Consider the following 55,309-nt stretch of genomic DNA (forward strand, 5'->3'; position numbering starts at 1 on the left):
CAGCCTGAACCTGTTCGAGAAAGTCCCTCTGGAACGGCTATTGAGCGAGGTGTCGCTCTACGATGAAAGCGACGGCTCCCCCGCCCAACTGCCTCTCCTTTGAAATCTCCGGACAGGCATGGGCTTGACCCGCAATCCATGGGGCGTCCGCAGGAGACGCCTCATGGATCCCGGGTCAAGCCCGGGATGACGTGCTTCCGGCCCTCAGGAGAGGGACTGGATCAACGCGATGTACTGCTTCTTCGCATCATCGCTCGCGGTCCCCTTGAACCCGTTCCACGCGTCCCACTTGGCGCGGCCGATCATGTCGCCGAAGCCCGGCTTCTTCTCGGTGTTGTCGCCCACGGTCGCCTGCTTGTACAGGCCGTAGATCTTCAGCAGCGTGGTGTTGTCGGGGCGCTGCGACAGCTTCTTGGAATTGGCGACGGCGGCTTCGAAGTCGGCGTTGAGGTCGGCCATGGGGTCTCCATCTCGTTCGTTGGGGCGGCTATCTTAATTTCAGCGCCGACGCCAGAATAGGGCGCCACACCAAAAACACGAGGGGACGCATGCCGATCAAGCGCGCCGGCGAGAGCATGTCCAAGGTGGACACCGCGTGGCTGCGGATGGATTCCGCGAGCAACCTGATGGCGATCCTGGGCGTCTGGACCCTCCGGCCGCGCGTGGGCTACGAGGAGCTCTGCGCGCGCATCGAGGAGCGCCTCCTGAAGTACGACCGCTTCCGCCAGCGCGTGGAGGAGGACGCCACCGGCGCGCGCTGGGTGGACCACGAGGTGGACATCCGCCAGCACGTGGTGCGCGAGAAGCTGCCGCGGCACCGGCATGCCGACGCGCAGGCGGCGCTGCAGCACCGCATCGGCGAACTCGCCATGGTGCCGCTGGACCGCGCACGGCCCCTGTGGCAGATGCACCTGGTGGAGGACTACGACGGCGGCAGCGCGCTGATCGTGCGCATCCACCACTGCATCGCCGACGGCGTCGCCCTGATCCTGGTGACGATGTCGCTGGTCGACGGCGGCCTGCCGCCGCCGCAGCGCAAGCGGCGGGCCCGGGCCGATGGCACGCAGGAGTGGCTCGCGCAGCACCTGGTGCAGCCGCTCGCCGGGCTCGCGGTGAAGGCGCTGGATGCCGCCGGGGAGAACGCGGCCAGGACGCTCGCGATGGTGCTCGACCCCGGCAAGGGCGCGCACGCCTCGCTGGAACTCGCCCACCTCGGCTACCAGCTGGTGAGCGATGCGCTGGCGCTGCTGCTGATGCCCGACGACTCGCCGACGCGCCTGAAGGGCAAGCCGGGCAACCAGAAGCGCGTCGCCTGGTGCCCGCCGCTGCCGCTGGACGAGGTCAAGGAAGTCGGCAAGGCCCTGGGCTGCTCGATCAACGACGTGGTGCTCGCCTGCGTGGCCGGTGCCATCGGGCAGTACCTGCGCGCGCAGGGCGACGACGTCGACGGCGTCGAAGTGCGCGCCATGGTGCCGGTGAACCTGCGTGCCCCGGAGCAGGCCTGGAAGCTGGGCAACCATTTCGGCCTGGTGCCGCTGGTGCTGCCCGTGGGCATCGCCAACCCGGTGGAGCGTGTCTACGAAGTCCGCAAGCGCATGGCGGCGCTCAAGGGCAGCACGCAGCCCCTGCTGGCTTTCGCCGTTCTGGCGATCGCGGGACTGCTCGTGAAGCCGGCGCAGGATGCCGTGCTGGACCTGTTCCGCCGCAAGGCCACCGCCGTCATGACCAACGTCCCCGGGCCGAGGGAACGCCTCGAGCTCCTGGGCGCCACGCTGCAGGACTGCATGTTCTGGGTGCCGCAGTCCGGCGACATCGGCCTGGGCGTGTCGGTCCTCAGCTACGCCGGCGGCGTGCAGTTCGGCGTGATGTCGGACACGCTGCTGTGCCCGGAGCCGGAGCGCATCATCGAGCGCTTCGCGCCCGAATTCGAGCGGCTCGCGCTGATCACGATGATGCTGCCGTGGCCCGGCGAGGAGGTGGCTAGGCCTCCTGCTTCAGCCGCAGCGTGAGGAACTCCGCCTCGTAGTCGCGACCGAGCTGGACCTTCTGCTCGTCGCCCAGCACCTCGCCCGCCTGCGGGAAGAACTTCTGCTCCTCCTCGTTCAGGTGGTGCTCGATCTTGTCGCACAGCTTCTGGCAGCACTCCTGCCATTCGGCCGCATGGGGGTCCACCTCCTCGAGGTGCTCCACCATCTCGTCCATCTCGTGGTGTTCCGCGATGGCGTGGCGCGACAGGTCCACGGACTGGTCGAACTCGAACAGCGGCACGTAGAAGCAGCGTTCCTCCGCGGTCTCGTGCGCGGCCAGTTCGGCCTTGAGCTCCTCGAAGACGTGCTGCCGCTCCTCGCTGGCCGGCTTGCTCGCGAGCAGGCGCGCGGCCAGCTCGCGCTGGGTGGCGTGGCTCACGAGCAGCGCCTGGAAGATGTTCCTGGGTTCCATGCCCGGCATTCTTCACGGCGGCCGAGCCTCGGCCTGTAGTCTGGCGACGCGTCCCGCCGTCAGGCGGCCTTCAGCTCTTCCCGCGCCATCTCGACGTCCAGCCACTCCTTGGCGTCCAGCGGTTGAACGGCCGCCGCCTGCTGGTACAGGCGCGTCGCCTCCTTCATCTTCTTCTCGCCTTCCATCATCACGAGCCCGTTGGCGTACTCGATCAGGGCGATGGGCGAGCGCGGGTGCAGGCGCAGCGCCTCCTGGAACAGCTGCAGGCCCGCTTCCTTCTTGGCGCCGTAGGTCATGCCGCCGATCAGCGAACCGACCTTGTCGATCACCTCGGCGTGGAAGGCCGCGAGGGCCACGTGCGCGTCGGCGTGCTGCGGCTGCAGGGCGATGGTGCGTTCGAGGCAGGCCTTCACCTTGCTGCCCAGGCCTTGCGCCAGCGCCTTGGCGACGCTGATCGCCTGGCTGTAGCGACCGAGCGCGTACGCCTGCCAGTACCACGCGTTGGCGTTGTCCGGTTCGGCCTCGCACTGGCGCTCCGCGCGCTGCGCCGCCTCCTGGAACAGGTCCAGCCGGTTCCTTTCCTTCTTCTCCAGGTAGTTCGCGTAGATGCAGGTGGCCTTGTTGGCGGCGGTGATGCCGCCGCCGCCCGCGGCAAGGCCGGCTTCGACCGCCTGCTGGAACTCGCCGTTGTGGAACAGCACCCAGGCCTGCAGCACGCCGGCGTCGGCAGGCAGCGGCTCGGCGTCTCCCGCATGCAGCCGCGGCCACTCGCGCGTCACGCTGGTGGCGTCGTGCCGGTAGCTGCCCGGCTGGGGGAAGGCCGTCCACTTGGCCATCTTGTCTCGCCCTTCATCCCTGGGCCATCCGCTTCAAGCGGGCGGCGGGTTGCCGCCATACGCGCCGGCCAGCTGCAGCAGGTGCGTGCGTTGCGCAGGTTCCAGATAGGGTACCAGCAGATGGAGGACGTGGTTTGCGCCCCGCAGCAATGCCTGCTGCGCGCCGGCGCCTTCGAGCGCGTGGCGCGGGTCGCGCACGTACTCGAAACTCAGCCAGTAGGTGAGCACCACCACCATGCTGGTGGCGGTGGCCTCGATCTCGCGCGAGTCGATGCGCACGGCGCCGGAGCGGCTCATGCCGTCCAGCAGGGTGCGCACGGCGCGGGTCTTGTCCTTCAAGACCGCCTGGAAGTGGGTCTCCAGGCGGCGGTTCTTCGAGAGCAGGTCGTTCAGGTCGCGATAGAGGAAGCGGTACTGCCAGATCCGCTCGAAGAGGGTGTGCAGGAAGAACCAGGCGTCCTCCACGTTGCGCACGTCGTCGGCCGCATGGAGCAGCTCGTTCAGCGAGCGCTCGTACCGGTCGAAGAGGCTGTTGATCAGCTCGTCCTTCGCCGGGTAGTGGTAATACAGGTTGCCGGGGCTGATGTTCAGTTCGGCCGAGATCAGCGTGGTGGACACGTTCGGCTCGCCGAAGCGGTTGAACAGGTCCAGCGTGACCTCCAGGATGCGTTCGGCGGTGCGGCGCGGGGCTTTCCTGGCCATGGTGCTCAGGCGGGCTGCAGCTTGCGTTCGAGCTCGTCGAGCACCTGCGACAGGTGCTGCAGCGCGGAGCCGAGGCGGCGCGGCTGCCAGGGCTGCACGAGCACGCGGCCTTCGTCGTGCAGCGCGTGCGTGCGCAGCGCGATGCCGTGGCGCGCCAGCCGCGGGGCGAGGCTCGCCTCGTGCGAGCGCAGCCAGGCGCGGGTCTGCTGGTACGCGTGTTCCGCCATGCGCCGCCGCTGGCCGAAGCTGAAGGGATTGGCGCCGAACAGCTCGCGGTCCTGCGCGTCGGGTTCGACGAGCACGATGTCGGCGCCGGGCCAGCGCCGCGCATAGTCCTTCATGCCCAGGGCCAGCCGCGAATGGATCATGGTGCGGAAGGTCTGGCTGAGGACGGCGGCCAGCCCGCCCTGCGCGATGTCCGGCACGTCGAAGGGCACGAGGGGGTTCACGCACAGCACGAGGTCCGCCCCGTCGGCGAGCGCGGCCGACGCGTGCATGGTCTTGGTCAGCGCGCCGTCGACGTAGGCGCGACCCTCGATGGTCACGGGCGGGAACAGGCCGGGCAGGGCGCAGGTGGCCTGCACCGCGCGCGACACCGGCACGTGGTCCCAGCCGGGGCTGCCGAAGGCGACGGCCCGGCCGGTGTCCAGCTCGGTGGCGAGCAGGGTGAGGCGGCCGTGCAGCGCGCGGAAATCGTTGCTGCGCCCGGGCACGGAGAACAGCGCCGCCAGCCGGCGGTGGATCTCCTCGTTGGAGAAGAGGCCCGTGGGCAGCAGCGGCGCCATGCCTTCCAGCGCCTGCAGCCACGCCTTGCCGCCCCAGGTGGCCTGCCAGCCGGCGGCGGCTGCCAGTGCCGGGAGCCGGCGCAGGCGCCTGCCGTATTCGCTCCAGGCGGGAACCGACAGCCAGGCCGGGTCGAAGACCTCGGCCGCGCGGTCGTTGTTCTCGATGAAGCCGGCGCACATCTCGCGCGGGCGGATGCCGTTGGCCAGCCCGGCGGCGATGAAGCCGCCGGCGGAAACGCCGACGTAGTGCTGCAGGCCCGTGAAGTCGACGCCTTCGAGGCAGTCCTCGAGCGCGCACAGCGCGCCGATCTCGTAGATCGCGCCCAGCGGGCCGCCGCCGGCCAGCGCCAGCCCGATGCGCGGCGGCCGGGCCGCCTCGGCGCGCCGCCGCACGTTCAACCGGCGGCCTTGCGCGCCGGGGCGCGCTTGCGGGCGACCGCCTTCGTGGCGGGCGTCCGCTTGGCCGCCGTCTTGCGCGCGGAACCGCCGCCCTGCAGGGACGCCACGGTGCGCTGGAGCTCGTCGATGCGCTTGACCAGCGCGTCGACGTCGCGCGAGGTGGGCACGCCCAGCTTCTTCAGCGCCTTGGAGACCCGGTCCTCGAAGATGCCTTCGAGCTTGTCCCACTGGCCGGACGCCCGGGTGGACAGGTCCGTGGCCATCGAGGACATGCGGGTGGTGGCCTCGGAGAGCTTGCCCTCCGCGACGGCCTGCGTGCGCTTCTGCAGGGTCACGCCTTCCTTCACCAGCGCCTCGAACACCTTGCCGCCTTCCTCCTGCGCCTTGGAGAAGGCGCCGAGTCCCGCCAGCCAGATCTGCTGCGCCGATTCCTTGACGGTGGCCGCCAGCTGGGTGCTGGACGCCGCCTTGGCGCCATCGCCGGATTTCTGCAGTTTCTTCACCATGGGCTTCTCCTGGGGGGTTGTGCCACGGAATGTAGCGTCCCCGCGGGGGATGTGTAGGTGGCGCTTCCTAATGCAGAATGATCTGGGACAAGTCGAGAGGAGATTGTGCGATGCACTACTTCGTGACCGGGGCGACTGGCTTCATCGGCAAGCGGCTCGTGCGGAAGCTGCTGGAACGCAAGGGGGCGGTGGTCTCCTTCCTGGTGCGGCGCGAGAGCGAGGGCAAGGTGGCCGAGCTGCGGGAGTTCTGGGGCGTCGGCCCGGCGCGCGCCGTCCCCGTCTTCGGCGACCTCACGCAGAAGAAGCTGGGCGTCGCCTCCGAGGACCTGAAGAAGCTGAAAGGGCAGGTGGACCACGTCTACCACCTCGCCGCCGTGTACGACCTCGGCGCCGACGAGGAAAGCCAGGTGGAGGTGAACATCGCCGGCACGCGCAACGCGGTGGAGTTCGCCAAGGCGATCGACGCGGGCCACTTCCACCACGTCTCCTCCATCGCCGCCGCCGGCCTCTACGAAGGCGTGTTCCGCGAGGACATGTTCGAGGAAGCGGAGAACCTCGACCACCCGTACTTCCGCACCAAGCACGAGAGCGAGAAGATCGTGCGGCAGGAGAGCAAGGTGCCGTGGACCGTGTACCGCCCCGCCATGGTCGTCGGCGACAGCCGCACCGGCGAGATGGACAAGATCGACGGCCCCTACTACTTCTTCAAGCTGATCCAGCGCATCCGGCAGCTGCTGCCGCCGTGGATGCCCAGCATCGGCCTGGAAGGCGGGCGCATCAACATCGTGCCGGTGGACTACGTCGTGGCGGCGCTGGACCACATCAGCCACCAGGACGGCATCGCCGGGCGCGCCTTCCACCTCGTGGACCCGCAGGGGTACCGGGTGGGCGACGTGCTGGACATCTTCAGCCGCGCGGCCCACGCGCCGCGCATGAATCTGTTCGTCAACGCGGCGCTGCTCGGGTTCATCCCGCGCAGCGTCAAGAAGGGCCTGCTGGCCATCGCGCCGGTCCGGCGCGTGCGCAACGCGGTGATGAAGGACCTGGGGCTGCCCGACGACATCCTGGAGTTCGTCAACTACCCGACGCGCTTCGACAGCCGCGACGCGGAGAAGATGCTGAAGGGCACCGGCATCGCCTGCCCCAACCTCAAGGACTACGCCTGGCGGCTGTGGGACTACTGGGAACGGCACCTCGACCCGGACCTGCACATCGACCGGTCGCTCAGGGGCACCGTGGGCGGCAAGGTGGTGCTCGTGACCGGCGGTTCCTCCGGCATCGGGCTCGCGACGGCGCACAGGTTCGCCGAGGCGGGGGCGACCACCCTCATCTGCGGCCGCGACCAGGACAAGCTGGACGAGGCCTGCCGCGAGGCGGAGGCGAAGGGCTACCGCTTCGTCGCCTATGCGGCCGACATCGCCGACATGGCCGACTGCGACCGCTTCGTGCAGCAGGTGCTGAAGGACCATGGGGGCGTCGACTTCCTCGTGAACAACGCGGGCCGTTCGATCCGCCGCGCCATCGAGGCGAGCTACGACCGCTTCCACGATTTCGAGCGCACCATGCAGCTCAATTACTTCGGTGCGCTGCGCGTCACCATGGGCCTGCTGCCGGCGATGGCGGCACAGCGCCGCGGCCACGTGGTGAACATCAGCTCCATCGGCGTCCTCACGAACGCGCCGCGCTTCTCGGCCTACGTCGCGTCGAAAGCGGCGCTGGACGCGTGGACGCGCTGCGCCGCAAGCGAGTACCAGGACCAGGGCATCACCTTCACCACGATCAACATGCCCTTGGTGCGCACCCCCATGATCGCGCCGACCAAGATCTACAACAACGTGCCGACGCTGTCGCCCGAGGAGGCCGCGGACCTGGTGGCGGAGGCGTGCGTCGCCAGGCCGGTGCGCATCGCCACGCGTCTCGGCGTGTCGGGCGAGATCCTGCACGCGCTGGCCCCGCGCATCGCGCAGATCGTCATGAACACGAGCTTCCGCCTGTTCCCGGATTCGGCGGCGGCGCAGGGGGACAGGAATGGCAAGCCGCAGTTGTCGGCGGAGGCCATGGCGTTGCAGCAGATGATGCGGGGGATCCACTTCTGAGCCTCGTCATCCCGCTCCCGTCCACGGCCTGCGGGGTGGGTGTGCGTGCATGCTGGGGTGCGCTTCGCGCAACCCAGCCTACGGGGCCTGCGTTGAGCGTGTGCGATGGGCGCGGCTCGTAGGCTGGGTTGCCCGCAGGGCACCCCAGCTTCCCCACCGGCCCAACGCACCCCCGGGAGGACGGGGAAGCCCGAATGAGATAATCCGCCCCGAACCGCGGCATGGGCCGCCAGGGAGTGTTGCCTCGTGATTCTCGTGACCGGAGGAGCCGGTTTCATCGGCTCGAATTTCGTCCTGGACTGGATCGCCGCCCATGGCGAGCCGGTCGTGAACCTGGACAAGCTCACCTACGCGGGCAACCTGGAAAACCTGCGCGCGCTGGAAGGCGACGCGAGGCACGTGTTCGTGCAGGGCGACATCGGCGACCAGGCCCTCGTGGAGGACCTGCTGTTGCGCCATCGCCCCCGCGCCGTGCTGAATTTCGCGGCCGAATCGCACGTCGACCGGTCCATCCATTCGCCCGGCAGCTTCATCGAGACCAACGTCGTCGGCACGTTCCGGCTGCTCGAGGCCGTGCGCGGCTACTGGTCGGGCCTGCAGGGCGAAGAGCGCGAGGCGTTCCGCTTCCTGCACGTGTCGACCGACGAGGTCTACGGCTCGCTGGCGGCCCGGGACCCCGCGTTCTCCGAAGAGAACAAGTACGAGCCGAACAGCCCGTACTCCGCGAGCAAGGCGGCGAGCGACCACCTGGTGCGCGCGTATCACCACACCTACGGGCTGCCGGTGCTCACGACGAATTGCTCCAACAATTACGGCCCGTACCACTTTCCCGAGAAGCTGATCCCGCTGATGATCGTCAACGCCCTCGCGGGCAAGCCGCTGCCGGTGTACGGCGACGGCCAGCAGATCCGCGACTGGCTGTACGTGGGAGACCACTGCAGCGCGATCCGCCGCGTGCTGGAAGCCGGCAAGGTGGGCGAGACCTACAACGTGGGCGGCTGGAACGAGAAGCCGAACCTCGAGATCGTCCACACCGTCTGCGCGCTGCTCGACGAACTGCGTCCCAAGGCCGGCGGCGGCAGCTACCAGGAGCAGATCACCTTCGTGAAGGACCGCCCCGGCCACGACCGCCGCTACGCGATCGACGCGCGCAAGATCGAGCGCGAGCTGGGATGGAAGCCCGCCGAGACCTTCGAGACCGGCATCCGCAAGACCGTGCAGTGGTACCTGGCGCACGGCGACTGGGTGCAGCGCGTGCAGAGCGGCGCCTACCGCGAGTGGATCAGCAAGCAGTACGCCCAGGCGGCGTGACGCACCGGTGAAGATCCTCCTCTTCGGCGCGAACGGCCAGGTGGGCTGGGAGCTGCGGCGCAGCCTCGCGCCGCTGGGCGAGGTGCTGGCGCTCGATCGCGCGGGCGCCGATGGCCTGGGTGCAGACCTCACGGATCCCGACGCCGTCGCACGCACGGTGCGCTCCGTGCGTCCCGACGTCGTCGTGAACGCCGCCGCCTACACCGCCGTGGACAAGGCCGAGAGCGAGGCGGACACCGCCGCCCTCGTCAACGCCGTCGCGCCGGGCGCGATGGCCGCGGCCGCCGCCGAACTCGGCGCCTGGTTCGTCCACTACTCCACCGACTACGTCTTCGACGGCTCGGGCACCCAGCCCTGGCGCGAGGGCGATCCGACCGGTCCCCTGAGCGTCTACGGCCGCACGAAGCTCGCGGGCGAGCAGCGCATCGCCGCGGCCAACCCGCGGCACCTCATCCTGCGCACCAGCTGGGTGTACGCCGCGCGCGGCGGCAACTTCGCCAAGACGATGCTGCGCCTCGCGCGCGAGCGCGAAAAGCTCACCGTCATCGACGACCAGCATGGCGCCCCGACCGGCGCCGACCTGCTCGCGGACGTCACCGCCCACGCGATCCGCAGCCTCGCCGCAGGCAGCGGCCGCCCCGGCACGTACCACGTCGCCGCCGCCGGCGAGACCACCTGGAACGGCTACGCGCGCTTCGTCGTCGGCCAGGCGCTGCAGGCCGGAGAAAACCTCAAGGCCGGGCCCGAGCAGGTCGCGCCCGTGCCCACGTCCGCGTTTCCGACGCCTGCCCGGCGCCCGCATAATTCCCGGCTGGACACCAGCAGCTTCCGCAGCACCTTCGGCCTGGTGCTCCCCCCCTGGCAGCAGGGCGTGGAACGGATGCTGCAAGAAACCCTCCGAACATGACGCGACGCAAAGGCATCATCCTGGCAGGCGGCTCCGGCACGCGACTGCATCCCGCCACCCTGGCCATGAGCAAGCAGCTCCTGCCGGTGTACGACAAGCCGATGGTGTACTACCCGCTCAGCACGCTGATGCTCGCGGGCATGCGCGACATCCTGGTGATCAGCACGCCGCAGGACACGCCCCGCTTCCAGCAGCTGCTGGGCGACGGCTCGCAGTGGGGCCTGAACCTGCAGTACGCGGTGCAGCCCAGCCCCGACGGCCTGGCGCAGGCCTTCATCATCGGCGACAAGTTCGTGGGCCAGGACCCCGCGGCGCTGGTGCTGGGCGACAACATCTTCTACGGGCACGACCTCGCCCCGCTCACGCGCGAGGCCGATGCGCAGGAGAGCGGCGCCACCGTGTTCGCCTACCACGTGCAGGACCCGGAACGCTACGGCGTGGTGGCCTTCGACAAGGACGGCAACGCGACGAGCATCGAGGAGAAGCCGGCGCAGCCCAAGAGCCACTTCGCCGTCACCGGCCTGTATTTCTACGACAACCAGGTGGTCGACATCGCCAGGTCGGTCAAGCCCAGCGCGCGCGGCGAGCTGGAGATCACCGCGGTGAACCAGGCCTACCTGGAGCGCGGGCAGCTCTCGGTGAAGATCATGAAGCGCGGCTACGCGTGGCTGGACACCGGCACGCACGAGAGCCTGCTGGAAGCCAGCCAGTTCATCGCGACGCTGGAGCACCGCCAGGGCCTCAAGATCGCCTGCCTGGAAGAGATCGCCTGGCGCGCGGGCTTCATCGACGACGCCCAGCTCGAGAAGCTGGCCGCGCCGCTGAAGAAGAACGGCTACGGCCAGTACCTGCTGCACGTGCTGCGCGAGGGCCATCGTTCCCTTTGAGCGGGGTGCACGAGCGGCCCTCCCGCCACGCTCCCGGCTGACACCATGACAGGCGAGATCCGCTCCTGGGGCCTTCCCGGCCCCTTCCGTCATCGCTTGCTCGCGCCCGCGAGCGCGCGCGAGGTCTCGCTGCCTTCGGACGACTGCTGGGTGGCGCACGGCAACGGCCGCAGCTATGGCGACGTCGGCCTGAACGACGGCCACACCCTGGTGCAGACGCGCTGGCTGGACCGCTACGTGGACTTCGACGACGAGGCGGGAACGCTCACCTGCGAGTCGGGCGTGCTGCTGGCGACGATCGTCGAGGACTTCCTGCCGCGCGGCTGGTTCCTGCCCGTGGTGCCCGGGACGCGCCACGTGACGGTCGGCGGTGCCATCGCCAACGACGTGCACGGCAAGAACCACCATGCCATGGGCAGCTTCGGCGACCACGTCGAGTGGCTGCGGCTGCTGCGCACCGACGGCACGGTGCTGGAGTGCTCGCGCGAGGAGAACGCCGACTGGTTCGCGGCCACCGTGGGCGGCCTCGGGCTCACGGGCCTGGTCACGCACGCGCGCCTGCGTTTGCGCCGCGTCGCTTCGGCGTGGATGACGGTCAGCGCGCAGCGCTTCGTCGGGCTCGACGCCTTCTTCGATCTCAACGCCCAGGCGGAAGCGAAGCACGAATACGCGGTCTCCTGGATCGACTGCCTCTCCGGCGCCGAGGGCCTGCGCGGCGTGCTGCTGGCCGGGGACCACGCCTCCGAAGGTCCGCGCCCGGGCGCGCCGCTGTTCCCGCCGCCGCCGCGGCGCGTGGGCTTCCCCGTCACGCCGCCCATCTCGCTGGTGAACCCGCTGTCGCTGCGCCTGTTCAACAGCGCCTACTTCCATCGCGCACCGAAGCAGGCGACGTTCGCGCAGGAAGCCTGGGGCTACTTCTGGCCACTGGACCGCATCGAGCACTGGAACCGGATCTACGGCCGCCACGGCCTGCTGCAGTACCAGTTCGTCGTGCCGCCCGCCGTGGCGCGCGACGCCATCCGCGAAGTGCTGCGCCTGCTGCAGGAGCGCGGCACCGGCTCCTTCCTCGCGGTGCTCAAGACCTTCGGCGACCGGCAGGCGCCGGGCATGCTGTCCTTCGCGCGCCCGGGCCTCACGCTGGCGCTGGACTTTCCCAACACGGCCAAGGTGCGCGCCCTGTTCGAAGACCTGGACCGCCGTGTCGCCGCGGCCGGGGGCGCCCTGTACCCCGCGAAGGACGCGCTCGGTTCGCGCGCGCTGTTCCACGCCGCCTATCCCCGCTGGGCCGCGTTCCAGCGGTATCGGGACCCCGCCGTCTCCTCCACCTTCGCCCGGCGCATGGAAGCCGCACGATGAACATCCTGATCTACGGCGCGACCTCGCGCATCGCGCACGAGTGCGCCCGCCTCTGGGCCCGCCAGGGCCACCGCCTCGTCCTGCTCGGACGCGATGCCGCGCGCCTGGAGCCGGTGGCGGCGGACCTGCGCGTGCTTGCCGGCGACGCGCAGCGAGTCGCTTCCGGCGTGCTCGATCTCGGCGACGAGGCCGGCTTGCGCGCGCGCATCGCGCAAGCGGATGCCGCCGCCGGCGGCTTCGACGTCGTGCTGGTCGCGCACGGCTGGCTGCCGGAGCAGCCCGCCGCGCAGTCCGATCCCGCGCAGCTGCGCCTGGCCGTCGAAGCCAACGCCCTGTCGGTGGCGCAGCTGTGCGAAGCCGTCGCGCCGCTGATGGAAGCGCGCAAGCGGGGAACCATCGCCGTGATCGGCTCGGTGGCAGGCGACCGCGGGCGCCAGTCGAACTACATCTACGGCGCGAGCAAGGGCTTCGTGGAGCGCTACTGCCAGGGCCTGCGCAACCGCCTGCACGCGGCCGGCGTCCAGGTGGTGCTCGTGAAGCCAGGCCCGACGGACACGCCGATGACGCGCGGCATGGGCAGCGCGCCTGGCCGGCTGGCTTCGCCCGTCGCGGTGGCCGCGGACATCGTGCAAGGGATCGGCCGCGGCCGGGCCGTGGTGTACACCCCCGGCATCTGGCGCTGGATCATGACGGTGATCCGCTGGATCCCGGAAACGCTCTTCGTGCGCCTGAAGCTCTGAGCCGATGCCGGTTCCCACGATCCACGTCCTCCTGGCCACGTACAACGGAGCACGCCACCTTCCCCGCCAGTGGGCGAGCCTGCAGGAGCAGGAAGGGGTGGACGTGGTGGTGCACGTGGCGGACGACGGGTCCACCGACGGCACGGCGCGGTTGCTGGACGAACTCGCCGGGCAGCCGCGCGGCGCCATCCGCGCCGTGCACCGGCTCGCGGCGCCGCCGCGCCGTTCGGCCACGCGCAGCTTCCTGTTGCTGCTGGTGCAGGCGCTGCAGGACCCGCGGGCGCAGTGGTTCGCCTACTGCGACCAGGACGACGTCTGGCTCCCCGGCAAGCTGCAGGCGGCCCACGCCGCCCTCGCCGCGAAGGAGGGCAGTACCGAACCCGCGCTGTACGGCGGCCGCACCTTCGTGGTGGACGACGACGACCAGGACCGCGGCTTGTCCCGCGCATTGCGCCGTCCCCCGTCATTCCGCAACGCCATCACGCAGAACATCATGGGCGGCAACACCATGCTGCTGAATCGCGCCGCTGCCTCCCTGGTGGCCGGCTGCGTCGACCTGGAGCTCGTGACGCACGACTGGCTCACCTACCAGCTCGTCACCGGCGCCGGTGGCCATGTTCACCACGACGCGCGCCCCTTCGTGCGTTACCGTCAGCACGGCGGAAATGCGATCGGCAGCAACATCGGGTGGCGCGCGCGCTGGGCGCGGCTGGTGATGGTGCTGCAGGGGGAATACCGGGCGTGGAACACCGTGAACGCCGCGGCCCTTGCGCAACGCAGCGAGGTGCTCACGCCGGAGAACCGCGCCGTGCTGGAGGCCTTCGGGCAGGCGCGCACGGCGGCGACCCCCTGGCGGCGCGCCCTGTGGCTTGCACGCAGCGGCGCCTACCGCCAGAGCCCGCCGGAGCAGGCCATGCTGTGGGTCGCCTGCATTCTGAGACGCTTGTGACCGGCCGCGCGGAAGGAATCCGCCGCCGCGGATGCGAGAATCCGCGCCGGGAGGAAAGAAGAGGTTGATGGAATGCTGATCCTGCTGCTTCTCAGCGGGCTGCTGTCTTTCCTGGGCTGCGCCGCCCTGCTGCGCGCAGGCCAGGAGAGCTCTCGCAAGTACTGGCTGCTCGAGGACGTGCCGCAACGCTTTCACGTGGGCCACGTGCCTCGCCTGGGCGGGGCCGCGATGCTGGTCGCCTGCCTCGGGGGCTGGGTGTGGATGGCGCTGTCGCAGCCGGTGTTCGGCGTGACCAACAGCATCCCCATCGCCCTGGGCGACGCCCTCGGGTATTGCGGCATCGCGCTGCTCGCCACCGTCACCGGCCTGCTCGAAGACGTGACGCACGCCATGCGACCGCGCTGGCGCATGCTGGGCACCTTCCTCGCCGCCTTCCTCGCCGCCCTGCTGTTCGGCATCGCCGTCCCGCGCATCGGCATTCCCGGCCTGCAGGAGATGTGGGGTGCCATGCCCTGGCTGGGGATGGCGCTGGCGCTCTTCGCCGTGGCGGGACTGCCGCATTCCATCAACATCATCGACGGCTACAACGGCCTGGCGGGCATCCTGACCCTGATCTGCTGCATGGCCATCGTGTACGTCGCGCTCGCCGTCGGCGACCGGCAGCTCGCGGGCGTGATGGTGGTCCTGGCCGGCGCCACCGTGGGCTTCCTGCTGTGGAACTATCCGCACGGGCTGATCTTCGCCGGCGACGGCGGCGCCTACCTCTGGGGCGGCGTGATCGCCCTCGGGTCCGTGCAGCTGGCGCAGCGCCACGCCGACGTGTCGCCCTGGTTCCCGGTGCTGCTGCTGGCCTACCCGATCTGGGAGACCATCTTCTCCATCTGGCGCAAGCGCACCATGGGCCGCTCGCCCGGGCTGCCGGACGGCCTGCACTTCCACCACCTGATCTTCCGGCGCGTGGTGCGGCACGTCTTCCACGACGACGACGCGCGGCGCATGCTGATGCGCAACAACCGCACCTCGCCCTACCTGCTGGCCTTCGTCGTGCTCAGCGCGATCCCGGCGACGCTCTTCTACCAGAACACCCCGGTGCTGATCGGCTTCATCCTGCTGTTCGTGATCACCTACCTCTGGGCCTACTACAGCATCGTGCGCTTCCGCACGCGGCGCTGGCACCGCTTCCTCCAATCCCGGCGCTAGCGGGGCATTTGCCGGCTTGCGGCAAAATCGGGGCAACCCCCGGTTTTCCCCCATGAACGACGTCAACCACATCGCCCCGCGCGACAAGGCCGAGATCCTGGCCCAGGCGCTGCCGTACATCCGCCGCTTCCATGGCAAGACCATGGTGATCAAGTACGGCGGCAACGCCATGACCGACCCCGAGCTGCAGGCCGACTTCGCCGAAGACGTCGTGCTGCTGAAGCTCGTTGGCATCAACCCCGTCGTGGTCCACGGCGGCGGCCCGCAGATCGAGCAGGCCCTGAACCGCCTGGGCAAGAAGGGCGAGTTCGTCCAGGGGATGCGCGTCACCGATGCCGAGACCATGGAAGTGGTCGAGTGGGTGCTCGCGGGCGAGGTGCAGCAGGACATCGTCGGCTTCATCCACAAGGCGGGTGGCCAGGCGGTGGGCCTCACCGGCCGCGACGGCGGCATGATCCGCGCGCGCAAGCTGAAGATGGTCGACGCCAAGGACCCGTCGAAGGAACACGACGTGGGCCAGGTCGGCGACATCGTGGAGATCAACCCCGGCGTGCTGAAGGCGCTGCTGGAGGACAACTTCATTCCCGTCGTCAGCCCCATCGGCTTCGGCGACGAGAACGAGAGCTACAACATCAACGCCGACGTCGTGGCGAGCAAGCTCGCCGAGGTGCTGAAGGCGGAGAAGCTGGTGCTCCTCACCAACACGCCCGGCGTGCTGGACAAGGCGGGCCAGCTGCTCACCGACCTGTCGGCGAAGCAGATCGACGGGCTCTTCGCGGACGGCACGATCTCCGGCGGCATGCTGCCGAAGATCAGCGGCGCGCTGGACGCGGCGAAGGCCGGCGTGAACGCCGTGCACATCATCGACGGCCGCGTGCCGCATGCCATGCTGCTGGAGATCCTCACGGACCAGGCCTACGGCACCATGATCCGGGCGAATTGACCCACCCCCGAAGCGCCTTCGGCGCCTCCCCCTCAAGGGGGCGCCCCCAGCGGCCCGGCAAAGCCGGATCCGCGGCGGCACTGAAAGGAAACCAGATTCAATGAGGTTGTTGTTAGTCGAAGACGACGTGATGGTGGCCAGCGGCATCAAGCTGGGCCTCAGCAACGCCGGCTATGCCGTGGACTGGGTGGGCAGCGGCGAGCGGGCGGAGGAGGTGCTGCGCACCGAGGTGTTCGACGCGGCCATCATCGACATCGGCCTGCCGAACATGGACGGCCTGGAGCTCACGCGGCGCCTGCGCCGCCCCGAGATGGCGAGCCATCACCTGCCGGTGCTGATCCTGACCGCGCGCGACGCGCTGCACGACCGCGTGCAGGGCCTCGACCTCGGCGCGGACGACTACATGATCAAGCCCTTCGAGCTGCCGGAATTGCTCGCGCGCCTGCGCGCGCTGCTGCGGCGCTCGCAGGCGGCCACGTCCGCGGTGCTGAGCTTCGGGCCGATCGAGCTGGACACGGCGAACCGGCGCGCCAGCGCGCAACGCAATGGCCAGTCGGTGCCGATCGAGCTGGGGCCCCGCGAGTGGACGGTGATGGAGTACCTCCTGATCAACGCGCCCAAGCCCGCGAGCAAGGACAAGCTGCTGCAGGCCCTCACCGGCTGGGACAAGGAGATCACGCCGAACGCGGTGGAGGTCTACATCTCGCGCCTGCGCGGCAAGCTCGAACCGTACGGGGTGGCGCTGCGCTCGATCCGTGGCTTCGGCTACCGGCTGGAGCTGCGTCCCACCGAGGGCGAGTGAAGCTCACGCTGCTGCCCGACGCGCCCGCGGCCGGCGGCGGGCGCACGCGCGAGGTGCGCGGCGTCACCTCGGGCCTGCGGCGCAGGCTGCTGGTGCTGCTGATCGCGCCGCTCACCCTGCTGGCGGTCGTCAACGCGTGGCTGGAATTCCGCTCCGCCGACAACATCGCCACGCAGCAGGACCAGCGCCTGCTGTCCCTCGTCCCGCTGGTGGCCGATTCCGTCATCGGCCAGACCACCGACAGCCCGCTGCTGATGCTGGCGCCGCCGGTGGAGGAGTTCCTCAAGGAGCGCGCCGGCTCCGCTGCGTACGCGCTGCTGGACCCCGATGGCCGCCGCCTGCATGGCGACGCCTGGCTGGAAGGCCTGCCGCCCCCGGACAGCTCGCCGGAGGTGCACAGCGAGGAGCACGACGGCGCCACCTGGCGCATCGTGCGCCAGCGCCAGCCCACCGTGGTGGGCGAGGTGGTGGTCGTCGTCGCCGACAGCTCCGACCCGCGCCAGCAGTGGGCCCGCTCCATCCTGTTCCGCGTGCTGCTGCCCAACCTGGTGCTGATCGCGGCGGCCGCCTTCGCCGTGCGCTGGGCGGTGAAGCAGGCGCTGAAGCCGCTGCTGTCGCTGAAGGAAGCGGTGGAGCGCCGCTCGCCGCGCGACCTGAGCGCCATCGACGAGGGCGCTTCGCCCGAGGAAGTGCGCCCGCTGGTGGAGTCGCTGAACCGGCTGTTCGGCCTCGTGAACGCGCAGGCGGAAGGCCAGCGCCGCTTCGTGGCCGATGCCGCGCACCAGCTGCGCACCCCGATCGCCGGCCTGCAGGCGCAGGTCGAGGCCTGGGCCCAGGCGGCGAACGCCGCGCAGCAGGCCGGCACGCTGGCGCTGCCCACCGAGCAGGTCTACAAGCTGCGCAGCGCCACGCGCCGCACCTCGCAGCTCGCCAACCAGCTGCTGGCGCTGTCGCGGGCCGACGCCCGCGGCATGCACTCGCAGCCCGAGCAGCGGGTGGACCTCAAGTCGCTCTGCGAGGACGCCCTCGAAGCCCACCTCGATGCCGCGACCGGCCGCCGCATCGACCTGGGCCTGGACGCCCACCCCGTCCAGGTGATGGGCCACGAGTGGCTGCTGCGCGAGCTGCTGTCGAACCTGGTCGACAACGCCGTGAAATACAGCCACGAAGGCGGCGCCGTCACCATTCGTTGCGGCCGGCGCGGCAGCACGCCTTTCCTGGAGGTGGAGGACGACGGACCGGGGGTCGCCGTGATGGAACGGCCGCGGATCCTGGAGCGCTTCTATCGGGTGCAAGGCACGCAGGGCGAGGGCAACGGGCTGGGCCTGGCGATCGCCGAGGAGATCGCCCGGGTGCACGGCAGCCACCTCCAGCTCCAGCCCGGCGCGGGTGGCCGTGGCTTGAAAGTCACACTTCCCCTCCCGGGGTGAGCACGTACTCGCGGAGCAATCCCGCGGCGTGGATGGGCTGGCGAGCGCTCACGGTCGGCTATGCGAGAATCATTTTGCAACCGCTGACCTAGCCAACATGTCCCACGCCGAGCTCGATACCCCCGATCCGATCCCTGCCGGCGGCGACACGCCGGCCGCGGCGCGCAAGCGCCCGAAACCGGGGGAGCGGCGGGTGCAGATCCTGCAGGCGCTGGCCACCATGCTGGAGCAGCCCGGTGCCGAGCGCATCACCACGGCCGCCCTGGCCGCCCGCCTGGACGTGAGCGAGGCCGCCCTGTACCGGCACTTCGCGAGCAAGGCGCAGATGTTCGAGGGGCTGATCGAGTTCATCGAGCAGAGCGTCTTCAGCCTGATCAACCAGATCACCGAGCGCGAGCCTGCCGGCGCCGGGCAGGCGGGGCGCATCGTGTCCATGCTGATCCAGTTCGCCGAGAAGAACCCGGGCATGACCCGCGTGATGGTCGGCGACGCCCTGGTGTTCGAGAACGAGCGCCTGCAGCAGCGCATGAACCAGTTCTTCGACAAGGTGGAGTCCTCGCTGAAGCAGTGCCTGCGCAGCGCGGACGGCGCCACGCCGACGGTGGACGCGCAGGTGCGGGCTTCCGTCCTGACGGCCTTCATCGTGGGCCGCCTGCAGCGCTTCGCGCGCTCGGGGTTCAAGAGGGTGCCGTCGGAGCACCTGGAGCAGGCGCTGTCGCGCATGCTGTAACCTCCGCGTGCGCCGCCCGGTGGGGTTCGCTTCGCTCACCACCACCCTACGAAGACCGAAGAAGCGCCGCGCTCCGATGTAGGGTGGCGCGGCAACGCCGCGGAAGGTGAGCGCCAGCGTTCGAGCGCCGCCCCCGCGGCGCGTAGCCCGAAGAGAAGGCAAAGCCGAGCCTCGGACACCCCACCGATCGTTCCCATGCTCCGCATCCGCCTCGCCGGCCACGACGCCCTCCTGCATCCCACCGGTGCCCTCCACCTCTGCGCCGAACGCACGCTCCTCGTCGCCGACGCCCACTTCGGCAAGGCGGTGAGCTTCCGCAAGCTCGGCGTGCCCGTGCCGAGCGGCACCACCAGCGAGACGCTGGACCGGCTGGACGCCGCACTGGCGGACACCGGCGCGACCCACGTCGTCTTCCTGGGCGACTTCCTCCATTCCGTGCGCTCGCACAGCGCCGGCACGCTGGGCGTGCTGCGGGCCTGGCGCGAGGCGCGTGGCGACCTGCAGCTCACGCTGGTCCGCGGCAACCACGACGACCGCGCCGGCGATCCGCCGGCCGACCTGCGCTTCAGCGTGGTGGACGAGCCGCTGCGGCTGGGTCCGTTCGCCCTGTGCCACCACCCGCGGCCGGTCGCCGGCGCGTATGTGCTCGCCGGCCATTGGCACCCGTGCATCAGCATCGCCGGGCGTGCCTTCGAACGGCTGCGCCTGCCGTGCTTCTGGCTCGGCGACGACACGGGCCAGCTCCCCGGGCAGGCCGTGGGGATCCTTCCGGCATTCGGCAGCTTCACCGGCATGCACCGCATCGAGCCGCGTGCCGGCGACCGCATCTTCCCGATCGCCGGCGAGACGGTCCGCGCGCTCCCCGTCCTGCCTGTGCCGTAAAGGCCGCGTCGGTGCGGCGCTGACACGCAGCGTCGCCCGCATCCGTCGAGGCGCATCGCCGCTCCAGCTTGCAATGGCAAGGTCGTCCTCGTTCCAGGGAGAAACCGAAATGAAGATCGCCTTCGTCGCCGCGGCCTGCATGCTGGCCGCCTCCGCCTTTGCGCAGAGCAACGTGTCCTCGTCCACCGGCGTGACCGTGACCTCGGGCACCGGCGTCGTCGTGACGCCCGGCGCGCCGAGCGCCAGCGTGACCGTGATGCCGTCCACCGTGTCGACGGTGACCGACCATGCGCTGCTGCCCGGCGGCGCGATGGTGCAGCGCAGCTCCACGACGGTCCTCGGCGGCCCCGCGCCCGGCGTGTCGGGCACGAAGACCGAGATCACGACCTACTGGGCGAACGTGCCGGCCGACGCGTCGCGCGACGCGAGCTTCCAGCGCTGGCAGCGGCTGAAGTAAGGGAGGGGAGGGTGCTGGGGTCGCCTGCGGCGAACCCAGCCTGCGGTCGGTGAAGTAAGGGAACAACGCTGGGGTCGCCTGCGGCGAACCCAGCCTACGGCCGCGACGGGCCGCCGGTTGCGGTGAGCGAAGCGAACTGGAGGCTGGGTTGCGCGCAGCGCACCGTAGGCTGGGTTGCGCGAAGCGCACCCCAGCATGGTCCCTACCCCACCCGCACCCCCACCTTCGCACCCGCGGCCACGATCTCCTTCCACGTCTGCTCGTCCAGCGCGATGCCTTCCGCCTCGCGCTCGCGCCGCGCCTTGCGCTCCGGCTCGCCGGCCAGCAGCACGCCGTCGCTGCCCGGCGCCGGCGGGCTCTGCCGCAGCCAGTCGACGAAGGCGATCGCCTCGCTTTCGAAGCTCGCCTGCGTGCCCAGCTTGCGCGGGTCGACGACGACGGTGAACATGCCGTTGATCACGGCGCGCTTGTCGTCGGCGGGACGATGCCAGGTGCCGCTGCCCGTGAGCGCGCCACCGAGCAGCTCGCAGGCGACGGCCATGCCGTAGCCCTTGTGTTCGCCGAAGGCGAGCAGCGCGCCGAACATCCCGCCCGGCTGCGGCACGACCACCACGCCCGGGTTGGTCGTGGGGCGGCCCTTCTCGTCGATCAGGTAGCCGGGCTCCACCTGCCGGCCTTCGTTGTGCGCGACGCGCATCTTGCCCTGGGCCACGCGGCTCGTGGCGAAGTCCAGCACGAAGGGCGCGCGTCCGGCCAGCGGGATGCCGACGCAGAACGGGTTGGTGCCGTAGCGCCCGTCGCCGCCGCCGAAAGGCGCGACCACGGGCCGCGACTGCACGTTGACGAAGTGGATGGAGACGAGCCCCCGCTCCACCGCCATCTCGGCGAAGTGGCCGATGCGCCCCAGGTGGTGCGCGTTCGCGAGCGTCATCACGCAGCTGCCGGTGTCCTGCGCGCGCTCCAGCGCGCGCTGCATCGCCTGCTCGCCGACCACCTGGCCGTAGCCGCGGCGCCCGTCGAGCGCCAGCATGCTGCCGCCGTCGAACTTCACATCGATGCTCGCGTTCGGCTTCAGCCCGCCTTCCAGCACCGCCTCCACGTAGCGCGGCACCATGCCGACGCCATGCGAGTCGTGCCCGCTCAGGTTGGCGAGCACCAGGTTGTCGGCGACCGCCTGCGCCTCCTGCGGCGCGCTGCCCGCGGCCGTGACGATGGACGACACCGTGGCGCGCAGTTGCGCGGCCGTGAACTTCCTTGCCATGTTGTTCCCGTCTCCCTTTACATCACCGCGCCGACTTGCCACGGCACGAATTCGTTCTGGCCGTAGCCATGCTGTTCGCTCTTGCTGCGCTCGCCCGACGCGGTGGCCAGCACGAGGCGGAAGATGCGCTCGCCCATCTCCTGGATCGACGCCTTGCCGTCGATGATCTCGCCGCAGTTGATGTCCATGTCCTCCTCCTGCCGCTGCCACAGCGCGGAGTTGGTCGCGAGCTTGAGCGAAGGCGAGGGCGCGCAGCCGTAGGCGGAGCCCCGGCCGGTGGTGAAGCAGATCATGTTGGCGCCGCCGGCCACCTGCCCCGTGGCGCTCACCGGGTCGTAGCCGGGCGTGTCCATGTAGACGAAGCCGTGCGCCGTCACCGGCTCGGCGTATTCGTAGACGGCCTGCAGGTTGGTGGTGCCCCCCTTGGCGACCGCGCCCAGCGACTTCTCGAGGATGGTCGTCAGGCCGCCTGCCTTGTTGCCGGGCGAGGGATTGTTGTTCATCTCGCCTTCGTTGACCCGGGTGTAGTGCTCCCACCAGCGGATGCGCGAGATCAGCTTCTCGCCGACGTCGCGGTGCACGGCGCGGCGCGTGAGCAGGTGCTCGGCGCCGTAGATCTCCGGCGTCTCGGAGAGGATGGCCGTGCCGCCGTGCGCGACCAGCAGGTCCACCGCCGCGCCCAGCGCCGGGTTGGCGCTGATGCCGGAATAGCCGTCGGAGCCGCCGCACTGCAGGCCGATGGTGATGTGCGAGGCGCTGCAGGGCTCGCGCTTCACGCGGTTCGCGGCGGGCAGCATCTCCTTCACCAGGGCGATGCCTTTCTCCACCGTGCGGCGGGTGCCGCCCGTGTCCTGGATGTTGAACACCTGCAGCGTCTCGCCTTCGCGCAGGCTGCTGTGCGCCAGCCAGGCGTTGATCTGGTTCGCCTCGCAGCCGAGGCCCACGACCACGACGGCCGCGAAGTTCGCGTGGGTCGCGTAGCCCGCGAGCGTGCGCTCCAGGATCTGCATGCCCAGCCCTTCGGTGTCCATGCCGCAGCCGGTGCCGTGCGTGAGCGCGACCACGCCGTCGACGTTGGGGAAGGCTTCCAGCGCGCGCGGGTTCGTCTGCCGCGAGAAGTGGTCGGCGATGGCGCGCGCGGCGGTCGCGGAGCAGTTCACGCTGGAGAGGATGCCGATGTAGTTGCGCGTCGCGACGCGGCCGTCGGGCCGCTGGATGCCCATGAAGGTCGCTTCGCGCCTGGCCGCTTCCGGCTTCACGTCGGCGCCGAAGGCGTAGTCGCGCTCGAAGTCGCCCATCACGAGGTTGTGCGTGTGCACGTGCTCGCCGGCGGCGATGGGCTTGCTGGCGAAGCCGATGATCTGGTTGTAGCGCCGCACGGGCTGGCCGGCGGCGATGTCGCGCATGGCGATCTTGTGGCCCGGGGGGATCAGGCCGCGCGCGGTGACGTTCTCGACCTGCGTGCCGCCCACGAGCTGCGTGCGGGCGATGAGGACGTCGTCGGCGGGGTGGAGGCGGATGAAGGGGGTCATGGGGGCTCCATCGGTGGGGTTCGGCGCTTCGCTTCCTCACCGCCACCCTACAGGGGGTCTTGTAGGGTGGTGGTGAGCGAAGCGAACCCCACCGTTCGATCTCAATAGAACAGTTTAGGCAACCACAGCACCGTCTTGGGCATGTACGTGATCACCACCAGCGACACCAGCAGCGGGATCAGCCACGGCAGGATCGCGACGGTCGTGCGTTCCACCGACAGCTTGGCCACGCGAGCCAGCACGAACAGCACCATGCCCATGGGGGGGTGCAGCAGGCCGATCATCAGGTTCAGTACCATCACCAGGCCGAAGTGCACGGGGTCGATGCCCAGCTGCTGGCAGATGGGCAGCAGGATGGGCACGAGGATGGTGATGGCGGCCGTGGGTTCCAGGAAGCAACCGACGAACAGCATCAGCAGGTTGGCGAGCAGCAGGAACACCCAGGGCTCGCGCGTGAAGCCCAGCACCCACGAGGAGATCGCCGTCGTGACGCCCGTCGCGGTGAGCATCCAGCCGAAGATGCTGGCCGCCGCCACGATGAACAGCACCGTCGCCGTGGTCTCCACCGTGTCCAGGCAGACCTTCACGAACATCTTCCAGGTCAGCGTGCGGTACCACGCGAGGCCCAGCACCATCGCCCAGATGCAGGCGGCGATCGCGCCTTCGGTGGGCGTGAACAGGCCGGTGGTCATGCCGCCGATCAGCAGCACGGGCGTCATGATCGGCAGCACGGCCTGGAAGCGGAAATACCAGTCCGCGAGGAACAGCGCGACGAGGCCGGTCAGCACCGTGGCCTGCGCGGGCAGGCCGGCCTTGGTGACCAGCAGCCACAGCACGAACGGCCAGCCGAGCACGATCGCCAGTTCGGCCAGCGCCTTCAGCACGCGCGGCCACTCGAACTTGACGTCCGCGCCCCAGCCGTTCTTGTGCGCGTACCAGGCGACGGTCAGCATCATCAGCACCGCCATGAACACGCCGGGCAGGATGCCGGCGAGGAAGAGCGCGCCGACGCTGACGTTGGCCATCATCCCGTAGATCACGAAGGGCAGCGACGGCGGGATGATGGGCCCCAGCGTGGCCGAGGCCGCGGTGACGCCCACCGCGAACTCCGTGCCGTAGCCGTGGTCCTTCATGGCCTTGATCTCGATGGTGCCCAGGCCGGCCGCGTCGGCGATCGCCGCGCCGCTCATGCCGGCGAAGACCACCGAGCCGACCACGTTCACGTGGCCGAGCCCGCCCTTCAGCCATCCGACGAGGGCGAGCGCGAAGTTGTAGATGCGGTTGGTGATGCCGGCGTTGTTCATCAGGTTGCCGGCGAGGATGAAGAAAGGCACGGCCAGCAGCGGGAAGCTGTCGATGCCGCTCACCATGCGGTGGATCACCACGAAGGGCGGCAGGTTGCCGCTCATGAGGATGAACAGCAGCGACGCGCCGGCCATGGCGATGGCGACGGGGATGCCGCCGGCCATCAGGGCGAGGAAGAGGACCTTGAGCATGGGTCTAGCGGTCGTCCATCGAGGATTCGGGGCGTTCCAGCACGGAGTAGCCGCGCTTCAGGTGCGTGCGCATCACCATCACCGAGCGGACGGTCATGGCGGCGAAGGCGACGAGGCAGATGCCGTACACCCAGTTCATGGGGAGGTCGATCATGGTCATGCGCGACGACGAGCCGAGCTTGTCCATCATCAGCCAGGTGAGCACCACCGCGGCGGCGAAGAACGCGATGCGCACGATGTCCACCAGGGTGGCCATCGCCCGCGCCGCCGGCGCCGGCAGGAAGCGGTAGCAGAAGTCGACCTGGATGTGGTTGTTGCGCACCACGCCCATCACCGCGCCCGTGAAGACGGTGGCGATGAGCAGGTAGCGCGCGATCTCCTCCGTCCACGCGGCCGAGTCGTTCAGCACGTAGCGCGTGAAGAACTGGTAGAAGACCACGGCGCCGAGGATCCAGAAGAACACCAGGGCCACCCAGGCCTCGGGCGGGGTGCCGGAGAGGTCCACCGCTTCGTCCTGCGCGTGGAACTCGCCGTCGTCGCCCATCACCTTGGGCAGGTCGTCGATCGTGGTGGTGGTGGTGTTCATCCGGATCCGGGCCCTTCCTTACTTGATCGCCTGGATGCGGTCGTAGTCGGCCTGGCGGTAGCCGTGGTCCGTGGGCTTGGTGGCCTTCAGCACGGCTTCGCGGAAGGCGTTCTTGTCCACCACGATCACGTTGTTGCCCTTCTTCTTGAACTCGTCGACCAGGCGCGCCTCGGAAGCGACGATCTCGCGCCCGGTCTTGTCCGCGGCCTCCTGCATCACCTCGGTGAAGATCTTCTTGTCGGCGTCGGACAGCTTGCTCCAGGTGCTGCCGGACACCACGGTCAGCAGCGAGTCGACGATGTGGCCGGTGAGCGAGATGTTCTTCTGCACCTCGAAGAACTTCTTCGCCTCGATGGTGGGCAGCGGGTTTTCCTGCGCGTCGACGGTGCCGTTCTGCAGCGCCAGGTAGACCTCGGCGAAGGCGATGGGCGTGGGGTTGGCGCCCAGCGACTTGGGGAAGGCCAGGTAGGCCGGGGCGTCGGGCACGCGGATCTTCAGGCCCTTCATGTCCTCGGGCTTGCTCACCGCCTTGTTGGACGTGACGTGGCGCGCGCCATAGTAGTTGAGGGCCACGATGTGGTTGCCGCTCGCCTTGTCGTAGCCGGCGGCCAGCTCCCTGAAGACGTCGCTCTTCGCGTACTTCAGCTGGTGCTCGGCGTCGCGGAAGATGAAGGGGAAGTAGGAGATGGCGAGCGGCTGGTAGCTGCGCGCGGCGAAGCTGGCGCCGGTGAGCACGATGTCCACGGTGCCCAGCTGCAGGCCCTGGTTGATGTCGCTTTCCTTGCCGAGCGTCGAGGCCGGGAACACCTGCACCTCGTAGCGCCCGTTGGTGCGCTTCTTGATCTCGTCGCCGGCCCAGACGGACCACTTGTGGAAGGGCTCGGAGGTCTCGTAGACGTGGGCCCACTTCAGCTTCGTCTGCGCGAAGGCGGGGCCGGCAGCCGCGGCGGCGAGCGCGCACGCGGCGATCAGCTTCAGGGTCAGGCGTTTGCTCATGTTGTCTCCTTCGGTGGTGGATCAGGGGGTGTTCGCGCGTTTCCAGCTCGCGCTGTAGCGGCCGGTCGCCTTCTTCAGGTGCTGCTGCATGGCACGGCGCGCGCCTTCGGCGTCGCGCCCGCGGATCGCCTCCAGCACCGCGGCGTGCTCGCCGATGGCCGCGGTCCAGGAGGCGGGCGTCTCGAAATAGTCGCCCAGGCGCTCGAACACCGGGCCGTGGCGCGCGCTCCAGAAGCTGCGCACGGTGTCCGCGAGGACCTCGTTGCCGCAAGCCTGCGCGATCGCGTTGTGGAAGGCCTCGTCGCCTTCGCGCGGTTCGACGTTGGCGGCCACATCCTCGCGCATGCGCTCCAGCGCCGCGGCCATCTCCGCGACCTGCGGCTTGCGGGCGTGCCGTGCGGCCAGCGCCGCGACTTCGGCTTCCACCAGTTCGCGGGCCTGCATCACCTGCAACGGCCCCCAGTCGGCGCCGCTTGCGGCGGCCTGGCGCGTGGCGATCGCACCGCTGCGGCGGCGCGCTTCCTGCACGTAGATGCCGGAGCCGATGCGCACCTCGACCCAGCCTTCGACCTCGAGCGCGATGAGCGCTTCCCGCACCGAAGGCCGGCTCACGCCGAGCTGCCTGGCGAGGTCCCGCTCCGCCGGCAGCCGCGTGCCGGCGACGAACTCGCCGCCCGCGATGAGGCCACGCAGCTGCTCCGCGATCTGGCGGTAGAGGCGGCTGGTCTCGACGGTCTGCAGGGGCATGGACTAGTGTTAGGGGTTAGGGGCTAGGGGCTAGGGGCTAGGGGCTAGGGGCTAGGGGCTAGGGTTGTTGCTGACTGGCCAAGTGGTCAGGCCAATTACTATCCGGCCCGAAGCCTTCGGAATGCATCGGGGTGTTCCCCTAGCCCCTGGCCCCTCATCTCTAGCCCCTACGAAGGAGCACGAAGTGCGACTGCAGAACAAGACCGCCCTCGTCACCGCCGCCGGACAGGGCATCGGCCGCGCCAGCGCGCTCGCGCTCGCGGCCGAAGGCGCGCAGGTGTGGGCCACGGACGTGAACCCGCGCCTGCTCGATGGCTACGAAGGCGTGCCCAACGTGCGCTGCGTGCAGCTCGACGTGCTGGACAAGGACGCGATCGGGCGCGTGATCGCGGCCATGCCCGCCATCGACGTCCTCTTCAACTGCGCGGGCTTCGTGCACGGCGGCACCGTGCTGCAGGCCAGCGACGAGGAGTGGAACTTCGCCCTCAACCTCAACGTGCGGGCGCAGTTCTGGGCGATCCAGGCCGCGCTGCCGCGCATGCTGCAGAACAAGGGCGGGCAGGGCGCCGGCAGCATCATCAACATGGCCAGCGTGTGCAGCAGCATCAAGGGCCTGCCCAACCGCTTCATCTACGGCACGACCAAGGCCGCCGTGATCGGCCTGACCAAGAGCGTGGCCGCCGACTACGTGGCCAACGGCATCCGCTGCAACGCGATCTGCCCCGGCACCGTCGACACGCCTTCGCTGCAGGACCGGATCAACGCGAACGCCGACCCGGAAGCCGCGCGCAAGGCCTTCATCGCCCGCCAGCCCATGGGGCGGCTCGCCACCGCGGAAGAGATCGCGCCGCTGGTGGTGTACCTCGCGAGCGAGGAGTCGGTGTTCGTCACCGGCCAGGCCTATGCGGTCGACGGAGGCATCACGCTATGAACCAGCTCGATTTCCAGGGGCGGCACGCCATCGTCACCGGCGGCGCCGCGGGGCTCGGCCTCGCGATCGCGCAGCGCCTGCTCGCCTCGGGCGGCAGCGTGTCGCTGTGGGACCGCGACCAGGCCGCGGGCCGGCAGGCGGCCGAGCGCCTGGGCGCCAGCGCCACGTTCGTGCAGGTGGACGTGGCCGACGAGACGTCCGTGCGCGAGGCGCTGCAGTCCACCGTGCGCCGCAGCCGGCGCATCGATGCGCTGGTGAACGGTGCCGGCATCACCGGCCCGAACGTGAAACTGTGGGAATACCCGCTCGGCTCGTGGCGCCAGGTGATGGACGTGAACCTCACGGGCCTGTTCCTCTGTTGCCGCGAAGTGGTGCCGGTGATGCGCGAGGCGAACTACGGCCGCATCGTCAACATCGCTTCGGTCGCGGGCAAGGACGGCAACCCGAACGCCAGCGCGTACAGCGCGAGCAAGGCCGCCGTGATCGCGCTGACCAAGTCGCTCGGCAAGGAGCTGGCCGACGGCGGCGTGCGCGTGAACTGCGTGACGCCCGCGGCCGTGAAGACGGCGATCTTCGACCAGATGACGGAGGAGCACATCGCCTTCATGCTTTCGAAGATCCCCATGGGCCGCTTCGGCACGCCCGAGGAAGTGGCGGCGATGGTGGCGTGGCTGTGCACCGAGGAATGCTCTTTCTCCACCGGCGCCACCTTCGACCTCTCCGGCGGCCGCGCCACCTACTGACAACAACGACCCCAAGGAAACCAACAATGAAACTGGTTCGCTACGGCAACCCGGGCCGCGAGAAGCCCGGCCTCATCGACGCCGACGGCAAGCTGCGCGACCTGAGCAGCATCGTCCCCGACATCGGCCCGGCGCAGCTCGGGCAGGTGGGGCTCGCGCGCATCCGCAAGGCCAACCCGGCCAGGCTGCCGCTGGTGCGCGGCAACCCGCGTTTCGCCTGCCCCGTGGCGCACGTGCCCAAGTTCATCGCGATCGGCCTGAACTACTCGGACCATGCCGCCGAATCGAACATGCCGATCCCCGCCGAGCCCATCGTGTTCATGAAGGCGACGAGCTGCATCCAGGGCGCGAACGACCCCGTGATGCTGCCGCGCGGCTCGGTCAAGACCGACTGGGAGGTGGAACTGGGCGTCGTGATCGGCACGCGCGCCCGCTACGTGCCTTCCAGCAAGGCACTGAACCACGTCGCCGGCTACACGGTGGTGAACGACGTGAGCGAGCGCGAATACCAGCTGGAGCGCGGCTCGCAGTGGGACAAGGGCAAGGGCTGCGACACCTTCGGCCCCATCGGGCCGTGGCTCGTCACGGCCGACGAGATCCCCAACGTGCAGCGCCTGGGCATGTGGCTGGACGTGAACGGCGAGCGCATGCAGACCGGCAACACGAAGACGATGATCTTCAACGTGGCCAAGATCGTGAGCTACTGCAGCCACTTCATGACGCTGGAACCCGGCGACGTGATCACCACCGGCACGCCGCCCGGCGTGGGCCTGGGCATGAAGCCGCCGAAGTACCTGAAGAAGGGCGACGTGATGACGCTCGGCATCGAGGGGCTGGGCGAGCAGCGGCAGCTGGTCGTGCCGTACAAGGCCTCGGCCTGACGCGGCCGGCGGCCGGCTGTCACAATCCGCCGGCCTCGCCCGTCTAGGCCGCATGGACTCCCACGACGCCACCTTCCACGCCCTGCGCCCCCGCCTGTTCGGCATCGCCTACCGCATGCTCGGCGTGCGCGCGGATGCCGAGGACGTCGTGCAGGATGCCTGGCTGCGCTGGAACGCCGCGGACACGGCCGCGCTGCAGTCCGCCGAAGCCTGGCTGGTGACGGTCGCCACGCGGCTCGCGATCGACCGCCTGCGCGCGGCGCGGCTGGAGCGCGAGAGCTACGTCGGCGAATGGCTGCCGGAGCCCATCGTGGAGCTGGACGAGCGCACGCCGGAAAGCATCGCCGAGCGGGCCGACGAGCTGTCGCTCGCCTTCCTGCACCTGCTGGAGCGCCTCGGTCCCGAGGAGCGCGCCGCCTACCTCCTGCGCCAGGCCTTCGACTACGACTACGGCGAGATCGCGGCCATGCTGGAGAAGAGCGAGGCGGCGATCCGGCAGGCCGTGCATCGTGCGACCGAGCGCCTGCGGCTGGAGCGGCCGCGGTTCGACGTGCCGCGCGAGACGCACGAGCAGTTGCTGCGCCGCTTCGTGGCCGCTGCATCCAGCGGTGACCGTGGCGCGATCCGCGCGCTGCTGGCGGACAACGTCTCCGCCATCGGCGACGGTGGCGGCAAGGTGCCGTCGGTGCCCGGCGGCATGCACGGCGCCGACCGCGTGGCGAACCTCTTCTGGGCCCACCACCTGCGGCTGGGCGAACGCATCGAATACCGCCTCGCCACCGTCAACGGCACGCCCGGCTTCCTGCGCATCATCGACGGCCAGGTGGAATCGGCGCAGGCCATCGTCACGGACGGCGAGCGCATCGTGCGGTTCTACGCGGTGCGCAATCCCGACAAGCTGGCGCGCATCGTCGTCGCGCCCTGAGCGCTGTCACACGCGCGCCGCGCGGTTCGTCTTGTGGATGGAAGCAGCGAGCTTCCGTACCGAACAGGAGAACCCCTTGGAGTCCCAGCCCCGCCTCGCCTACCAGGCCCTCGCCCCCCGTGCCACCCAGGCACTCGTCGCCTTTTCCCGCGCGGCCGCGTCCACGCTCGACCGCCGGCTGCACGAGCTCGTGAACCTGCGCATTTCGCAGGTCAACGGCTGCGCCTTCTGCATGGACATGCACGCGGCCGCGCTGCTGAAGATGGACGTCGACCCGCGCGCGCTGCACGTGCTGGCGGGCTGGCGCGAGGCGCACCGCTTCTTCGACGCGAAGGACCGCGCCGCGCTGGCCTGGGCCGAGGCGGTGAATGCCGTGCCGCACCGCAGCCCTTCCGACGCGGAGTTCGAGGAGGCCCGCCGGCATTTCCGCGACGAGGAGCTCGCCGAGCTGACCTTCGCCGTCGGCGCGATCCGCGCGTGGAACATGCTCAACGCGAGCTTCCACCTGCCGGTGCCGGCGAAGCCGTACGCGGTCGGCTAGCGGCGCGGGCATTGCGGTGCCGGCCGCCCGGTGCCATCCTGCGGCTTTCGCAGGACCGCCCACCATGCCCGACGCGAGCGACGCGCCCTTCACCCCGCCCGGCCTGGACCCCGGCCGCTACCAGCAGGCCTTCCCCGTGCTCACTGCTGCCGAGATCGCGCGCATCGAGCGCTTCGGGCAGGCGGTGGGCTTCCGGCGCGGCGAGCGCCTGTACGTCGCGGGTGAACCGGGCCCGGGGCTGTACCTCGTGCGCAAGGGCTCCGTCGCGGCGGTGCAGCGCGATTTCCTCGGCAGCCACGCGCAGGTCGCGCGGCACGGCCCGGGCCAGTTCACCGGCGAAGTCGGGCAGCTCTCCGGCGCGCCGGCCATGGTGGACGGCGTCGCCGAAGAGGACGTCGAGGCGCTGCTGCTGCCGCCCGGGCAGCTGCGCGCCCTGATCATCGCGGAGGCCGACCTGGGTGAGCGCATCGTTCGCGCGCTGATCCTGCGGCGCGTGGCCCTGCAGCAGCAGGGCGCCAGCAGCGTCGTGCTGGTCGGCAACCCGCGGGCCGCGGGCGTGGTGCGGCTGCAGAGCTTCCTGGACCGCAACGGTTTCCCCCACCACGTGCTCGACACCGGCCGCGATGCGCAGGCGCTGGCCTTGCACCAGCAGTCCGGCGCCGCGCCGGACGACGTGCTCGCCGTCTGCGCCGACGGCACGGTCCTGCGCAACCCCGGCGAGACCGAACTGGCCCGCTGCATCGGCATGGTGGACAGCGCGCCGCACGAGGAGCTGTTCGACGTGCTGGTGGTCGGCGCGGGGCCGGCCGGACTGGCGACGGCCGTGTATGCCGCCTCCGAAGGCCTGCGGGTGATGGTGCTGGACCGCCGCGCCTTCGGCGGGCAGGCGGGCGCCAGCGCGCGCATCGAGAACTACCTGGGCTTCCCCACGGGCATCTCGGGCCAGGCGCTGGCCGGCCGCGCCTTCGTGCAGGCGCAGAAGTTCGGCGCGCAGTTCCTGATCCCCGCGGAAGTCGCTTCCCTCGACTGCAGTGCGATGGAACGTGGCGAGCTCGGCGTGCGGCTCGCCGACGGACGCCGGCTGCGGGCGCGCACCGTCGTCGTGGCGAGCGGCGCGCGCTACCGCCGTCCTTCCGTGCCGCGCCTCGGCGAGTTCGAGGGGCGCGGCGTCTGGTACTGGGCCTCCGCGCTGGAAGCGCAGATGTGCAGCGGCTCGGAAGTGGCGCTCGTGGGCGGCGGCAATTCGGCGGGCCAGGCCGCCGTGTTCCTGTCGGGGCACGCGGCGCCCGTGCACATGCTCGTGCGCGGACCCGGCCTGGCGGCGAGCATGTCGCGCTACCTGATCGACCGCATCGAAGGGATCCCCAACATCCACCTGCGCCCGCACACGCAGGTCAGCGCGCTGCAGGGCGACCCCGTCGCCGGGCTCACCGGCGTGCGCTGGCGGCACCGTTCCGATGGCGAGCAGGAAACGCCGGTGCGCAACCTCTTCCTCTTCCTCGGTGCCGATCCGGACACCGAGTGGCTGCGCCATTGCGGGGTGGACCTCGACGCGCAGGGCTTCGTGCGCACGGGCGATGCCGTGGCCCCGCCGGGCACGCGCCGCGCGGCACTGGAGGCGAGCGTGCCGGGCGTGTTCGCCGTGGGCGACGTGCGCAGCGGTTCGGTCAAGCGCGTGGGCGGCGCGATCGGCGAGGGCGCCGCGGCGGTGGCGATGATCCACCAGCGGCTGGCGCAGCCTGCCTAGCGGGCGGGCTTGCTTCAGGCGTACAGCGCGGCGCCCGCCTCCCGCACGCGCCGCGCGCCGTCTTCGCCGAGCGCGCGCACGACCGGCTCCCACAGGCTCGCGTACGGCGGCAGCTCGCCGGGCGGGAAGCTCGTGTGGGGCCAGTCGCTGCCCCAGACCATGCGGTCGTCGAACAACGCGGCCGCGCGGCGCACCAGCGGGTGCAGTGCGCCGTACGGCGCCTGCGCCTGCAGCCGGTACCAGCCCGAGAGCTTGATCCAGGCGCCGCCCGCCGCCAGCGTGCGCAGGACTTCCCAGGTACCGTCGCTGGCGGCGTGGGCAGGCGTCAGGCCAGCCAGGTGGTCCAGCACGAACGGCAGCGCGTGGACGGCCTGCCACTGCGCGAGCTGCTCGAGCAACGCAGGGTGCACGTACCACTGCACGTGCCAGCCCCGGCTGCGCAGGAAGGGCGCGATGCGCGCCAGCGCGGGTGCCACGTCATCGCGCGCGCTGCCCACGGGCGAGACGAGGTTGAAGCGAATGCCGCGCACGCCGGCAGCGTGCATCGCGTCGAGCTCGGCCTGCGCTTCATCGCCGCGCACCACCACGACGCCGCGGTGGCGTCCGTGCGAAGCGCGCAGCGCCTCCAGCAGGAGCGTGTTGTCGCTGCCGTAGACGCTGGGCTGCACCAGCACGAGGTGTCCGCAGCCATGCGCCTGCGCCAGGCCCTCGATCTCGGCGAGCGGCCGCGCGACGGGGCGGTAGTGCGCGCCGGCCGCGGCGGCGCCGGCGTCGAAGACATGCACGTGGGCATCCCAGCCCGGTGCCGGATGCGCAACAGCGGCCATCAACCCAGGACGATGTTGCGCTCGCGGACCACGCGCGCCCACTGCGCCTGCTGCTGCTTCAGGAAGGCCGCGGCTTCGGCGGGGCCGCCGCTGAAAGGCTCGCCGCTCAGGGCGCGCACGCGCCCCAGCACCTCCGGCTCGGCCATCGCCTGCGCGATGGCTTTCGCGAGCCGCTCGCGCACCGGCGCGGGCGTGCCGGCCGGCGCGAGCACGGGGTTCCATTCCAGCACTTCGTAGCCGGGAACGCCGGCTTCCTGCATCGTCGGCACGTCGGGCAGCGCGCGGGCGCGCCGCAGGCTGGTGGCAGCCATCGGACGCAGCTTGCCGGCCTGGATGTGTCCCAGGGAAGACGCCACGTTGGCGAAGAACAGCGGCACCTGCCCCGCGATGACGTCGTTCATGGCGGGGCCACCGCCCTTGTAGGGCACGTGCTGCAGCTTCACGCCGGCACGATCCTCGAACAGTGCTCCCGCCAGGTGCTGCGCCGAGCCGTTGCCGGAAGAGGCGTAGGAGATGCTGCCCGGTTGCGCCTTGGCAGCGCGGATCAGGTCCCGCACCGTCTTCGCTTCGAACGACGGGTTGCACACCAGCACGTTGGGGAACAGCGCCAGCACCGCGAGCGGCGCGAACGCGGTGTTGGTGTCGTAAGGCAGCTTCGCATAGAGCGAGGGATTCACGGCGAACGACGACGCGTCCAGCAGCAGCTGCGTGCCGTCGGGCGTCGCGCGCGCGACCTGGCCGGCGGCGATCTGCCCGCCGGCGCCCGGCCGGTTGTCCACGACCACCGTCTGCCCGAGGGCGCGGCCCATGTGCGGCGCGATCAGGCGCGCCATGAGGTCGGCGCCGCCGCCGGCGGCATACGACACCACGAGCGTGATCGTGCGGCCGCCCGCGATGGGCTCCTGCGCACGCGCGAGCAGCGGCGCGCCCAGGGTGGTTGCGGCGGCGGCGCGCAGCAGCGTGCGGCGGCGGGGGCTGAAGGCGTGTTGCATCGTGTCTCCTCGTGGCAGGACGTCAGGTGATCTGGACCGTGTAGTGGAAGGCGTGCGCGTCGCCGAGCGTGGTGCGCACTTCCACGCAGCGGCCGGCCACGTCGAAGGCGCGGCGCCCCACGCGCGCGCAAGGGTGTCCGGGCGCCAGTTCCAGGTGCGCGGCCTCGGACGCGGCGAGCGTGCCGAAGGCGATCGTGTCCGTGGCCCGCTGCACGTGCACGCCGCAGCGCTGCGCATACATGGGATAGAAGAGGGTGTCCCACTCGGCCGGGGGCAGGTCCGCAAGCGCGGCGAACAGCGGCAGCGGCAGCCAGAGGTCCTCGAGCAGGCAAGGCTTGCCGCCGAGCGAGCGCACGCGCGTGACGTGCAGCGCGGCGCCGCCGCGCTCGAGCGCGAGCTGCTCGGCCACCTCCGCCGGCGGCGTCGCCTTGCGCCGGCTCAGCACCCGCGACGCGGGCACTTCGCCCGAGGCGCCGCCGAAGCGGAAGAAGCGCAGCATGGGCGCGCCCGTCATCGCGGCCCGCACGAAAGTGCCGCGGCCGTGGATGCGCTCCACCACGCCTTGCGCGGCCAGCACTTCCAGCGCGCGGCGCAGCGTGGCCATTGCCACCCCTTGCTGCGCGGCCAGCACCTGCTCGGAGGGCAGCGCCGTGCCGGGCGGCCATTCGCCGGCGGCGATCCGCGTGCGCAGCTCCGCGGCGATGGCGGCGTAGCGGCTGAGGCCCTGGTGGTCCAGGGCGGCTTCGACGGGTGGCAAGTTCTAGTCCTCTAGAGGTCTGGAGGAGCGATTCTGGTCTTGTGCCTGGCAGGCCGGATGAGGGTTATCCCTTGGTTGCGCCCGTTTCGCGACCTGGGGAGCTCTCTCCAGGATCCGCACGACCGAATTCGTGCAAAATAGAACGACCGTTCGTTTTATTTTCCAGGAAATGTCCGTCACCGACCTGCCCCTCAAGCCCGCCCGCGCGCGGGAGGGCAAGGCCTTGCAGAAAGGCCAGCAGACCAAGGCGGCGATCGTGGATGCGGCCCTCGGCCTGGCCACACAGATCGGGCTGGAGGGGCTGTCCATCGGCGCCCTGGCCGAAGTCACGTCCATGAGCAAGTCGGGCGTCTTCGCCCACTTCGGCTCGCGCGAGGAGCTGCAGATCTCCGTGGTCCGCGAGTACCACCAGCGCTTCGAGCAGGAGGTGTTCTATCCCTCCCTGAGCGAACCGCGGGGCCTGCCGCGCCTGCGCGCGATGTTCGCCAACTGGATGAAGCGCACCTCGGTGGAGATCGACTCCGGCTGCATCTACATCAGCGGCGCCGTCGAATTCGACGACCGCCCCGGCCCCGTGCGCGACGCGCTGGCCTGGTCCGTGCAGACATGGCACGAGGCCATGAAGCGCGCCATCGCCATGGCCAAGGCCGAAGCGCACCTCGACGCCGGGACCGACGAGGAGCAGATGCTCTTCGAGATCCACGGCCTGATCCTCGCGCTGCACTACGAGGCGCGCTTCCTCAAGAACCCCGGTTCCATCGCCCGCGCCAACGCGGGTTTCGAAAACATCCTGCAGCGCTACGGCGCCGCAGCCTCGTCCCCCAAGTCCCGCAACGCCCGCGCGGCGAAGAGCAACAAGGAGTCCTGAGCCCATGCCCGTCTACAACCCGCCCCTGCGCGACATGCAGTTCGTCATCCACGAGGTGTTCAACGCCGTGGACGAACTCAAGGCCATCCCCAAGCACGCCGAGGTCGATGCGGACACGATCAACGCGGTGCTGGAAGAAGGCGGCAAGTTCGCCGCGGAAGTCACCTTCCCCCTGAACCGCATCGGCGACGAGCAGGGCTGCAAGCTGGACAAGGAAACGCACGAGGTCAAGACGCCCGACGGCTTCAAGGAGGCGTACGCCAGGTACGTCGAAGGCGGCTGGCCGGCGCTCTCCTGCGACCCCGAGTACGGCGGCCAGGGCCTGCCCTTCGTGCTGAACCAGTGCTTCTACGAAATGCTGAACAGCGCCAACCAGGCGTGGACGATGTACCCCGGCCTGTCGCACGGCGCGTACGAAGCGCTGCACGCGCACGGCACCGAAGAACAGAAGAAGACCTTCCTGCCCAAGCTGGTGTCCGGCGAGTGGACCGGCACGATGTGCCTGACCGAGCCGCACTGCGGCACCGACCTCGGCCTGCTGCGCACCAAGGCCGAACCGCAGGCGGACGGCACGTACAAGCTGACCGGCAACAAGATCTTCATCTCCGCCGGCGAGCACGACATGGCGGAGAACATCATCCACCTGGTGCTGGCCCGCCTGCCGGACGCGCCCCAGGGCAGCAAGGGCATCTCGCTGTTCCTCGTGCCGAAGTACAACGTCAACAAGGACGGCACGCTGGGTTCCCGCAACGGCATCTACTGCGGGGGCCTGGAGCACAAGATGGGCATCCACGGCAATGCCACCGCGCAGCTGGTGCTCGATGGCGCCGTCGGCACGCTGGTGGGCGAGCCGAACAAGGGCCTGCCCGCGATGTTCGTGATGATGAACGCCGCGCGCCTGGGCGTCGGCAACCAGTCGCTGGGCCTGACGGAAGTCGCGTACCAGAACGCGCTGGCCTACGCGAAGGAGCGCCTGCAGATGCGCTCGCTGTCCGGCCCCAAGGCCAAGGACAAGCCCGCCGACCCGATCATCGTGCACCCCGACGTGCGCAAGATGCTGCTGACGGCCAAGGCCTATGCCGAAGGCGGCCGCGCGCTCGCCATCTTCTGCACGCTGCTGCTGGACAAGGAGCTGCACCATCCCGACGCGAAGGTGCGCAAGGACAGCGAGGAAATCGTCGCGCTGCTCACGCCCATCGTGAAGGCCTTCCTCACCGACAATGGCCACATCGCCACCAACGCCTGCATGCAGGTCTTCGGCGGCCACGGCTACATCGCCGAGTGGGGCATGGAGCAGTTCGTGCGCGACAACCGCATCAACATGATCTACGAGGGCACGAACACCGTGCAGTCGCTGGACCTGCTGGGGCGCAAGGTGCTGGGCAACCAGGGCGCCACGCTGAAGAAGTTCGGCAAGCTCGTCGCGCAGCTGGTGGAAGAGGAAGGCGTGAACGAGAAGATGGCGGAGTTCATCAACCCCATCGCCTACCTCGGCGACCAGATGACCAAGTTCACCACCGAGCTCGGTTTCAAGGGCTTCCAGAACCCCGACGAAGTGGGTGCCGCCGCGGTGGACTACCTGCGCGTGCTGGGCCACCTGGTGTTCGGCTACATGTGGGCGCGCATGGCGCAGGTGGCGATCAGGCAGATCGAGGCCGGCAACACCGACCCGTTCTACCAGGCCAAGCTGCAGACCGCGCGCTTCTACTTCGCGCGCCTGTTCCCCGAGACGGCGTCGCTGATGCGCACGGCGCGCGCGGGCGTCTCGAACCTTCTCGACACCGACGCGGCCCTGGCATGAAAGCCCTCCTCGTCCTGGGCGCGGCCGCCTTCGCGGCCGGCGCGTTCGCCCAGGTGACCCCCGTGGGCACCTGGCGCAGCATCGACGACAAGACCGGGGAGGCGAAAGCCGAGATCCGCATTACGGAGAGCGGCGGCGTGCTCACCGGCCGCATCGAGAAGTCGCTGAAGAAGGACACGAAGCCCGACGCCGTGTGCGACGAGTGCAGGGACGAGCGCAAGGGCAAGCCCATCGCGGGCCTCGAGATCATCCGCGGCGCGAAGAAGGCCGAAGGCCAGGACGTGTGGGAGCACGGCAAGATCCTCGACCCGGAGAACGGCAAGGAATACACGCTGCGCCTCGCGCCGGTGGACGGCGGCCAGAAGCTGCAGGTGCGCGGCTACCTCGGTCCCTTCTATCGCACGCAGACCTGGGTGCGGGTGCAGTAAGCAATCGGAATCGCAATGAACAAAGACCAAGACGAACACGCGGCCGTGCAGGCCGCCGCCGCGAAGGCGGGCCCGGGCCGCTTCCTCGTGAAGAAGGTGGCGGTGCTCGGCGCCGGCGTGATGGGCGCGCAGATCGCGGCCCATCTCGTCAACGTGAAGGTGCCGGTGGTGCTGTTCGACCTTCCCGCGAAGGAAGGGCCGAAGAACGGCATCGTGACCAAGGCCGTCGAGAACCTGAAGAAGCTCAAGCCTTCGCCGCTGGGCGTGGCGGAGGACGCCGCGCTGATCCAGCAGGCGAACTACGAGGAGCACATGGGCCTGCTCGGCGAGTGCGACCTGGTGATCGAGGCGATCGCCGAGCGCATGGACTGGAAGCTGGACCTGTACCAGAAGATCGCGCCGCACGTCGCAAAGCATGCGATCGTGGCGTCCAACACGTCCGGCCTGTCGATCACGAAGCTGTCGGAGGCGCTGCCGGAAGCGATCCAGCCGCGCTTCTGCGGCATCCACTTCTTCAACCCGCCGCGGTACATGTACCTGGTGGAGCTGATCGCCACGCCGACGACGAACCCGGAGATCCTCGACCAGCTCGAGACCTTCGTGACCTCCGGGCTCGGCAAGGGCGTCGTGCGCGCCAAGGACACGCCCAACTTCATCGCCAACCGCGTCGGCATCGCCGGCATGCTGGGGACGATGCGCGAGGTGGAGAAGTTCGGCCTGACCTTCGACGTCGTCGACGACCTCACCGGCAAGAAGCTCGGCCGCGCGTCCAGCGGCACGTTCCGTACCGCGGACGTCGTGGGCCTGGACACGATGGCGCACGTGATCAAGACGCTGCAGGACACGCTGTCGGCCGACACCGATCCCTTCTACGGCAGCTTCGGCACGCCGGAGGTGCTGAAGAAGCTGCTGGCGCTGGGCAACCTGGGCCAGAAGACGAAGGCGGGCTTCTACAGGAAGGCCGGGCGCGACATCCTGCGCTTCGAGCTGGAAAGCGAAAGCTACGTGCCGGCCGGCCAGAAGGCCGACGAGGTGTACGGCCGCATGCTGAAGAAGCCTGCGGGCGAGCGCCTGAAGCTGCTGCGCAATGCGACGGGACCCCAGGGGCAGTTCCTCTGGTCCATCCTGCGCAATTCCTTCCACTACGCCGCGGTGCACCTGGCCACCATCGCCGAGACCGCGCGCGACGTCGACCAGGCCATGCGCTGGGGCTTCGGCATGAAGCAGGGCCCCTTCGAGCTGTGGCAGGAAGCGGGCTGGCTGCAGGTGGCGCAGTGGATCCAGGAAGACATAGCTGCCGGCAAGGCGCTGTCGAAGGCGCCACTGCCGAAGTGGGTGTTCGAAGGGCCGGTCGCCGACGCCGGTGGCGTGCACACGGAGCAGGGCTCCTTCAATCCCACGACGGGCAAGTTCCAGCCGCGGCGCGTGCTGCCGGTCTATGACCGGCAGCTGTTCCCCGAGCTGCTGCGCGGCGAAGGCGGCGCGCGTTTCGAGACGGCAGGCACGACGCTGCACGAGGACAGGAACATCCGCCTGTGGACGCTCGACCACCAAGTGCTGATCGCCAGCCTCAAGACCAAGATGCACACCATCAGCCCCGAGGTCTGCGAAGGTCTGCAGCAGGCGGTGGAACTCGCCGAGAAGGAGTACCAGGGCCTGGTGGTCTGGTCGGGCGACGAGCCCTTCAGCGCCGGCGCCGACCTGGAGTCCACGCTGCCCGCGTTCATCGCGGTGGGCGTGGCGGCCATCGAGGATGCCGAAGGCTTCATGCAGCAGACGATGCTGCGGCTGCGCTATGCGGGCGTTCCGGTGGTGTCCGCGATCCGCGGGCTGGCGCTGGGCGGCGGCTGCGAGCTGGGGCTGTACTCGGCCAAGCGCGTCGTGGCGATGGAGAGCTACATCGGCCTCGTCGAAGTGGGCGTCGGCCTGGTGCCGGGCGCCGGCGGCCTGACGTACATCGCGCGCCGCGCGGCGGAAAACGCGGCTGCGAGCACGGACAAGGACCTGCTGAAGTTCCTGACGGAAGGCTTCACCGCCGCCGCCATGGCGAAGGTCGGTACCAGTGCGCTGGAGTCGCGCAAGCTGGGCTACGTGCTGGAGAGCGACGTGATCGTCCCGAACAAGGACGAACTGCTGTATGTCGCGTTGCAGCAAGCCAGGTCGCTGTACGACGCCGGCTACCGCGCCCCGCACAAGCGCATGTTCCCGGTCGCGGGCCGCAGCGCGAAGGCGACGATCATGGGCCAGCTGGTGAACCTGCGCGACGGCGGCTTCGCGAGCGCGCACGACTTCCACATCGCGACGCTGATCGCGAACGTGGTGACGGGCGGCGACGTGGACGCGAACACGCTCGTGACCGAGGAATACCTGATGACCCTGGAGCGCCAGGCCTTCTGCGCGCTGGTGCAGCACCCGAAGACGCAGGAGCGGATCCTGGGGATGCTGAGTACGGGGAAGCCGGTGCGGAATTGACCGCCTTCCTCCCTCCCCCTCTGGGGGAGGGTTGGGGAGGGGGCACGCACGCTACGCATGCAACACCAGTCCACACCCACCGCGCAGCGCAACGCACGCATCTTGCGCAGCGGCATGACGGATTCCGAGCGCAAGCTCTGGTCCGGCCTGCGCGGTGAGCGGCTGGGCGTGAAATTCCGGCGCCAGCATCCGTTCGGCAACTTCATCGCGGACTTCGCGTGTCTCGAGCCGAAGCTCGTGGTGGAGCTCGATGGTTCGCAGCATGAAGGCGATGCCGAGTACGACGCGCGCCGGGACCGCTTCTTCCGCGAACAGGGCTTTGCCGTGCTGCGGTTCCCCAGCAATGCGCCGCTGACGAACCTGGAAGGTGTCTGCGTCGCGATTCAAGAAGAGATCAAGGTGTTGGCGGGCGCTGCCCCCACCCCAGCCCTCCCCCAGGGGGGGAGGGAGCAAGAACAGAAGGACGACCTATGACCAAGCAAATCCAGGACGCCTACATCGTCGCCGCCACCCGGACGCCCATCGGCCGTTCCCACCGCGGCTTCTTCCGCAATACGCGGCCGGACGACCTGCTCGCGACCGTGCTGCGCTCCGCCCTCGCGCAGGTTCCCAGCCTCGACCCCGCGGCCATCGAAGACATCGTCTGCGGCTGCGCGATTCCCGAGGGGCCGCAAGGCCTGAACGTCGCGCGCATCGGCGCGGTCCTCGCCGGCCTGCCCAAGAGCGTCGGCGGCATCACGGTCAACCGCTTCTGCGCCTCGGGCCTCGCGGCGGTGCAGATGGCCGCGGACCGCATCCGCGTCGGCGAGGCCGACGTGATGATCGCCGCCGGCACCGAGAGCATGAGCATGGTGCCCATGATGGGCAACACGCCTTCGCTGTCGCCCACGATCTTCTCCAACCCCGACGACATCGAGAGCTACGGCATCGCCTACGGCATGGGCCTGACCGCCGAGAAGGTGGCCAAGCAGTGGAAGGTGGGCCGCGATGCGCAGGACGAGTTCGCGTACCGCTCGCACATGAAGGCCATCGCCGCGATGAAGGCCGGCGAATTCGCCGGCGAGATGACGGAAGTGGAAGTCGCGGAACGCACCGTCGACCTGGAGTCGGCGGAAGTGGCGATCGCCACCCGCAAGGTGAACCTCGACGAAGGCGCGCGTCCGGACACGACGGTCGAAACGCTCGGCAAGCTCAAGCCGGTGTTCGCCGCGCGCGGCAGCGTCACGGCGGGCAACAGCTCGCAGACCTCCGACGGCGCCGGCGCGCTGATCCTGGCGAGCGAAGCGGCGGTCAAGCGCTTCGGCCTGCAGCCGCTCGCGCGCTTCGTGAGCTACGCCAGCCGCGGCGTGCCGCCGCACATCATGGGCATCGGCCCGATCGAGGCGATCCCCGCCGCGCTGAAGGCCGCCGGCCTGAAGCAGGACGCAATCGACTGGATCGAGCTGAACGAGGCGTTCGCGGCGCAATCGCTGGCCGTGATCCACACGCTGGGTCTCGACGCGAACAAGGTGAACCCGATGGGGGGTGCCATCGCCCTCGGCCATCCGCTGGGCGCCACCGGCGCGATCCGTTCAGCGACCGTCGTGCACGCGCTGCGTCGCAAGAACCTGAAGTACGGGATGGTGACGATGTGCGTGGGGATGGGGCAGGGGGCGGCGGGGATCTTCGAGCGGGTGTGAGTCACCCTCACCCCGACCCTCTCCCGCCAGCGGGAGAGGGAGCAAGAACCGGAGGAGCGAGCATGGAGCGAGTCACCCTGGCGGTTGCGGACGGCGTGACCATCGCCGCGCGCGTGTACGAGCCGCAAGGCCTCGTGCAGGGCAGCGTCGTCATCGGCGGCGCGATGGGCGTGCGGCAGGATTTCTATGCACCGTTCGCCGAGTGGCTCGCGGGGCAGGGCTGGCGGGTCACGACCTTCGACTACCGCGGCAGCGGCGACTCGGCGCCGCGCAAGCTGCGCGGGTTCCAGGCGGACCTCTTCGACTGGACGCTCGACTACGAAGCCGCGGTCGACCATGCGCACGCGGCGCTGCCCGACGCGCCGCTGCACCTCCTGGGCCACAGCCTCGGCGCGCAGCTGCCCGGCCTGCTTTCCAACCAGGACAAGGTGAGCGGCCTCCTCAGCGTCGCTGCGGGCAGCGGGTATTGGCGCGAGAACGCGCCGCAGCTGAAGCGCTACGTCCTCTCCTTCTGGTTCCTCGTCGTGCCGCTCGCCACGCGCCTGTGCGGCTACTTCCCCGGACGCAAGCTGCGCATGGTGGGCAACCTGCCCGCGGGCGTGGTGCTGCAGTGGCGCAAGTGGTGCCTCCACCCGCGCTACAGCGTGGGGGCCGAGGGCGAGCTCGCGCGCCGCGCATATGCCAATGCACGTTTCCCGGTGGTGGCCTTGTCCATCGCGGACGACGAACTCATGACGCTGCAAGGCACGCACAGCCTGGTCAGCCTCTACGAGAACGCGCCGCGCCACGTCGAACGCATCGTGCCCGAGGAGCTCGCCGTGCGCCGCATCGGCCACTTCGGCTCCTTCCGCAGCGAGCACGAAGGCAAGCTGTGGCCGCGCATGGCGCAGAGACTGCGCGAACTCTCGACCCCGGCAGCCGCATGAGCGCGCATCCCTTCGATGCGGCCATCGCGCTGCAGCCGGCCGGCGGCGGCGCGTTCGCGGGCCAGACCAGCCCCGCCTACGCCAACTTCATCGGTCCCTACGGCGGCATCACGGCCGCGCAATGCCTGCAGGCGGTGTTGCAGCATCCGGAGCGGCTCGGCGATCCCGTGGCCTTCACCGTCAACTTCGCCGCGGCCGTCGCGGACGGACCGTTCGAGCTGCGCCCTCGCGCGGCCCGCACCAACCGCTCCACCCAGCATTGGATCGTGGAGATGGTGCAGGGCGACGAGGTGGTCGCGACCGCCACCGCGCTGACCGCCGTGCGCCGGCCCACCTGGGGCGGCCACGAAGCGCACAAGCCGGAAGCGCCGCCGCCGCTGGAAGTGAAGCGCACCACCCGCCGCGGCGTGGCCTGGCTCGAACGCTACGAGATGCGCTTCCTGCTGGGCATGATCCCGCGCGACTGGGACGGCGGCGGCGTCGCCGAAAGCCTCTCGCGCCTGTGGGTCCGCGACGACCCGCCGCGGCCGCTGGACTTCGCTTCGCTTGCCGCACTGTGCGACGTGTTCTTCCCGCGCATCTGGCTGCGCCGCGCGCGCCAGACGCCCCTGGGCACCGTGTCCATGACGGTCTACTTCCATGCCACCGCGGCCGAGCTGGCGGCGGCCGGCGAGGGTTTCCTGCTCGCGCAGGCACGCGGACAAGGCTTCGGCAGCGGATACTTCGACCACGGCGGCCAGTTGTGGAGCGAAAGCGGCTCCCTCCTGGCGACCACCCACCAGGTCATGTATTACAAGGAGTGAGCGGCATGGCTGCAGCATCCGGGCGCCCCGTCGCCGTGGTCGTCGGCGCGGGAGACGCCACCGGCGGCGCGATCGCGAAGCGCTTCGCGCAGGGCGGCTACGCGGTCTGCGCCACGCGCCGCAACCTCGACAAGCTGCAGCCCCTCGTCGACGAGATCCGCGCCGCCGGCGGCGAGGCGCACGGCTTCGCCTCGGATGCGCGCAACGAGGACGAGGTGAATGCGCTCTTCGACGACATCGAGGGCCGCATCGGCCCGGTCGAGGTGTTCGTCTTCAACATCGGCGCCAACGTGCCGGCGGGCATCCTCGAAGAGACCGCGCGCAAGTACTTCAAGATCTGGGAGATGGCCTGCTTCGCCGGCTTCCTCACGGCGCGCAAGGCGGCGCGCTGCATGGCGCCGCGCGGCAAGGGCACGATCCTGTTCACCGGCGCCACGGCTTCCATGCGCGGTTCCGCCGGCTTCGCTGCCTTCGCCGGTGCCAAGGCGGCGCTGCGCGCGCTGGCGCAGAGCATGGCGCGCGAGCTCGGGCCGCGCGGCATCCACGTGGCGCACGTCGTCATCGACGGCGGCATCGACACCGAGTTCATCCGCGAGAACTTCCCCGAGCGCTATGCGCTGAAGGAGCAGGACGGCATCCTCGACCCCGCGCACATCGCGGAGAACTACTGGATGCTGCACCGGCAGCCGCGCGACGCCTGGACCCACGAGCTGGACCTGCGGCCGTGGATCGAGAAATTCTGACGAAGGAGGCTCCATGAAGCACGCCCTCGAGTTCTATTTCGACGTCGGCAGCCCCGCGGCCTACCTGGCGTGGACACAGGTGCCCCGCATCGCGCGCGAAACCGGCACGGAGGTGGAGTACCGTCCCTTCCTCCTCGGCGGGGTGTTCCAGGCGACGGGCAACCGCTCGCCCATGGAGGTGCCGGCCAAGGGCCAGTACATGGTCGACGACCTGCAGCGCTTCGCCCGCCGCTACGGCGTGCCCTTCGCGCACAGTCCGCATTTCCCGATCAACACGCTCGCGCTCATGCGCATGGCGCTGGGGCTGCAGCTGCGCGACCCCCACCGCATGGTTCCGTTCGTGGATGCGGTCTACCGGGCGATCTGGGTGGACGGCAGGAACATGAACGATCCGGGGACGGTGGCGGCCGCGCTGCAGGCGGCCGACTTCGACCCGGAGAAGCTGCTCGCGCTGGCCTCGGACCCCGCGGTGAAGGACGACCTCAAGGCCGCCACGCAGGAGGCCGTGCAGCGCGGCGTGTTCGGCGCGCCGACCTTCTTCGTCGGGCAGGAAATGTTCTGGGGCCAGGACCGCCTCGATTTCGTCAAGGAAGCACTGAGTTAGCCCACCCCCGAAGCGGCCTGCGGCCGCCTCCCCCTCAAGGGGGCGCCACCAGCGGCCCGGCAAAGCCGGTTCCGCGGTGGCACTGGAAGGAACCACCCATGGAGAAACAATGAGCGAAGTCCTCGTCCACGCCGAAGCCGGCGTGATGACCGTCACCCTGAACCGGCTGGAGCGCAAGAACTCCATCACCTCGGACATGTACGCCGCGCTCGCTGATGCCATCGCGAGCGCGAAGGACGATGCGTCCGTGCGCGTGGTCGTGCTGCAGGGCCACGAGACGGTGTTCAGCGCCGGCAACGACATCAACGACTTCCTGAACAAGCCGCCCGCGGGCGAGGACTCGCCCGTCTTCCGCTTCCTGCACGGCATCGCCACCTTTCCGAAGCCGCTGCTCGCCGCCGTGTGCGGGCCGGCGGTGGGCATCGGCACCACGATGCTGTTCCACTGCGACCTGGTCTACGCCGGCGACAACGCGGCGTTCTCGCTGCCGTTCGTGAACCTGGGGCTCTGCCCGGAAGCCGCATCGAGCCTGCTCGTGCCCCAGATGCTCGGTTACCACCGCGCGGCCGAGGCGCTGATGCTGGGCGAGCCTTTCTTCGCGGAAGCGGCGCTCGAAGTCGGACTCGTGAATCGCGTCGTGCCGCCGACGGAGGCCAACGGGTATGCCAGCGCGCAGGCGAGGAAGCTCGCGGCCAAGCCGCTCTCGTCGCTCGTGGAAACGAAGCGCCTGATGAAGAAGGGCCAGCAGCAGCAGGTGCTGCAGCAGATGGCCGACGAAGGCGAGAGCTTCCGCCGCATGCTGGTGGCGCCGGCGGCGAAGGAGGCGTTCACGGCCTTCATGGAGAAGCGCAAGCCCGATTTCACGAAGTTGTAGGCGGGCGGTGAGCGCAGCGAACCCCAGCTCGCTGCGCTTCGCCGATCGCTGGGGTTCACTTCGTTCACCACCAGCCTACGGTCCGGCCGCAGGCATCCAGGAGGAGCCATGGACCTGCGCGGAAAGACCCTCTTCATCACCGGCGCGTCCCGCGGCATCGGCCTCGCGATCGCGAAGCGTGCGGCCGCCGACGGCGCCAACGTCGTCGTCGCGGCCAAGACGGCGGAGCCCAATCCCAAGCTGCCCGGCACCATCTACAGCGCCGCGGAGGAGATTCGCGCCGCCGGCGGCCAGGCCTTGCCGCTGCAGGTCGACATCCGCGACGAGGAGGCCGTGCTCGCCGCCGTGCAGCAGGCCGTGCTCACCTTCGGCGGCATCGACATCCTGGTCAACAACGCCAGCGCGATCAGCCTCACGGACACCGAGCACACGCCCATGAAGCGCTACGACCTGATGAACGGGATCAACGCGCGCGGCACCTACCTGTGCACGCAGGCCTGCCTGCCGGAGCTGAAGAAGTCGGCCGCGGCCGGGCGCAATGCGCACGTGCTCAACATGTCGCCGCCGTTGTCGATGAAGACGCACTGGTTCGCGCCGCACACCGCGTACACGATGGCCAAGTACGGCATGAGCATGTGCACGCTCGGGCACGCGGGCGAGTTCCGGAAGTACGGCATCGCGGTCAACAGCCTCTGGCCGCGCACGGCCATCGCGACGGCCGCGCTGCAGATGATTCCCGGCGTCGACCTGAAGGCCTGCCGCACGCCGGAGATCCTCGCCGACGCCGCGTACCTGGTGTTCACCTCCGACGCGAAGGACGAGCGCAACACGGGCAACTTCCACATCGACGACGCGCTGCTCGCCGAGCACGGGCAGGTGGACCTCGACCGTTATGCGGTCACGCCCGGCAACCGAAAGTTCATCCCCGACTTCTTCGTGGACTGACGTCGCGCGGCTTGTGTCCGCTTCCGGACACAGCCGAGCCAGCGGGCCCCCAAATCGGTGCACGCTGTGTAAACTGCGCCGCATAAAAGCAGAGCCGCGAAAGCGGCGCACAACAAGCGGGAGTCCGCGCACGGCGCGGCGGGAACAAGGGGCTTCATTCATGCGTGGAGATGAAGTTGAGGCTTTCCTTGTGGGTCGTCGCGGCCTTCCTGTTCACCGCCGCAGCTTTCGCGCAGCAGGGCGCCGATGACGGCGAGTGGCGCACGGCCGGCAAGGACCCGGGCCTCACGCGGTTCAGCAGCCTCGCCGACATCAACACCACGAACGTCACGCAGCTGAAGCTCGCGCTGCACTTCCCCACGGGCAACGACCGCGGGCACGAGGCCGCGCCCATCGTCGCCGAGAACACGATGTTCGTGGTGACGCCCTTCCCGAACGTCGTCTACGCCTTCGACCTCGCCAAGTCCGGCTTCCCGCTGAAGTGGACCTTCGACCCGAAGCCGGAGCGCAGCGCGCAGGGCGTCGCCTGCTGCGACACCGTCAACCGTGGCGGCGCGTATGCCGACGGACGCCTGTTCTTCAACACGCTCGACAACCACACGATCGCGCTCGACGCGAAGACGGGCAAGGAGCTGTGGCGCACGAAGCTCGGGGAGATCAAGAACGGCGAGACCATGACCATGGCGCCGCAGGTCGTGAAGGGCAAGGTCCTCGTCGGCAACAGCGGCGGCGAGCTCGGCGTGCGCGGGTGGCTGACCGCGCTCGATGCCGCCACCGGCCGGATCGCCTGGCGCGCCTACCACACGGGGCCCGACAAGGACGTGCTGATCGGCCCCAGCTTCAAGCCCTTCTACAAGTCGGACCAGGGCCGGGACCTCGGCGTGAAGACCTGGCCCGGCGAGGCGTGGAAGATCGGCGGCGGCACGGTGTGGGGCTTCGTCTCCTACGACGCCGAACTGGACCTGATCTACTACGGCACGTCCAACCCCGGTCCGTGGAACCCGGACCAGCGGCCCGGCGACAACAAGTGGGCCTCCGGCGTGTTCGCGCGCCGCCCCGACACCGGCGAGGCGATCTGGTACTACCAGACCAGCCCGCACGACCTGCACGACTACGACGGCATCAACGAGAACGTGGTGGTCGACCTGAACCTCGCCGGCGGCCGGCGCAAGGTGCTGCTGCGCCCCGACCGCAACGGCTACCTGTACGTGCAGGACCGCATCACGGGACAGGTGATCTCGGCGACGCCCTTCGTGCACACGACCACCTCGAGCGGCGTGGACCTGCAGACCGGCGCCCTGCGCTACAACCCGGCGAAGACGCCGCGCGCCGGCGAAACCGTGCGCAGCATCTGCCCCGCCTCGCCCGGCGCGAAGGACTGGCAGCCCTCGGCGTGGTCGCCGCGGACGCGCCTGCTGTACATCCCGCACCAGAACCTGTGCCAGGACGCGATCACCTACGAGGTGAGCTACATCGCCGGCACGCCCTACATCGGCGCCGACCTGAAGATCTACCCCGGCCCGGGCGGCACGCGCGGCCGCTTCACGGCGTGGGACCCGGTGAACCGGCGCAAGGCCTGGGACATCGAGGAGAGCTTTCCCGTCTGGAGCGGCGCCCTCGCCACGGCGGGCGACGTCGTTTTCTACGGCACCATGGACGGGTACTTCAAGGCTGTCGACGCACGCAACGGCCACCTTCTGTGGCAGTTCAAGGCGGAGTCCGGGATCATCGGCCAGCCCATCACCTTCCGCGCCCCGGACGGGCAGCAGTACGTCGCGATCCTGGCGGGCGTCGGCGGCTGGTCCGGAGCGATCGTGTCCGCCGGCCTCGACCCGCGCGATGCCACGGCAGCCGGCGGTTTCGTCAACGCGATGCGCGACCTCCCCGCGAAGACGCGCAAGGGCGGGCACCTGTACGTGTTCAGCCTCCAGGGAGCGGCGAAGTGAAGCGCTTCGCCGTCCTCGCGCTCGCGGCCGCCGCCCTCGCCGTGCATGCCCAGGCCAGCGACGCGCCCGGCACCTTGCGCGTGTGCGCCGATCCGGACAACCTGCCTTACTCGCGCGAGGACGGCAGCGGCTTCGAGAACCGCATCGCCCGCCTCGTCGCGTCCGACTTCGGCGTGCCGCTCGCCTATGCCTGGCTGCCGGACCTGCGCGGCTTCGTGCGCAAGACGATGGGCGCGGGGCTGTGCGACGTCATCGTCGGCGTGCCGGCGGGCTTCGAACGCACGCTCAACACGCGGCCCTATTACCGTTCGACCTACGTACTCGTCGAAGGGCAGGGCGATCCGGCACCGCCGCGGGACTTCGCGGACCCGCGCCTGCGGCGCTGGCGCATCGGCGTGCAGCTGGTCGGCGACGATGCCGCAGCCACGCCGCCGGGGCACGCGCTCGCACAGGCAGGCGCCACCGGCAACGTCGTCGGCTATCCCATGGCCGGCAGGCAGCCGGCGGCCGCGCGCATCTTCGATGCCCTCGACCGCGGGGAACTCGACGCGGCTTTCGTCTGGGGCCCGCAGGCGGGCTACTACGCGCAACGTTCCGCGCGTCCCTTGCAGCTTCACGTCATGCAGCCGCCGTCCACGCTGCAGGAGCAGCGCTTCACCTTCGCGATCGCGATGGGCGTGCGGCGCGGCGACCGCGCGCTGCGCGACCGCCTCGACGACTTCATCGTGCGCCGGCAGCCGGACATCGACCGCATCCTCGCCGAGTACGGCGTGCCGCGCGTGGCGGAGCCTGCGCCATGAAAGCCGCACTCTTCCTGCTGCTGTCCACCGCACTCGTGGTCGCAGGCTGCGAGCGCGAGGAGCGCCACTTCCGGGCCGAGCGGCAGAACACCGGGCCCAACGAATCCGCCGTACGCAACAGCCTCAACCAGCCCGGCATGGCCCTCGGCGGCTACGTGAAGCCGCCTGCCGCCAACATCAGCATGTACGACGACAACGCGTTCGCGGTGAACGAAGGCAAGCGTCTCTACCGCTGGTACAACTGCAACGGCTGCCACGCCAACGGGGGCGGCGGCTACGGACCGGCGCTGATGGACAGCGAATGGCGCTACGGCAGCGATCCCGCGAGCCTCTTCGAGACCATCATGCAGGGCCGCCCCAACGGCATGCCCTCGTTCGGCGGGCACATCCCGGAAGACCAGGTCTGGAAGATCGTCGCGTACGTGCGGTCCATGGGCGGCGGCGTGCGCACGGACGTGGCGCCGTCCCGTCCCGACTCCATCTACCCCGGCAAGCCCGAGAACTTCCGCTCGCCGCAGCCGGCGATCGGGAAGGGCGATTCCCGGGCCGAACAGACGTTCGAGGTGCGGTGATGGATCCCGGAGTGCACGACGCGCTGCATGCCTTCGGCCCCCAGGCCGCGCACCTGGTGGACCTGTGGCGCATCTTCCTGGTCGTCTGCAGCGTGGTGTTCGCCGCGGTGCTGGTGGCGCTGGTCCTCGCGATCCGCCGCGCACCACGCGCGAGCGAGGCGGATCCGCCGGATCTGAGCACCGTCAACCGGCCGGAGCCACGCGTGCGGCGCAACGTCACCACGGCCGTCGTGGCCGCGGTCCTCGGCCTGCTGGCGCTGCTGGTCGCGAGCGTGTTCACCGACCGCGCGCTCACGCGACTGAGCCTGAAGGACGCGATCAACATCGAGGTCACGGCCTACCAGTGGTGGTGGAACGTGAAGTACCAGAACGGCCCGGTGTCCGAGACCTTCAGCACCGCCAACGAGATCCACGTGCCCACCGGCAAGCCGGTCGTGATCACGCTCAAGGGCGGGGACGTCATCCACAGCCTGTGGGTGCCCAGCCTCGCCGGCAAGCGGGACCTGATCCCGGGGCGCACGGCGCAGATCGCCTTCCAGGCGGACCACCCCGGCGTGTACCGCGGCCAGTGCGCGGAGTTCTGCGGCTTCCAGCATGCGTTCATGGCCTTCGAGGTGCATGCGCAGGCGCCGGCGGAGTTCGAGGCCTGGCGGCAGGCGCAGATCAAGCCGGCCGCGCCGCCTTCGGACCCGCAGGCGCAGCGCGGGCTGCAGCTGTTCCAGTCCATCCAGTGCGCGATGTGCCACACGGTGCAAGGCACGATCGCCCAGGCGCGCACCGGCCCGGACCTCACCCACTTCGCCAGCCGCCGCACCATCGCCGCCGGCACGCTGCCCAACACGCCCGGCAACCTGGCGAGCTGGATCGCCGACCCGCACAAGCACAAGCCCGGAGTGAACATGCCCGCGAACCCGCTGTCCGGCGAAGACCTCGCCGCACTGGTGGCCTGGCTGGGGACGCTGAAATGAGCGCGGAACGCACGATGCCCGTCGGGCCGCTGGGCGAGAAGGCGCACCCGACCAAGGGCCGCCTGAAGGACGGGCTCGCCGGCGGCGAGCTGGTCACGCGCGTACTGGACGAAACCTGGAGTGACTGGCCCGGCTTCTTCGGCTGGTTCTGCGTGACCAACCACAAGACCATCGGCAAGCGCTTCATCGTCACCTGCCTCGTGTTCTTCGCGCTGGGTGGCCTGCTGGCGGCGTTGATGCGCACGCAGCTCGCGCGGCCGGGCCAGCCGTTCATGGACCCGGACCTCTACAACCAGGTCTTCTCCATGCACGGCACGAACATGATGTTCCTGTTCGCCGTGCCGGTGATGCAGGCGGTGGCCATCTACCTCGTGCCGCTGATGGTGGGCGCGCGCAGCACCGCCTTCCCGCGGCTGACGGCGTACTCGTACTGGATCTTCCTCTTCGGCGGTTGCATGATCTGGATCGCCTTCTTCTTCAACACGGGGCCGGAGGCGGGCTGGTTCAGCTACGTGCCGCTCTCGGGGCCGGCGTACAGCCCGGGCAAGCGCACCGACTTCTGGGCGCAGATGATCACCTTCACGGAGGTGTCGGGGCTGCTGGACGCGGTGATCATCATCTGCACCGTCTTCAAGCTGCGCGCGCCGGGCATGACGCTCAACCGCATCCCGCTGTACGTGTGGGCGATGCTGGTCACCGCCTTCATGATCCTGTTCGCCATGCCGTCGGTGGCGCTCGCCAGCGCCATGCTGATCATGGACCGGCTGGTCGCGACGCACTTCTTCAACCCCGGCGAGGGCGGCGACGCGCTGCTCTGGCAGCACCTGTTCTGGTTCTTCGGCCACCCCGAGGTGTACCTGATCTTCCTGCCGGGCCTGGGCTTCATGTCCGCCATGATCCCGACGTTCGCGCGGCGGCCCATGTTCGGCTACACCGCGATGGTGCTGTCGGTGATCGCGACGGGCTTCCTGTCCTTCGGCCTGTGGGTGCACCACATGTTCGCGACCAACGTGCCGGAGCTGGGCAAGACCTTCTTCACGGCGATGAGCATGCTGATCGCCATCCCGACCGCGGTGCAGATCTTCTGCTGGATCGCGACGCTGTGGACCGGCAGGCTGAACTTCCGCGTGCCGCTGCTCTACGTGCTGTCGTTCTTCTTCATCCTCGTCATCGGCGGCCTGACGGGCCTGATGCTGGGTTCGGTCTCGCTCGACTCGCAGGTCCACGACACCTACTTCGTGGTCGCCCACCTGCACTACGTGCTGCTCGGGGGCGCCGTGTTCCCGCTGTTCGGCGCCTTCTACTACTGGTATCCCAAGTTCTCCGGCCGCCTGATGTCCGAGCGCCTGGGGCGCTGGGCCTTCTGGTTCATGTTCATCGGCTTCAACGTCGCCTTCTTCCCCATGCACGTGCTGGGGCTGCAAGGCATGCCGCGCCGCGTGTACACGTATGCGCCGGAGATGGGCTGGGGCACGTTGAACGTGGTGGCCACCCTGGGTGCGTACGCGCTCGCGCTGGGCATCTTCCTGGTGCTGGTGAACGCGGTGCGCAGCTGGCGGCACGGCGAAGTGGCCGGCCCGAACCCGTGGGGCGCGAGCACGCTCGAATGGGCGACCGATTCGCCGCCGCGCATGTGCAACTTTCCCGCGATCCCGGTGGTGCACGGCCGCGACCCGCTCTGGCAAGGCGTGCCCGAAGGCCAGCCGGACCACGTCTCCGGGCTCGCCGCGGACCTGCGCGAGCATCTCACGACCACGCTGGCCGATGCGAAGCCCGACAGCCGCATGATCTTCCCGGATTCGTCGCCGTGGCCCTTCCTGAGCGCGGTGGCGACCACGGTGATGTTCATCGGCTCGATCTTCTCGCCGGTGCTCGCCGTGGTGCTGATGGTGCCGCTGGCGGTGGCGCTCATCTGCTGGTTCTGGCCGCGGCCCAGCGAGTCCGCCGAGGAACTGGCCCTGGAGAAGCTGGAATGAGCGGCGCCGAAGTGAAGGGACGCGCGCTCGACGTGCGCGAGCTGCCCACCGTGGTGTTCGGGCACCGCAGCCTGATGTGGTGGGGCACGCTGGGATTCATGGTCGTCGAGGCCACGGTTTTCGCGCTGGCGCTCATGGCCTACTTCTACCTGCGCAGCCACCAGGAGACCTGGCCGCTCACCGCGCCGCCGCCCGACCTGCTGTGGGGCACGCTCAACACGGTCGTGATGCTCGTGAGCTTCCTGCCGGCGCACCTCGCCAAGAAGGCAGCCGAGCACCTGCAGCTGAAGAAGGTGCGGCTGTGGCTGGTGGTGAGCTGCGTCTTCGGCATCGCGTTCTGCGTGATCCGCGGCCTGGAATTCGCCACGCTCAACGTGCGCTGGGACAGCAGCGCCTACGGCTCGGTGGTCTGGCTGCTCCTGGGGCTGCACACCACCCACATCGTCACGGACCTGATGGACACGATCGTGCTCACCGTCATGTTCTTCACCGGGCCGCTGGACGGCAAGCGCTACGTGGACGTGAGCGAGAACTCGTTCTACTGGTACTTCGTGGTGGCGGCGTGGATCCCGATCTACCTCGTCATCTACTTCGGCGCGAGGACGACATGAGGGCGTGGAGCTGGCTCGGGCTGTTGGTCGCGCCCACCGTGGCGCTGGCGGCGCAGAGCACGCTGTACGCCCTGGTCACGCCGTCGTGCAGCCAGCAGGCGCGGCTGGAGATGCATCTCGCGGCGGCGGTGGCGCTCGTCATCGCCGCGGTGTTCGCGGTGATGGCGTTCGCGGAATCGTCCCTGCGCCGCGGCGAGCCCGGCTCTCCCGACCACGACGGCGCGCAAGCGCCGGTGACGCGCCGCTTCCTGGCGGACATCGCGGCGGCCGTCGCGGGGCTGTCGTGCCTCGTGATCCTGGCCATGTGGTTCGCGCTGTGGATGCTGGGGCCTTGCGAGTTGTTCTGATCCTGCTGGCGGCGGCGCTGCCCTTCGCCGCGCTTGCGCACGTGCCGGAGCCCGCCGCGCCGGTGGCGTCGCTCTGGCAGTGGAACCTGGCGCCCTGGCTGCTCGCGCTGCTGGCCGTGTCCGCGGCCGGCTACGGCCTGGGGCTGCGCCGCCTGTGGGGGCAGGCGGGGCGCGGGCGCGGCGTCTCGACGTGGCAGGCGTGGGCGTTCGCGACCGGCTGGCTGGCGGTGGTGGGCGCGCTCGTGTCGCCGCTCGACCCGCTGGGCGGGCGGCTGTTCTCCGCGCACATGGTGCAGCACGAATTGCTGATGGTCGTGGCCGCGCCGCTGCTGGTGGTGGGGCGTCCGCTCGCCACCTGGACCTGGGCCTTGTCGCCCTCGCAGCGCCGCACGGTGGGGCGCCTGTTCCAGGTGCGCGGCTGGGCGTCGCTGTGGACCACGCTGACCGACCCGCTCGTGGCCTGGGCCTTGCACGCGCTGGTGCTGTGGGGCTGGCACATCCCGGGTGCCTTCGATGCGGCGCTGGAGAACGAGGCGCTGCACATCCTGCAGCACGCGAGCTTCCTGGTGACCGCGCTGTTCTTCTGGTGGGCCGTGCTGGGGCACGATCCGCGCGGGCGCTACGGGC

The 55,309-nt window shown here is 69.8% G+C and carries 56 protein-coding genes (1 of these 56 cut by a window edge); 41 read left to right on the top strand and 15 right to left on the bottom strand.

Annotated elements, in window-relative coordinates:
- Positions 1-204: 204 nt before the first annotated feature.
- Positions 205-459 carry an acyl-CoA-binding protein gene (locus H8N03_RS25330; RefSeq protein WP_187079032.1) on the bottom strand — a complete coding sequence of 85 codons (255 nt, stop codon included), beginning with the start codon at positions 457-459 and terminating at the stop codon, positions 205-207.
- A gap of 89 nt (positions 460-548) precedes the next feature.
- Between H8N03_RS25330 and H8N03_RS25335 the strand changes: the two genes are divergently transcribed.
- Entirely contained in the window at positions 549-2,009 is a 1,461-nt protein-coding gene (locus H8N03_RS25335) for a wax ester/triacylglycerol synthase family O-acyltransferase (protein ID WP_255428398.1), read from the top strand.
- On the opposite strand, the gene H8N03_RS25340 is transcribed toward H8N03_RS25335, so the two are convergent.
- Genes H8N03_RS25340 through H8N03_RS25360 form a run of 5 tightly spaced genes read right to left on the bottom strand, consistent with a single transcriptional unit; the run spans position 1,981 to position 5,667 of the window.
- Positions 1,981-2,439 (bottom strand): hemerythrin domain-containing protein, encoded by a 459-nt coding sequence (locus tag H8N03_RS25340; protein ID WP_187079033.1) that lies wholly within the window; start codon positions 2,437-2,439, stop codon positions 1,981-1,983. The genes H8N03_RS25335 and H8N03_RS25340 overlap by 29 nt on opposite strands.
- Before the next feature lie 59 nt (positions 2,440-2,498).
- Positions 2,499-3,275 carry a tetratricopeptide repeat protein gene (locus H8N03_RS25345; protein ID WP_187079034.1) on the bottom strand — a complete coding sequence of 259 codons (777 nt, stop codon included), beginning with the start codon at positions 3,273-3,275 and terminating at the stop codon, positions 2,499-2,501.
- Positions 3,276-3,308: 33 nt separating this feature from the next.
- Positions 3,309-3,977: a TetR/AcrR family transcriptional regulator gene (locus H8N03_RS25350; protein WP_187079035.1), complete on the bottom strand. Its 669-nt coding sequence runs from the start codon at positions 3,975-3,977 to the stop codon at positions 3,309-3,311.
- A gap of 5 nt (positions 3,978-3,982) precedes the next feature.
- Positions 3,983-5,155 carry a patatin-like phospholipase family protein gene (locus tag H8N03_RS25355; RefSeq protein ID WP_187079113.1) on the bottom strand — a complete coding sequence of 391 codons (1,173 nt, stop codon included), beginning with the start codon at positions 5,153-5,155 and terminating at the stop codon, positions 3,983-3,985.
- 2 nt (positions 5,156-5,157) lie between these two features.
- Positions 5,158-5,667: a phasin family protein gene (locus H8N03_RS25360; protein WP_187079036.1), complete on the bottom strand. Its 510-nt coding sequence runs from the start codon at positions 5,665-5,667 to the stop codon at positions 5,158-5,160.
- A gap of 110 nt (positions 5,668-5,777) precedes the next feature.
- Here H8N03_RS25360 and H8N03_RS25365 point away from each other — a divergent pair, with 110 nt between their 5' ends.
- From H8N03_RS25365 to H8N03_RS25430, 14 genes are all read left to right on the top strand, one after another.
- Positions 5,778-7,763 (top strand): SDR family oxidoreductase, encoded by a 1,986-nt coding sequence (locus tag H8N03_RS25365; RefSeq protein WP_187079037.1) that lies wholly within the window; start codon positions 5,778-5,780, stop codon positions 7,761-7,763.
- A gap of 246 nt (positions 7,764-8,009) precedes the next feature.
- The gene (rfbB, locus tag H8N03_RS25370; protein WP_187079038.1) at positions 8,010-9,074 is read left to right on the top strand and encodes a dTDP-glucose 4,6-dehydratase; all 1,065 of its coding nucleotides are present in this window, start codon (positions 8,010-8,012) and stop codon (positions 9,072-9,074) included.
- A gap of 7 nt (positions 9,075-9,081) precedes the next feature.
- Positions 9,082-9,981: a dTDP-4-dehydrorhamnose reductase gene (gene rfbD, locus H8N03_RS25375; RefSeq protein ID WP_187079039.1), complete on the top strand. Its 900-nt coding sequence runs from the start codon at positions 9,082-9,084 to the stop codon at positions 9,979-9,981.
- Positions 9,978-10,868 (top strand): glucose-1-phosphate thymidylyltransferase RfbA, encoded by an 891-nt coding sequence (rfbA, locus tag H8N03_RS25380; RefSeq protein WP_187079040.1) that lies wholly within the window; start codon positions 9,978-9,980, stop codon positions 10,866-10,868. Before rfbD ends, rfbA begins: the two co-directional genes overlap by 4 nt.
- 45 nt (positions 10,869-10,913) lie before the next feature.
- Complete coding sequence (locus tag H8N03_RS25385; RefSeq protein WP_187079041.1) at positions 10,914-12,224, top strand: FAD-binding oxidoreductase; 1,311 nt, start codon at positions 10,914-10,916, stop codon at positions 12,222-12,224.
- Positions 12,221-12,964, top strand: a complete 744-nt coding sequence (locus H8N03_RS25390) for an SDR family NAD(P)-dependent oxidoreductase (RefSeq protein ID WP_187079042.1) — start codon at positions 12,221-12,223, stop codon at positions 12,962-12,964. Before H8N03_RS25385 ends, H8N03_RS25390 begins: the two co-directional genes overlap by 4 nt.
- A 4-nt stretch (positions 12,965-12,968) precedes the next feature.
- Positions 12,969-13,913, top strand: coding sequence for a glycosyltransferase (locus H8N03_RS25395; RefSeq protein WP_187079043.1), 945 nt, complete (start codon positions 12,969-12,971; stop codon positions 13,911-13,913).
- Between the two features lie 72 nt (positions 13,914-13,985).
- The gene (locus H8N03_RS25400; RefSeq protein WP_187079044.1) at positions 13,986-15,113 is read left to right on the top strand and encodes a glycosyltransferase family 4 protein; all 1,128 of its coding nucleotides are present in this window, start codon (positions 13,986-13,988) and stop codon (positions 15,111-15,113) included.
- A 52-nt stretch (positions 15,114-15,165) separates the two neighbouring features.
- A complete protein-coding gene (gene argB, locus H8N03_RS25405; RefSeq protein WP_187079045.1) occupies positions 15,166-16,056 on the top strand; it encodes an acetylglutamate kinase in 891 nt (296 codons plus the stop codon).
- Between the two features lie 100 nt (positions 16,057-16,156).
- Positions 16,157-16,858 (top strand): response regulator transcription factor, encoded by a 702-nt coding sequence (locus H8N03_RS25410; protein WP_187079046.1) that lies wholly within the window; start codon positions 16,157-16,159, stop codon positions 16,856-16,858.
- 53 nt (positions 16,859-16,911) lie between these two features.
- Entirely contained in the window at positions 16,912-18,288 is a 1,377-nt protein-coding gene (locus tag H8N03_RS25415; RefSeq protein ID WP_187079114.1) for a sensor histidine kinase, read from the top strand.
- A 97-nt stretch (positions 18,289-18,385) separates the two neighbouring features.
- Positions 18,386-19,018, top strand: coding sequence for a nucleoid occlusion factor SlmA (gene slmA, locus H8N03_RS25420; protein ID WP_187079047.1), 633 nt, complete (start codon positions 18,386-18,388; stop codon positions 19,016-19,018).
- 195 nt (positions 19,019-19,213) lie between these two features.
- Positions 19,214-19,900 carry a ligase-associated DNA damage response endonuclease PdeM gene (gene pdeM / locus H8N03_RS25425; protein WP_187079048.1) on the top strand — a complete coding sequence of 229 codons (687 nt, stop codon included), beginning with the start codon at positions 19,214-19,216 and terminating at the stop codon, positions 19,898-19,900.
- Between the two features lie 109 nt (positions 19,901-20,009).
- Positions 20,010-20,357 carry a hypothetical protein gene (locus tag H8N03_RS25430; protein ID WP_187079049.1) on the top strand — a complete coding sequence of 116 codons (348 nt, stop codon included), beginning with the start codon at positions 20,010-20,012 and terminating at the stop codon, positions 20,355-20,357.
- Between the two features lie 202 nt (positions 20,358-20,559).
- On the opposite strand, the gene H8N03_RS25435 is transcribed toward H8N03_RS25430, so the two are convergent.
- The 6 genes from H8N03_RS25435 to H8N03_RS25460 form a co-directional block, all read right to left on the bottom strand.
- On the bottom strand, positions 20,560-21,618 hold the full coding sequence (locus tag H8N03_RS25435; RefSeq protein ID WP_187079050.1) for a malate/lactate/ureidoglycolate dehydrogenase: 1,059 nt from the start codon (positions 21,616-21,618) through the stop codon (positions 20,560-20,562).
- 17 nt (positions 21,619-21,635) lie between these two features.
- Positions 21,636-23,150, bottom strand: coding sequence for a UxaA family hydrolase (locus H8N03_RS25440; RefSeq protein WP_187079051.1), 1,515 nt, complete (start codon positions 23,148-23,150; stop codon positions 21,636-21,638).
- Between the two features lie 101 nt (positions 23,151-23,251).
- Positions 23,252-24,646, bottom strand: coding sequence for a TRAP transporter large permease (locus H8N03_RS25445; RefSeq protein WP_187079052.1), 1,395 nt, complete (start codon positions 24,644-24,646; stop codon positions 23,252-23,254).
- Positions 24,647-24,650: 4 nt separating this feature from the next.
- Entirely contained in the window at positions 24,651-25,232 is a 582-nt protein-coding gene (locus tag H8N03_RS25450) for a TRAP transporter small permease (protein ID WP_187079053.1), read from the bottom strand.
- 18 nt (positions 25,233-25,250) lie between these two features.
- Entirely contained in the window at positions 25,251-26,228 is a 978-nt protein-coding gene (locus H8N03_RS25455) for a sialic acid TRAP transporter substrate-binding protein SiaP (RefSeq protein WP_187079054.1), read from the bottom strand.
- 21 nt (positions 26,229-26,249) lie between these two features.
- Entirely contained in the window at positions 26,250-26,975 is a 726-nt protein-coding gene (locus H8N03_RS25460) for a FadR/GntR family transcriptional regulator (protein ID WP_187079055.1), read from the bottom strand.
- Between the two features lie 184 nt (positions 26,976-27,159).
- On the opposite strand from H8N03_RS25460, the gene H8N03_RS25465 reads away from it, so the two are divergent.
- From H8N03_RS25465 to H8N03_RS25490, 6 genes are all read left to right on the top strand, one after another.
- Entirely contained in the window at positions 27,160-27,906 is a 747-nt protein-coding gene (locus tag H8N03_RS25465; protein WP_187079056.1) for an SDR family oxidoreductase, read from the top strand.
- Positions 27,903-28,649, top strand: coding sequence for an SDR family NAD(P)-dependent oxidoreductase (locus tag H8N03_RS25470; RefSeq protein WP_187079057.1), 747 nt, complete (start codon positions 27,903-27,905; stop codon positions 28,647-28,649). The genes H8N03_RS25465 and H8N03_RS25470 overlap by 4 nt, the downstream gene beginning before the upstream one ends.
- 26 nt (positions 28,650-28,675) lie before the next feature.
- Positions 28,676-29,530, top strand: a complete 855-nt coding sequence (locus H8N03_RS25475; RefSeq protein WP_187079058.1) for a fumarylacetoacetate hydrolase family protein — start codon at positions 28,676-28,678, stop codon at positions 29,528-29,530.
- Positions 29,531-29,582: 52 nt separating this feature from the next.
- Positions 29,583-30,455, top strand: coding sequence for an RNA polymerase sigma-70 factor (locus H8N03_RS25480; RefSeq protein ID WP_187079059.1), 873 nt, complete (start codon positions 29,583-29,585; stop codon positions 30,453-30,455).
- Between the two features lie 76 nt (positions 30,456-30,531).
- The gene (locus H8N03_RS25485) at positions 30,532-30,996 is read left to right on the top strand and encodes a carboxymuconolactone decarboxylase family protein (RefSeq protein ID WP_255428399.1); all 465 of its coding nucleotides are present in this window, start codon (positions 30,532-30,534) and stop codon (positions 30,994-30,996) included.
- 64 nt (positions 30,997-31,060) lie between these two features.
- On the top strand, positions 31,061-32,743 hold the full coding sequence (locus tag H8N03_RS25490) for an FAD-dependent oxidoreductase (RefSeq protein WP_187079061.1): 1,683 nt from the start codon (positions 31,061-31,063) through the stop codon (positions 32,741-32,743).
- Positions 32,744-32,757: 14 nt separating this feature from the next.
- Here H8N03_RS25490 and H8N03_RS25495 read toward each other — a convergent pair whose 3' ends face one another.
- Genes H8N03_RS25495 through H8N03_RS25505 form a run of 3 tightly spaced genes read right to left on the bottom strand, consistent with a single transcriptional unit; the run spans position 32,758 to position 35,319 of the window.
- Positions 32,758-33,570 (bottom strand): amidohydrolase family protein, encoded by an 813-nt coding sequence (locus H8N03_RS25495; RefSeq protein ID WP_187079062.1) that lies wholly within the window; start codon positions 33,568-33,570, stop codon positions 32,758-32,760.
- Positions 33,570-34,562 (bottom strand): tripartite tricarboxylate transporter substrate binding protein, encoded by a 993-nt coding sequence (locus H8N03_RS25500; protein WP_187079063.1) that lies wholly within the window; start codon positions 34,560-34,562, stop codon positions 33,570-33,572. Before H8N03_RS25500 ends, H8N03_RS25495 begins: the two co-directional genes overlap by 1 nt.
- A 22-nt stretch (positions 34,563-34,584) precedes the next feature.
- Entirely contained in the window at positions 34,585-35,319 is a 735-nt protein-coding gene (locus H8N03_RS25505) for a GntR family transcriptional regulator (RefSeq protein WP_187079064.1), read from the bottom strand.
- 169 nt (positions 35,320-35,488) lie between these two features.
- On the opposite strand from H8N03_RS25505, the gene H8N03_RS25510 reads away from it, so the two are divergent.
- From H8N03_RS25510 to H8N03_RS25605, 20 genes are all read left to right on the top strand, one after another.
- Positions 35,489-36,187: a TetR/AcrR family transcriptional regulator gene (locus tag H8N03_RS25510; protein WP_187079065.1), complete on the top strand. Its 699-nt coding sequence runs from the start codon at positions 35,489-35,491 to the stop codon at positions 36,185-36,187.
- 4 nt (positions 36,188-36,191) lie between these two features.
- Positions 36,192-37,988, top strand: coding sequence for an acyl-CoA dehydrogenase C-terminal domain-containing protein (locus H8N03_RS25515; RefSeq protein ID WP_187079066.1), 1,797 nt, complete (start codon positions 36,192-36,194; stop codon positions 37,986-37,988).
- On the top strand, positions 37,985-38,416 hold the full coding sequence (locus H8N03_RS25520; protein ID WP_187079067.1) for a DUF2147 domain-containing protein: 432 nt from the start codon (positions 37,985-37,987) through the stop codon (positions 38,414-38,416). The genes H8N03_RS25515 and H8N03_RS25520 overlap by 4 nt, the downstream gene beginning before the upstream one ends.
- A gap of 15 nt (positions 38,417-38,431) precedes the next feature.
- Complete coding sequence (locus tag H8N03_RS25525) at positions 38,432-40,888, top strand: 3-hydroxyacyl-CoA dehydrogenase/enoyl-CoA hydratase family protein (RefSeq protein ID WP_187079068.1); 2,457 nt, start codon at positions 38,432-38,434, stop codon at positions 40,886-40,888.
- A gap of 57 nt (positions 40,889-40,945) precedes the next feature.
- Positions 40,946-41,362 carry an endonuclease domain-containing protein gene (locus H8N03_RS25530; RefSeq protein WP_187079069.1) on the top strand — a complete coding sequence of 139 codons (417 nt, stop codon included), beginning with the start codon at positions 40,946-40,948 and terminating at the stop codon, positions 41,360-41,362.
- Positions 41,359-42,567: an acetyl-CoA C-acyltransferase gene (locus H8N03_RS25535; protein WP_187079070.1), complete on the top strand. Its 1,209-nt coding sequence runs from the start codon at positions 41,359-41,361 to the stop codon at positions 42,565-42,567. Before H8N03_RS25530 ends, H8N03_RS25535 begins: the two co-directional genes overlap by 4 nt.
- Positions 42,568-42,629: 62 nt before the next feature.
- A complete protein-coding gene (locus H8N03_RS25540) occupies positions 42,630-43,493 on the top strand; it encodes an alpha/beta hydrolase family protein (protein WP_187079071.1) in 864 nt (287 codons plus the stop codon).
- Complete coding sequence (locus H8N03_RS25545) at positions 43,490-44,296, top strand: acyl-CoA thioesterase (RefSeq protein ID WP_187079072.1); 807 nt, start codon at positions 43,490-43,492, stop codon at positions 44,294-44,296. Before H8N03_RS25540 ends, H8N03_RS25545 begins: the two co-directional genes overlap by 4 nt.
- Positions 44,297-44,301: 5 nt before the next feature.
- Complete coding sequence (locus H8N03_RS25550) at positions 44,302-45,039, top strand: SDR family oxidoreductase (RefSeq protein WP_187079073.1); 738 nt, start codon at positions 44,302-44,304, stop codon at positions 45,037-45,039.
- Between the two features lie 13 nt (positions 45,040-45,052).
- The gene (locus H8N03_RS25555) at positions 45,053-45,643 is read left to right on the top strand and encodes a 2-hydroxychromene-2-carboxylate isomerase (protein ID WP_187079074.1); all 591 of its coding nucleotides are present in this window, start codon (positions 45,053-45,055) and stop codon (positions 45,641-45,643) included.
- Positions 45,644-45,752: 109 nt separating this feature from the next.
- Positions 45,753-46,517, top strand: a complete 765-nt coding sequence (locus H8N03_RS25560; protein ID WP_187079075.1) for an enoyl-CoA hydratase — start codon at positions 45,753-45,755, stop codon at positions 46,515-46,517.
- Between the two features lie 108 nt (positions 46,518-46,625).
- A complete protein-coding gene (locus tag H8N03_RS25565) occupies positions 46,626-47,462 on the top strand; it encodes an SDR family oxidoreductase (protein ID WP_187079076.1) in 837 nt (278 codons plus the stop codon).
- 170 nt (positions 47,463-47,632) lie between these two features.
- Entirely contained in the window at positions 47,633-49,408 is a 1,776-nt protein-coding gene (locus H8N03_RS25570; RefSeq protein ID WP_187079077.1) for a methanol/ethanol family PQQ-dependent dehydrogenase, read from the top strand.
- On the top strand, positions 49,405-50,208 hold the full coding sequence (locus H8N03_RS25575; protein WP_354005181.1) for a quinoprotein dehydrogenase-associated putative ABC transporter substrate-binding protein: 804 nt from the start codon (positions 49,405-49,407) through the stop codon (positions 50,206-50,208). Before H8N03_RS25570 ends, H8N03_RS25575 begins: the two co-directional genes overlap by 4 nt.
- A complete protein-coding gene (locus H8N03_RS25580) occupies positions 50,205-50,780 on the top strand; it encodes a c-type cytochrome (protein WP_187079078.1) in 576 nt (191 codons plus the stop codon). The genes H8N03_RS25575 and H8N03_RS25580 overlap by 4 nt, the downstream gene beginning before the upstream one ends.
- Positions 50,780-51,748, top strand: a complete 969-nt coding sequence (gene coxB / locus H8N03_RS25585) for a cytochrome c oxidase subunit II (RefSeq protein ID WP_187079079.1) — start codon at positions 50,780-50,782, stop codon at positions 51,746-51,748. The genes H8N03_RS25580 and coxB overlap by 1 nt, the downstream gene beginning before the upstream one ends.
- Positions 51,745-53,724, top strand: coding sequence for a cytochrome c oxidase subunit I (gene ctaD, locus H8N03_RS25590; RefSeq protein ID WP_255428400.1), 1,980 nt, complete (start codon positions 51,745-51,747; stop codon positions 53,722-53,724). The genes coxB and ctaD overlap by 4 nt, the downstream gene beginning before the upstream one ends.
- The gene (locus H8N03_RS25595; RefSeq protein WP_187079080.1) at positions 53,721-54,335 is read left to right on the top strand and encodes a cytochrome c oxidase subunit 3; all 615 of its coding nucleotides are present in this window, start codon (positions 53,721-53,723) and stop codon (positions 54,333-54,335) included. The genes ctaD and H8N03_RS25595 overlap by 4 nt, the downstream gene beginning before the upstream one ends.
- The gene (locus tag H8N03_RS25600) at positions 54,332-54,682 is read left to right on the top strand and encodes a hypothetical protein (RefSeq protein WP_187079081.1); all 351 of its coding nucleotides are present in this window, start codon (positions 54,332-54,334) and stop codon (positions 54,680-54,682) included. Before H8N03_RS25595 ends, H8N03_RS25600 begins: the two co-directional genes overlap by 4 nt.
- A protein-coding gene (locus H8N03_RS25605) for a cytochrome c oxidase assembly protein (protein WP_187079082.1) crosses the window boundary here: on the top strand, positions 54,667-55,309 show its 5' portion. It continues 242 nt past the right edge of the window; only the first 643 of its 885 coding nucleotides appear in the window; it begins with the start codon at positions 54,667-54,669; its stop codon lies off the right edge, out of view. The genes H8N03_RS25600 and H8N03_RS25605 overlap by 16 nt, the downstream gene beginning before the upstream one ends.

It is taken from the genome of Ramlibacter cellulosilyticus, assembly GCF_014297465.1.
Classification (GTDB): domain Bacteria; phylum Pseudomonadota; class Gammaproteobacteria; order Burkholderiales; family Burkholderiaceae_C; genus Ramlibacter; species Ramlibacter cellulosilyticus.

Excerpts from the sequence above, each read along its gene's own strand:
- rfbA (WP_187079040.1), top strand. The coding sequence starts at position 9,978 with ATGACGCGACGCAAAGGCATCATCCTGGCAGGCGGCTCCGGCACGCGA.
- H8N03_RS25345 (WP_187079034.1), bottom strand. The coding sequence starts at position 3,275 with ATGGCCAAGTGGACGGCCTTCCCCCAGCCGGGCAGCTACCGGCACGAC.
- H8N03_RS25390 (WP_187079042.1), top strand. The coding sequence starts at position 12,221 with ATGAACATCCTGATCTACGGCGCGACCTCGCGCATCGCGCACGAGTGC.
- H8N03_RS25335 (WP_255428398.1), top strand. The coding sequence starts at position 549 with ATGCCGATCAAGCGCGCCGGCGAGAGCATGTCCAAGGTGGACACCGCG.
- H8N03_RS25550 (WP_187079073.1), top strand. The coding sequence starts at position 44,302 with ATGGCTGCAGCATCCGGGCGCCCCGTCGCCGTGGTCGTCGGCGCGGGA.
- H8N03_RS25500 (WP_187079063.1), bottom strand. The coding sequence starts at position 34,562 with ATGCAACACGCCTTCAGCCCCCGCCGCCGCACGCTGCTGCGCGCCGCC.
- H8N03_RS25395 (WP_187079043.1), top strand. The coding sequence starts at position 12,969 with ATGCCGGTTCCCACGATCCACGTCCTCCTGGCCACGTACAACGGAGCA.
- pdeM (WP_187079048.1), top strand. The coding sequence starts at position 19,214 with ATGCTCCGCATCCGCCTCGCCGGCCACGACGCCCTCCTGCATCCCACC.
- H8N03_RS25365 (WP_187079037.1), top strand. The coding sequence starts at position 5,778 with ATGCACTACTTCGTGACCGGGGCGACTGGCTTCATCGGCAAGCGGCTC.
- H8N03_RS25540 (WP_187079071.1), top strand. The coding sequence starts at position 42,630 with ATGGAGCGAGTCACCCTGGCGGTTGCGGACGGCGTGACCATCGCCGCG.
- H8N03_RS25600 (WP_187079081.1), top strand. The coding sequence starts at position 54,332 with ATGAGGGCGTGGAGCTGGCTCGGGCTGTTGGTCGCGCCCACCGTGGCG.
- H8N03_RS25495 (WP_187079062.1), bottom strand. The coding sequence starts at position 33,570 with ATGGCCGCTGTTGCGCATCCGGCACCGGGCTGGGATGCCCACGTGCAT.
- H8N03_RS25435 (WP_187079050.1), bottom strand. The coding sequence starts at position 21,618 with ATGGCAAGGAAGTTCACGGCCGCGCAACTGCGCGCCACGGTGTCGTCC.
- H8N03_RS25560 (WP_187079075.1), top strand. The coding sequence starts at position 45,753 with ATGAGCGAAGTCCTCGTCCACGCCGAAGCCGGCGTGATGACCGTCACC.
- H8N03_RS25490 (WP_187079061.1), top strand. The coding sequence starts at position 31,061 with ATGCCCGACGCGAGCGACGCGCCCTTCACCCCGCCCGGCCTGGACCCC.
- H8N03_RS25430 (WP_187079049.1), top strand. The coding sequence starts at position 20,010 with ATGAAGATCGCCTTCGTCGCCGCGGCCTGCATGCTGGCCGCCTCCGCC.
- coxB (WP_187079079.1), top strand. The coding sequence starts at position 50,780 with ATGGATCCCGGAGTGCACGACGCGCTGCATGCCTTCGGCCCCCAGGCC.
- H8N03_RS25520 (WP_187079067.1), top strand. The coding sequence starts at position 37,985 with ATGAAAGCCCTCCTCGTCCTGGGCGCGGCCGCCTTCGCGGCCGGCGCG.
- H8N03_RS25570 (WP_187079077.1), top strand. The coding sequence starts at position 47,633 with ATGAAGTTGAGGCTTTCCTTGTGGGTCGTCGCGGCCTTCCTGTTCACC.
- H8N03_RS25360 (WP_187079036.1), bottom strand. The coding sequence starts at position 5,667 with ATGGTGAAGAAACTGCAGAAATCCGGCGATGGCGCCAAGGCGGCGTCC.
- H8N03_RS25475 (WP_187079058.1), top strand. The coding sequence starts at position 28,676 with ATGAAACTGGTTCGCTACGGCAACCCGGGCCGCGAGAAGCCCGGCCTC.
- H8N03_RS25535 (WP_187079070.1), top strand. The coding sequence starts at position 41,359 with ATGACCAAGCAAATCCAGGACGCCTACATCGTCGCCGCCACCCGGACG.
- H8N03_RS25330 (WP_187079032.1), bottom strand. The coding sequence starts at position 459 with ATGGCCGACCTCAACGCCGACTTCGAAGCCGCCGTCGCCAATTCCAAG.
- H8N03_RS25450 (WP_187079053.1), bottom strand. The coding sequence starts at position 25,232 with ATGAACACCACCACCACCACGATCGACGACCTGCCCAAGGTGATGGGC.
- H8N03_RS25530 (WP_187079069.1), top strand. The coding sequence starts at position 40,946 with ATGCAACACCAGTCCACACCCACCGCGCAGCGCAACGCACGCATCTTG.
- H8N03_RS25580 (WP_187079078.1), top strand. The coding sequence starts at position 50,205 with ATGAAAGCCGCACTCTTCCTGCTGCTGTCCACCGCACTCGTGGTCGCA.
- H8N03_RS25510 (WP_187079065.1), top strand. The coding sequence starts at position 35,489 with ATGTCCGTCACCGACCTGCCCCTCAAGCCCGCCCGCGCGCGGGAGGGC.
- slmA (WP_187079047.1), top strand. The coding sequence starts at position 18,386 with ATGTCCCACGCCGAGCTCGATACCCCCGATCCGATCCCTGCCGGCGGC.
- ctaD (WP_255428400.1), top strand. The coding sequence starts at position 51,745 with ATGAGCGCGGAACGCACGATGCCCGTCGGGCCGCTGGGCGAGAAGGCG.
- H8N03_RS25480 (WP_187079059.1), top strand. The coding sequence starts at position 29,583 with ATGGACTCCCACGACGCCACCTTCCACGCCCTGCGCCCCCGCCTGTTC.
- argB (WP_187079045.1), top strand. The coding sequence starts at position 15,166 with ATGAACGACGTCAACCACATCGCCCCGCGCGACAAGGCCGAGATCCTG.
- H8N03_RS25595 (WP_187079080.1), top strand. The coding sequence starts at position 53,721 with ATGAGCGGCGCCGAAGTGAAGGGACGCGCGCTCGACGTGCGCGAGCTG.
- H8N03_RS25350 (WP_187079035.1), bottom strand. The coding sequence starts at position 3,977 with ATGGCCAGGAAAGCCCCGCGCCGCACCGCCGAACGCATCCTGGAGGTC.
- H8N03_RS25445 (WP_187079052.1), bottom strand. The coding sequence starts at position 24,646 with ATGCTCAAGGTCCTCTTCCTCGCCCTGATGGCCGGCGGCATCCCCGTC.
- H8N03_RS25565 (WP_187079076.1), top strand. The coding sequence starts at position 46,626 with ATGGACCTGCGCGGAAAGACCCTCTTCATCACCGGCGCGTCCCGCGGC.
- H8N03_RS25460 (WP_187079055.1), bottom strand. The coding sequence starts at position 26,975 with ATGCCCCTGCAGACCGTCGAGACCAGCCGCCTCTACCGCCAGATCGCG.
- H8N03_RS25410 (WP_187079046.1), top strand. The coding sequence starts at position 16,157 with ATGAGGTTGTTGTTAGTCGAAGACGACGTGATGGTGGCCAGCGGCATC.
- H8N03_RS25555 (WP_187079074.1), top strand. The coding sequence starts at position 45,053 with ATGAAGCACGCCCTCGAGTTCTATTTCGACGTCGGCAGCCCCGCGGCC.
- H8N03_RS25515 (WP_187079066.1), top strand. The coding sequence starts at position 36,192 with ATGCCCGTCTACAACCCGCCCCTGCGCGACATGCAGTTCGTCATCCAC.
- H8N03_RS25470 (WP_187079057.1), top strand. The coding sequence starts at position 27,903 with ATGAACCAGCTCGATTTCCAGGGGCGGCACGCCATCGTCACCGGCGGC.
- H8N03_RS25455 (WP_187079054.1), bottom strand. The coding sequence starts at position 26,228 with ATGAGCAAACGCCTGACCCTGAAGCTGATCGCCGCGTGCGCGCTCGCC.
- H8N03_RS25400 (WP_187079044.1), top strand. The coding sequence starts at position 13,986 with ATGCTGATCCTGCTGCTTCTCAGCGGGCTGCTGTCTTTCCTGGGCTGC.
- H8N03_RS25340 (WP_187079033.1), bottom strand. The coding sequence starts at position 2,439 with ATGGAACCCAGGAACATCTTCCAGGCGCTGCTCGTGAGCCACGCCACC.
- H8N03_RS25545 (WP_187079072.1), top strand. The coding sequence starts at position 43,490 with ATGAGCGCGCATCCCTTCGATGCGGCCATCGCGCTGCAGCCGGCCGGC.
- H8N03_RS25440 (WP_187079051.1), bottom strand. The coding sequence starts at position 23,150 with ATGACCCCCTTCATCCGCCTCCACCCCGCCGACGACGTCCTCATCGCC.
- H8N03_RS25385 (WP_187079041.1), top strand. The coding sequence starts at position 10,914 with ATGACAGGCGAGATCCGCTCCTGGGGCCTTCCCGGCCCCTTCCGTCAT.
- H8N03_RS25525 (WP_187079068.1), top strand. The coding sequence starts at position 38,432 with ATGAACAAAGACCAAGACGAACACGCGGCCGTGCAGGCCGCCGCCGCG.